This is a genomic window from Thermosulfurimonas dismutans, assembly GCF_001652585.1.
GTDB lineage: Bacteria > Desulfobacterota > Thermodesulfobacteria > Thermodesulfobacteriales > Thermodesulfobacteriaceae > Thermosulfurimonas > Thermosulfurimonas dismutans.
In genome coordinates this window covers 1-56,464 of record NZ_LWLG01000014.1, presented here as the reverse complement: position 1 = coordinate 56,464, position 56,464 = coordinate 1, and the positions used below count along the sequence as shown (strand labels likewise).

At 51.2% G+C, this 56,464-nt stretch carries 56 protein-coding genes (1 of these 56 cut by a window edge); 33 read left to right on the top strand and 23 right to left on the bottom strand.

Annotated elements, in window-relative coordinates; genetic code table 11:
* Nucleotides 1-1,500: the 3' portion of a bifunctional aminoglycoside phosphotransferase/ATP-binding protein gene (locus TDIS_RS08580; RefSeq protein ID WP_068671333.1), read on the top strand. Its footprint begins 78 nt before the window's first position; 1,500 of the gene's 1,578 nt are visible here — the last part of the coding sequence; its start codon lies off the left edge, out of view; its stop codon occupies nt 1,498-1,500.
* Nucleotides 1,497-2,636 carry a putative DNA modification/repair radical SAM protein gene (locus tag TDIS_RS08575; RefSeq protein ID WP_161939509.1) on the top strand — a complete coding sequence of 380 codons (1,140 nt, stop codon included), beginning with the start codon at nt 1,497-1,499 and terminating at the stop codon, nt 2,634-2,636. The genes TDIS_RS08580 and TDIS_RS08575 overlap by 4 nt, the downstream gene beginning before the upstream one ends.
* Here TDIS_RS08575 and TDIS_RS08570 read toward each other — a convergent pair.
* The 4 genes from TDIS_RS08570 to TDIS_RS08555 form a co-directional block, all read right to left on the bottom strand.
* Nucleotides 2,626-2,949: a c-type cytochrome gene (locus tag TDIS_RS08570; RefSeq protein ID WP_068671329.1), complete on the bottom strand. Its 324-nt coding sequence runs from the start codon at nt 2,947-2,949 to the stop codon at nt 2,626-2,628. The two genes, TDIS_RS08575 and TDIS_RS08570, sit on opposite strands and share 11 nt — an antisense overlap.
* Nucleotides 2,946-3,542 carry a ribosome biogenesis GTP-binding protein YihA/YsxC gene (gene yihA / locus TDIS_RS08565; protein ID WP_068671327.1) on the bottom strand — a complete coding sequence of 199 codons (597 nt, stop codon included), beginning with the start codon at nt 3,540-3,542 and terminating at the stop codon, nt 2,946-2,948. The genes TDIS_RS08570 and yihA overlap by 4 nt, the downstream gene beginning before the upstream one ends.
* Before the next feature lie 112 nt (nt 3,543-3,654).
* Nucleotides 3,655-3,912, bottom strand: a complete 258-nt coding sequence (locus TDIS_RS08560) for a ribbon-helix-helix domain-containing protein (protein WP_068671325.1) — start codon at nt 3,910-3,912, stop codon at nt 3,655-3,657.
* Between the two features lie 61 nt (nt 3,913-3,973).
* On the bottom strand, nt 3,974-4,888 hold the full coding sequence (locus TDIS_RS08555) for a DUF362 domain-containing protein (RefSeq protein ID WP_068671322.1): 915 nt from the start codon (nt 4,886-4,888) through the stop codon (nt 3,974-3,976).
* A gap of 114 nt (nt 4,889-5,002) precedes the next feature.
* Here TDIS_RS08555 and TDIS_RS08550 point away from each other — a divergent pair, with 114 nt between their 5' ends.
* Genes TDIS_RS08550 through TDIS_RS08530 form a run of 5 tightly spaced genes read left to right on the top strand, consistent with a single transcriptional unit; the run spans nt 5,003 to nt 10,546 of the window.
* The gene (locus tag TDIS_RS08550; protein WP_068671321.1) at nt 5,003-5,869 is read left to right on the top strand and encodes an AAA family ATPase; all 867 of its coding nucleotides are present in this window, start codon (nt 5,003-5,005) and stop codon (nt 5,867-5,869) included.
* An 8-nt stretch (nt 5,870-5,877) separates the two neighbouring features.
* Nucleotides 5,878-7,707, top strand: coding sequence for a hypothetical protein (locus TDIS_RS08545; protein WP_068671320.1), 1,830 nt, complete (start codon nt 5,878-5,880; stop codon nt 7,705-7,707).
* A 2-nt stretch (nt 7,708-7,709) separates the two neighbouring features.
* Complete coding sequence (locus tag TDIS_RS08540; protein ID WP_068671319.1) at nt 7,710-8,315, top strand: flavodoxin family protein; 606 nt, start codon at nt 7,710-7,712, stop codon at nt 8,313-8,315.
* A 33-nt stretch (nt 8,316-8,348) separates the two neighbouring features.
* A complete protein-coding gene (locus TDIS_RS08535) occupies nt 8,349-9,188 on the top strand; it encodes a substrate-binding domain-containing protein (RefSeq protein ID WP_068671317.1) in 840 nt (279 codons plus the stop codon).
* A gap of 47 nt (nt 9,189-9,235) precedes the next feature.
* Entirely contained in the window at nt 9,236-10,546 is a 1,311-nt protein-coding gene (locus TDIS_RS08530) for a sensor histidine kinase (protein ID WP_161939508.1), read from the top strand.
* Nucleotides 10,547-10,658: 112 nt separating this feature from the next.
* On the opposite strand, the gene TDIS_RS08525 is transcribed toward TDIS_RS08530, so the two are convergent.
* The 3 genes from TDIS_RS08525 to TDIS_RS08515 all read right to left on the bottom strand — a co-directional run bounded on the left by TDIS_RS08525 (nt 10,659) and on the right by TDIS_RS08515 (nt 14,692).
* Complete coding sequence (locus TDIS_RS08525) at nt 10,659-12,107, bottom strand: hypothetical protein (RefSeq protein ID WP_068671313.1); 1,449 nt, start codon at nt 12,105-12,107, stop codon at nt 10,659-10,661.
* Between the two features lie 195 nt (nt 12,108-12,302).
* Nucleotides 12,303-13,610 (bottom strand): phosphomethylpyrimidine synthase ThiC, encoded by a 1,308-nt coding sequence (gene thiC / locus TDIS_RS08520; protein ID WP_068671311.1) that lies wholly within the window; start codon nt 13,608-13,610, stop codon nt 12,303-12,305.
* Nucleotides 13,610-14,692, bottom strand: coding sequence for a 3-isopropylmalate dehydrogenase (locus TDIS_RS08515; RefSeq protein WP_068671309.1), 1,083 nt, complete (start codon nt 14,690-14,692; stop codon nt 13,610-13,612). The genes thiC and TDIS_RS08515 overlap by 1 nt, the downstream gene beginning before the upstream one ends.
* A 195-nt stretch (nt 14,693-14,887) precedes the next feature.
* On the opposite strand from TDIS_RS08515, the gene TDIS_RS08510 reads away from it, so the two are divergent.
* From TDIS_RS08510 to TDIS_RS08475, 8 genes are read left to right on the top strand one after another with little or no spacing between them, the layout of a single operon-like run.
* Nucleotides 14,888-15,100 (top strand): DUF465 domain-containing protein, encoded by a 213-nt coding sequence (locus TDIS_RS08510; protein ID WP_068671307.1) that lies wholly within the window; start codon nt 14,888-14,890, stop codon nt 15,098-15,100.
* A 16-nt stretch (nt 15,101-15,116) separates the two neighbouring features.
* On the top strand, nt 15,117-16,808 hold the full coding sequence (ilvB, locus tag TDIS_RS08505) for a biosynthetic-type acetolactate synthase large subunit (protein WP_068671349.1): 1,692 nt from the start codon (nt 15,117-15,119) through the stop codon (nt 16,806-16,808).
* 9 nt (nt 16,809-16,817) lie between these two features.
* Nucleotides 16,818-17,315, top strand: coding sequence for an acetolactate synthase small subunit (gene ilvN / locus TDIS_RS08500; RefSeq protein WP_068671305.1), 498 nt, complete (start codon nt 16,818-16,820; stop codon nt 17,313-17,315).
* Nucleotides 17,316-17,325: 10 nt separating this feature from the next.
* Nucleotides 17,326-19,272: a transketolase gene (locus TDIS_RS08495; RefSeq protein ID WP_068671303.1), complete on the top strand. Its 1,947-nt coding sequence runs from the start codon at nt 17,326-17,328 to the stop codon at nt 19,270-19,272.
* On the top strand, nt 19,272-20,018 hold the full coding sequence (gene tatC / locus TDIS_RS08490; RefSeq protein ID WP_068671302.1) for a twin-arginine translocase subunit TatC: 747 nt from the start codon (nt 19,272-19,274) through the stop codon (nt 20,016-20,018). Before TDIS_RS08495 ends, tatC begins: the two co-directional genes overlap by 1 nt.
* A gap of 19 nt (nt 20,019-20,037) precedes the next feature.
* Nucleotides 20,038-20,241 carry a twin-arginine translocase TatA/TatE family subunit gene (tatA, locus tag TDIS_RS08485; RefSeq protein WP_068671300.1) on the top strand — a complete coding sequence of 68 codons (204 nt, stop codon included), beginning with the start codon at nt 20,038-20,040 and terminating at the stop codon, nt 20,239-20,241.
* Entirely contained in the window at nt 20,241-20,969 is a 729-nt protein-coding gene (locus TDIS_RS08480; protein ID WP_068671298.1) for a nucleotidyltransferase family protein, read from the top strand. Before tatA ends, TDIS_RS08480 begins: the two co-directional genes overlap by 1 nt.
* Complete coding sequence (locus tag TDIS_RS08475; RefSeq protein WP_068671296.1) at nt 20,923-21,867, top strand: aminoglycoside phosphotransferase family protein; 945 nt, start codon at nt 20,923-20,925, stop codon at nt 21,865-21,867. The genes TDIS_RS08480 and TDIS_RS08475 overlap by 47 nt, the downstream gene beginning before the upstream one ends.
* A gap of 64 nt (nt 21,868-21,931) precedes the next feature.
* Here the strand turns inward: TDIS_RS08475 and TDIS_RS08470 are convergent, their stop codons facing one another.
* The 3 genes from TDIS_RS08470 to dsrA all read right to left on the bottom strand — a co-directional run bounded on the left by TDIS_RS08470 (nt 21,932) and on the right by dsrA (nt 24,818).
* Nucleotides 21,932-22,165 (bottom strand): dissimilatory sulfite reductase D family protein, encoded by a 234-nt coding sequence (locus tag TDIS_RS08470; RefSeq protein WP_068671294.1) that lies wholly within the window; start codon nt 22,163-22,165, stop codon nt 21,932-21,934.
* A gap of 61 nt (nt 22,166-22,226) precedes the next feature.
* On the bottom strand, nt 22,227-23,351 hold the full coding sequence (gene dsrB, locus TDIS_RS08465) for a dissimilatory-type sulfite reductase subunit beta (protein ID WP_068671347.1): 1,125 nt from the start codon (nt 23,349-23,351) through the stop codon (nt 22,227-22,229).
* A 174-nt stretch (nt 23,352-23,525) separates the two neighbouring features.
* Nucleotides 23,526-24,818 (bottom strand): dissimilatory-type sulfite reductase subunit alpha, encoded by a 1,293-nt coding sequence (gene dsrA, locus TDIS_RS08460; protein WP_068671292.1) that lies wholly within the window; start codon nt 24,816-24,818, stop codon nt 23,526-23,528.
* A gap of 909 nt (nt 24,819-25,727) precedes the next feature.
* Between dsrA and TDIS_RS08450 the strand changes: the two genes are divergently transcribed.
* The 4 genes from TDIS_RS08450 to TDIS_RS08435 all read left to right on the top strand — a co-directional run bounded on the left by TDIS_RS08450 (nt 25,728) and on the right by TDIS_RS08435 (nt 30,398).
* The gene (locus tag TDIS_RS08450) at nt 25,728-26,111 is read left to right on the top strand and encodes a roadblock/LC7 domain-containing protein (RefSeq protein ID WP_068671288.1); all 384 of its coding nucleotides are present in this window, start codon (nt 25,728-25,730) and stop codon (nt 26,109-26,111) included.
* Nucleotides 26,112-26,729, top strand: coding sequence for a GTP-binding protein (locus tag TDIS_RS08445; RefSeq protein ID WP_068671286.1), 618 nt, complete (start codon nt 26,112-26,114; stop codon nt 26,727-26,729).
* Nucleotides 26,730-26,859: 130 nt separating this feature from the next.
* A complete protein-coding gene (locus TDIS_RS08440) occupies nt 26,860-28,083 on the top strand; it encodes a hypothetical protein (protein WP_068671284.1) in 1,224 nt (407 codons plus the stop codon).
* 8 nt (nt 28,084-28,091) lie between these two features.
* Complete coding sequence (locus TDIS_RS08435; RefSeq protein ID WP_068671282.1) at nt 28,092-30,398, top strand: GspE/PulE family protein; 2,307 nt, start codon at nt 28,092-28,094, stop codon at nt 30,396-30,398.
* Here TDIS_RS08435 and TDIS_RS08430 read toward each other — a convergent pair.
* The 8 genes from TDIS_RS08430 to TDIS_RS08395 form a co-directional block, all read right to left on the bottom strand.
* Nucleotides 30,395-31,327 (bottom strand): DUF4340 domain-containing protein, encoded by a 933-nt coding sequence (locus TDIS_RS08430; protein ID WP_068671280.1) that lies wholly within the window; start codon nt 31,325-31,327, stop codon nt 30,395-30,397. The two genes, TDIS_RS08435 and TDIS_RS08430, sit on opposite strands and share 4 nt — an antisense overlap.
* Entirely contained in the window at nt 31,324-33,726 is a 2,403-nt protein-coding gene (locus tag TDIS_RS08425) for a Gldg family protein (protein WP_068671278.1), read from the bottom strand. Before TDIS_RS08425 ends, TDIS_RS08430 begins: the two co-directional genes overlap by 4 nt.
* Nucleotides 33,726-34,628, bottom strand: a complete 903-nt coding sequence (locus tag TDIS_RS08420) for an ABC transporter ATP-binding protein (RefSeq protein ID WP_068671276.1) — start codon at nt 34,626-34,628, stop codon at nt 33,726-33,728. Before TDIS_RS08420 ends, TDIS_RS08425 begins: the two co-directional genes overlap by 1 nt.
* Nucleotides 34,629-34,669: 41 nt before the next feature.
* Nucleotides 34,670-35,527 carry a class I SAM-dependent methyltransferase gene (locus TDIS_RS08415; RefSeq protein ID WP_068671274.1) on the bottom strand — a complete coding sequence of 286 codons (858 nt, stop codon included), beginning with the start codon at nt 35,525-35,527 and terminating at the stop codon, nt 34,670-34,672.
* Nucleotides 35,517-35,933, bottom strand: a complete 417-nt coding sequence (nusB, locus tag TDIS_RS08410) for a transcription antitermination factor NusB (protein WP_068671272.1) — start codon at nt 35,931-35,933, stop codon at nt 35,517-35,519. Before nusB ends, TDIS_RS08415 begins: the two co-directional genes overlap by 11 nt.
* A complete protein-coding gene (locus TDIS_RS08405; protein ID WP_161939507.1) occupies nt 35,924-36,778 on the bottom strand; it encodes a glycosyltransferase family 4 protein in 855 nt (284 codons plus the stop codon). The genes nusB and TDIS_RS08405 overlap by 10 nt, the downstream gene beginning before the upstream one ends.
* A gap of 191 nt (nt 36,779-36,969) precedes the next feature.
* Nucleotides 36,970-37,434, bottom strand: a complete 465-nt coding sequence (ribH, locus tag TDIS_RS08400; protein WP_068671268.1) for a 6,7-dimethyl-8-ribityllumazine synthase — start codon at nt 37,432-37,434, stop codon at nt 36,970-36,972.
* Nucleotides 37,435-38,658, bottom strand: coding sequence for a bifunctional 3,4-dihydroxy-2-butanone-4-phosphate synthase/GTP cyclohydrolase II (locus TDIS_RS08395; RefSeq protein ID WP_068671266.1), 1,224 nt, complete (start codon nt 38,656-38,658; stop codon nt 37,435-37,437).
* A gap of 77 nt (nt 38,659-38,735) precedes the next feature.
* Here TDIS_RS08395 and murJ point away from each other — a divergent pair, with 77 nt between their 5' ends.
* The 4 genes from murJ to TDIS_RS08375 are packed head-to-tail and all read left to right on the top strand — an operon-like array spanning nt 38,736 to nt 42,545.
* On the top strand, nt 38,736-40,289 hold the full coding sequence (gene murJ, locus TDIS_RS08390) for a murein biosynthesis integral membrane protein MurJ (protein WP_068671264.1): 1,554 nt from the start codon (nt 38,736-38,738) through the stop codon (nt 40,287-40,289).
* Nucleotides 40,286-40,963 carry a GGDEF domain-containing protein gene (locus TDIS_RS08385; RefSeq protein WP_068671262.1) on the top strand — a complete coding sequence of 226 codons (678 nt, stop codon included), beginning with the start codon at nt 40,286-40,288 and terminating at the stop codon, nt 40,961-40,963. The genes murJ and TDIS_RS08385 overlap by 4 nt, the downstream gene beginning before the upstream one ends.
* Entirely contained in the window at nt 40,964-42,043 is a 1,080-nt protein-coding gene (gene aroC, locus TDIS_RS08380) for a chorismate synthase (protein ID WP_068671260.1), read from the top strand.
* Nucleotides 42,027-42,545, top strand: a complete 519-nt coding sequence (locus TDIS_RS08375; protein WP_068671258.1) for a flagellar basal body-associated FliL family protein — start codon at nt 42,027-42,029, stop codon at nt 42,543-42,545. Before aroC ends, TDIS_RS08375 begins: the two co-directional genes overlap by 17 nt.
* Here the strand turns inward: TDIS_RS08375 and TDIS_RS08370 are convergent.
* Entirely contained in the window at nt 42,542-42,736 is a 195-nt protein-coding gene (locus tag TDIS_RS08370) for a DUF4911 domain-containing protein (protein WP_068671255.1), read from the bottom strand. The two genes, TDIS_RS08375 and TDIS_RS08370, sit on opposite strands and share 4 nt — an antisense overlap.
* Before the next feature lie 59 nt (nt 42,737-42,795).
* On the opposite strand from TDIS_RS08370, the gene recJ reads away from it, so the two are divergent.
* Genes recJ through TDIS_RS10885 form a run of 3 tightly spaced genes read left to right on the top strand, consistent with a single transcriptional unit; the run spans nt 42,796 to nt 46,393 of the window.
* Complete coding sequence (gene recJ, locus TDIS_RS08365; RefSeq protein WP_068671253.1) at nt 42,796-44,544, top strand: single-stranded-DNA-specific exonuclease RecJ; 1,749 nt, start codon at nt 42,796-42,798, stop codon at nt 44,542-44,544.
* A 4-nt stretch (nt 44,545-44,548) separates the two neighbouring features.
* Complete coding sequence (locus tag TDIS_RS08360) at nt 44,549-45,907, top strand: phosphomannomutase/phosphoglucomutase (RefSeq protein ID WP_068671251.1); 1,359 nt, start codon at nt 44,549-44,551, stop codon at nt 45,905-45,907.
* Nucleotides 45,908-45,916: 9 nt separating this feature from the next.
* Complete coding sequence (locus tag TDIS_RS10885; RefSeq protein ID WP_161939506.1) at nt 45,917-46,393, top strand: DciA family protein; 477 nt, start codon at nt 45,917-45,919, stop codon at nt 46,391-46,393.
* Here the strand turns inward: TDIS_RS10885 and TDIS_RS08355 are convergent.
* Genes TDIS_RS08355 through recN form a run of 4 tightly spaced genes read right to left on the bottom strand, consistent with a single transcriptional unit; the run spans nt 46,275 to nt 50,344 of the window.
* Nucleotides 46,275-47,057 carry a tRNA1(Val) (adenine(37)-N6)-methyltransferase gene (locus TDIS_RS08355; protein ID WP_068671249.1) on the bottom strand — a complete coding sequence of 261 codons (783 nt, stop codon included), beginning with the start codon at nt 47,055-47,057 and terminating at the stop codon, nt 46,275-46,277. The two genes, TDIS_RS10885 and TDIS_RS08355, sit on opposite strands and share 119 nt — an antisense overlap.
* Nucleotides 47,048-47,815, bottom strand: a complete 768-nt coding sequence (locus TDIS_RS08350; protein ID WP_068671247.1) for an SAM hydrolase/SAM-dependent halogenase family protein — start codon at nt 47,813-47,815, stop codon at nt 47,048-47,050. The genes TDIS_RS08355 and TDIS_RS08350 overlap by 10 nt, the downstream gene beginning before the upstream one ends.
* Nucleotides 47,812-48,744 carry a hypothetical protein gene (locus TDIS_RS08345; RefSeq protein ID WP_068671245.1) on the bottom strand — a complete coding sequence of 311 codons (933 nt, stop codon included), beginning with the start codon at nt 48,742-48,744 and terminating at the stop codon, nt 47,812-47,814. The genes TDIS_RS08350 and TDIS_RS08345 overlap by 4 nt, the downstream gene beginning before the upstream one ends.
* A complete protein-coding gene (gene recN, locus TDIS_RS08340; protein WP_068671243.1) occupies nt 48,737-50,344 on the bottom strand; it encodes a DNA repair protein RecN in 1,608 nt (535 codons plus the stop codon). The genes TDIS_RS08345 and recN overlap by 8 nt, the downstream gene beginning before the upstream one ends.
* A 61-nt stretch (nt 50,345-50,405) precedes the next feature.
* Between recN and recA the strand changes: the two genes are divergently transcribed.
* From recA to TDIS_RS08305, 7 genes are all read left to right on the top strand, one after another.
* A complete protein-coding gene (gene recA, locus TDIS_RS08335; RefSeq protein WP_068671241.1) occupies nt 50,406-51,428 on the top strand; it encodes a recombinase RecA in 1,023 nt (340 codons plus the stop codon).
* The gene (gene rfaE1, locus TDIS_RS08330) at nt 51,428-52,402 is read left to right on the top strand and encodes a D-glycero-beta-D-manno-heptose-7-phosphate kinase (RefSeq protein ID WP_068671239.1); all 975 of its coding nucleotides are present in this window, start codon (nt 51,428-51,430) and stop codon (nt 52,400-52,402) included. The genes recA and rfaE1 overlap by 1 nt, the downstream gene beginning before the upstream one ends.
* Before the next feature lie 16 nt (nt 52,403-52,418).
* Entirely contained in the window at nt 52,419-53,690 is a 1,272-nt protein-coding gene (gene eno, locus TDIS_RS08325) for a phosphopyruvate hydratase (RefSeq protein ID WP_068671237.1), read from the top strand.
* Between the two features lie 363 nt (nt 53,691-54,053).
* The gene (locus tag TDIS_RS08320; protein ID WP_068671235.1) at nt 54,054-54,959 is read left to right on the top strand and encodes a hypothetical protein; all 906 of its coding nucleotides are present in this window, start codon (nt 54,054-54,056) and stop codon (nt 54,957-54,959) included.
* 310 nt (nt 54,960-55,269) lie between these two features.
* Nucleotides 55,270-55,767, top strand: a complete 498-nt coding sequence (locus tag TDIS_RS08315; RefSeq protein ID WP_068671233.1) for a hypothetical protein — start codon at nt 55,270-55,272, stop codon at nt 55,765-55,767.
* 147 nt (nt 55,768-55,914) lie between these two features.
* Nucleotides 55,915-56,100, top strand: coding sequence for a hypothetical protein (locus tag TDIS_RS08310; RefSeq protein ID WP_068671231.1), 186 nt, complete (start codon nt 55,915-55,917; stop codon nt 56,098-56,100).
* Between the two features lie 49 nt (nt 56,101-56,149).
* Nucleotides 56,150-56,464, top strand: a 315-nt coding sequence (locus tag TDIS_RS08305; protein ID WP_161939505.1) for a transposase, incomplete at its 3' end; no start/stop codon positions are given.

Sequence of the window (56,464 nt, the reverse complement as noted above, 5' to 3'; positions counted from 1 at the left end):
CACATTTCCTGGGTCTTTCTGGCAGGCGAACTGGTCTATAAGATAAAAAAACCGGTGGACTTCGGCTTCCTGGACTTCACCACCCTGGAAAAACGCAAACACTTCTGCGAAAGGGAAGTGGTTCTAAACCGCAGGCTCTGCCCTGACATTTACCTCGGGGTGGTTCCGGTGGTGAAGACCACGGATGGTTTTCGGTTTGAGGGTGAGGGCGAGGTGGTGGAATGGGCAGTTAAAATGAGACGTCTTCCAGAAGAAGGCATGATGAGCCGCCTCATAAGAGAAGGTGCCCTTACCCGCAATCATTTGGAGCTTCTCGTCCAAAAACTTGTACCTTTTTATCAGGAGGCCGAGACCGGCCCCGAAGTTAACCGCTACGGAAGCCTTGAGACCGTGCGCTTCAATGTGGAGGAAAATTTTGAGCAGACCCGGGATTTCGTGGGAAAGGCCTTAAGTCGCCTGCGCTATGAGTATATTGTTTCCTGGTCCAGGCGTTTTATGGAGGAAAATCAGGCCCTCTTTTCCGCCCGCATAGAAGGGGGCTTTATCCGGGACGGGCACGGAGACCTCTACTCCGCCAATGTCTGTTACGACGATCTGCGCGAGGTCTATGTCTTTGACTGTATAGAGTTTAATGAGCGTTTCCGCTGCGGGGATGTAGCCCAGGATCTGGCTTTTCTTTCCATGGATCTCGATTTTCATGGCCTGGAGGATTTTTCCCGCTTCTTTATTGAGCGCTATGTGGAACTCTCCAATGACCGCAGGCTTTACGACATCCTCGACTTTTATAAGTGCTATCGAGCTTACGTGCGAGGAAAGATCGGCTGTTTTACCTGGGCTTCGGAGGGGGTGCCGCAGGAAGAGCGCGAGGCCGCTCTTACCGCCGCCCGCAGGTACTTTGATTTGGCCTACCGCTATGCCGGGGGAAAACCTTTTCTTATCGTGGTCTTCGGGCTTTCGGGCACGGGAAAGAGTGTTTTAGGCCGTACACTTTACGCCGAACTCCTTGCGGAATACTACAACTCGGATGTAGTAAGAAAGGAGCTTGCGGGCCTTTTACCCTCAGAACACCGCTACGAACCCTTTGAAAAGGGACTTTACGCCCCGGAGATGACCGAGCGCACCTATGAGGAACTCCTGCGGCGGGCGGAGGCGTCCCTCACCTCCGGCCGGGATGTGGTGCTTGATGCCACCTACCGCAAGCGCGCCCACCGAGAAACCCTGTTGCAGCTGGCCCGAAAACTGGAAGTGCCGATCCTCTTCATCCTTTGCGAGGCTCCAGCTGAGGTTATCCGGGAAAGGCTTGAGAGACGGGCGCAAGAAGCAGAGGAACCCTCGGACGGACGCTGGGAGATCTATTTAGCCCAGAAGAAACGCTTTGAGGCCCCGGGAGAGATTCCACCTGAAAACCTGCTTCGCCTTGAGACCACCGAACCCCCGAAAAACCTGGCTGAAAAGGTGAAGACCAGGCTTTTTGAATGTCTAAGACTTTTTGGAAAATGACTGTCTGGGAAAAGCTCGAGATCCTGGGGGCGGCGGCCAGTTACGACCACTCCTGCACCGGGACGGGCTTTAAGCGGGAAGCGCCGGCCTCCTTTGAGGGCCGAAGGCGCATCCCCGGTATCTATCTGGCCCAGACCGCCGACGGCCGGTGTCTGCCGCTCCTCAAAGTCCTTTTTACCAATCGGTGCCGTTATGATTGTGTCTATTGCGTGAATCGGGCCTCAAAGGACGTTCCACGGGCAAGCTTTGAACCCCGGGAATTGGCCGAGCTGGCCATGGAACTTTACCGAAAGGGTGTAATCCGGGGAATATTCCTGAGCTCGGCGGTGGCCCGCTCCGCGGATTACACCATGGAGCGCATGCTAGAGGTCGCAAGACTCCTTCGACAAGTTTACAGCTTTCGGGGTTACCTTCACCTCAAGCTCCTTCCGGGCTCTGATCCGGAGCTTGTGCGTCAGGCGGTAAGGCTCGCCAACCGGGTAAGCGCCAACCTGGAGTTTGTAAGGAGAAAGAGCCTGGCCCTCCTCGCCCCAGGAAAGGAAAAACGAATTCTCGTAGGGGCCTTAGCCCAAGCCCGGAGGTTTAAACTGGAGGAGGAACTTCCGACCTCTCTTACCACCCAGGTCATCGTGGGAGCCACCCAAGAGACAGACTACGATATCCTGCGTGCGGCCCAAAACCTCTATCGCCAGGGACTTCTCAAACGCATGTACTTTTCGGCCTATCTCCCGGTAAACGATGACCATCGGCTCCCACCGAAAGAAACTCCCCCACCGCTCCTTAGAGAACGGCGTCTTTATGAGGCCGATTTCCTCATGCGGCTCTACGGTTTTAGTTACGAGGAACTTCTCGGCCCCGGGAAAAACTTAGATCTTGCCAAGGACCCCAAGCTTTCCTGGGCCGAAAGACACCCGGAATTCTTTCCGGTAGAGTTAAAGAAGGCCTCCTATGAGGAGCTCATCAGGGTTCCAGGGATAGGGCCTCGTTCAGCCAAGAAACTCCTTTCTTTGAGAAAAGACTGTGTCCTCACTACGAAGGGGCTAGCTCGCTTAGGAATAAGAGTTGAACGGGCCCTGCCTTTCATCACCATCGGAGGGAAACGACCGGCCCGAAACCTATCGCTCTTTAGTCTTTAAAGGCCTCCCAGATGTAGTGGGCTATACTTTCGGCATCTTCTGGAGAGATCCGCTTTTCAGAAAAGGCAGGCATTCCCCGCCCTGGACGACGCATCTTCTCAATGATGCCTTCAGGGGAGGTAATTCCGTTCTTTATCAGGGTATCGCGTTTGAGATTTCTTTCTGAACGAATAGTATTGCCACCATCAGGATGACAGAAACTGCAATACCGCCGAAAAAGCTTCTCGCCCTTCTTAAGGTCGGCCCCGGAAGCTAGCCCTACACCTCCAAGAAGCAAGCCCACCCCCACCAAGCTCATCACCAGCTTTTTCATTTGCGCCCCCTATTTTTTAAGACTTCTAGGATTATATTCCTTACATTTACTACCCCCGCCCCTGTCCGACAAGAGGTAAGAAAAACCTTTTCCTCAGGAAGAGATAGAGCTTCCTGCCAACTCTTTTTGGCCGAGATTATTTTGGTGCGCGGAAGTTTGTCGATCTTGTTGAGTACTGCGATAAAAGGCCTTTCTAAAGCGTTGACGTATTCTATAAGCCTCTGATCCAGTTCGTCCGGTTGGCGGCGAATGTCAAAAATGAGTACCAAAAGCTTCAAAGGCCTGGGGGCCGAGAGATAACCCTCTATAAGGCGCTTCCAGGCCTGTTGCACCCGGGGAGGAACTTTAGCGAAACCGTAGCCCGGAAGATCTACCACCAGGAAGCGGTGGTCTACCCGGAAAATGTTAAGGGCCCGAGTAAACCCTGGTGTGGAAGAGACCCGGGCGAGCTTCTTGCGGCCGAGAAAGGCATTAATGAGGGAGGACTTTCCCACATTGGAACGGCCGAGAAAGGCCACCTCCGGAAGCCCAGGAACCGGAAGATCCTCCGGCCTTACCACACTCTTTACGAATTGGATTTCACGGAAGGACATTATTTATCCAGATTTTAAGGTATGAGATTCTGTTGAGTCGTGACTGCCTTTCCGCTTTTTTACCAGAGCTTCTAGCTTTTCCCTAGCTTCCAGATGGAAAGGATTGTCACAATCAATGGCATAGTAAAACACATTGGTACCAATACCGATCTTCATATAAATCCTCTCTCCTGAAGGGCTCTCCCCCTAAAGAGAGCCTCGGCAGTTCCCGGATGGCCTTAATCTTTCCTTTAATCCGCCTTTCTTCCAAGTATTTCTGAATGGCTTCCGCCACAATCCGGCTGATAGGCTTCTTTTCTTCTCGACTCAAATCTTTAATCGCCTCCCACAATTCCTCTTCAACCCGAATAGATTTCACCACCGTTCCCATAATTCTCCTTCGGTTGGTTTCTAAATGTAGTATTACAAATACATTTTTGAAGAACAAGGTCTCAGATTTTCATTAGTAACCGTTTTAAGATCCCACGGATCAGGCGCAGGGGGTGAAAGCTCACCGGGGAAGGCTTCTCAGGCAATCTAAAATCCGAAAGATCCGGAAAATCGGACGGGAAAGCTACCTCCTCGGGTCTGGCACCATATAGCCGCATCTTCTGAGCCGTTTGCCAGAGGGGAACCTCCTCCGGAGAAAGATCGAGGGCCAGATAAATGGCGGTATCCAAAGCCACGGCGCTTCTTGAGGCCCAGAGAAGGCCAAGATTCTTGGGGCGGCCAGTGGTAGGCCCCCGGCCCTCCATGGCCACGATGGCATCCATCAGGTTCAGGCCCACCGGTAAAAGCTCACTTACCTCAAGGATCACGCGATAAAAAAGATCTCCCCTTTCACCGAAGCGGGCGTGGAACAAAGGTTTTTGCAGTCCCACCACACACCCAAAAAGATTCTTGACCGCAAGCGTTAGGAGCAATTGGTCGTGGGCCTTGAAACGGGGGAGGTTCACGATTAGATCCGCACAAAGGGCCTCCCGGGCAAGTTTCACCGTGACCCCACAAGCAAGCTTTATGGGACGCGAAGGGCTAAAACTAACGATTTTGACCGGTAGATCGGAAAGGGCCCTCACAAGGCCCGCGGCTCGGGCTACACCACGAGTGGTCCCAAAGGCCGGTGAATCTCCAACTGTAACCTCGGCTCTTTTCTCAATTAGCCATTCACAGACTGCTCGCACTATCTCAGGATGTGTACAGGAAAGAGCCGCATTACGGGCAGACACCAGATTGGGTTTAACTAAGACCCGAGTCCCCGAGGAAACCTGAAAACTTAATTTTTCCAAAAGAAAGGCTATAGCCCTTTTCAATCGATCCGGGCGATAGTTTTCGCAAACAAAAAACTCTATCCGTTCTTTAAAACCCATTTGGCCAGCAGATATTTTGCAAAGAAGAGTTCAAGCTGGATTCCTGGTAAAGAATGTACAAATTATACCCTGGATGTTAAAATTCTTAATAAGCTTTCTACTTGGAGCAATTCTATGGAAACAGTCACTATCGAAGGGGTAACCCTGCACCTGGCCCATCCGGACGAACTCAACCTAGTCTGCGTGGGGCAGGAGGATGTCCTCCGGCAGATCCTTGCGGCCTGGATGGTAGTGGACGAAAGGGATCTGCCTTTGAATCCTCGGTTGGTGGGTAAACCCGGGGTAGGCAAGACCACTCTGGCCTATGCTGCGGCCAAAAGGCTTGCTCGCGAGGTCTATATCTTCCAGGCCACGGTGGACACCCGTCCGGAAGACCTCATCGTAACCCCGGTAATCTCCGAGGAGGGCCGCATCAGGTACATGGCCAGCCCCATTGTTACGGCCATGATCCGTGGGGGGGTGGCCATCATCGACGAGGCCAACCGTATGAGCGAGAAGAGCTGGGCCTCGCTGGCCCCGCTTCTTGACTCCCGGCGATATGTGGAATCCATCGTGGCCGGGATCAAGATCAAGGCCCATCCAGACTTTCGCCTCTGTGTGACCATGAACGAGGACGCCTCCACCTTCGATCTTCCAGAATACATCCATTCCCGGCTCCAGCCGCAGATCTTTGTGGACTTTCCCGAGGCTGAAGAGGAAAAGGAGATCTTAAGGGCCAACCTGCCCTTTGCCGAGGAAGAGATCCTGAATTACCTGGTGGCCTTTCTCCAGGCCGCACATCGCCATGGAGAACCATACAGCGTAAGGGACGGGGTGAACATCGGCCGCTACGCCTTAAAACGCCTCAAAAGCTTTGATTCCGGGAGGTCGCTAGCGGAGGTCCTGAAGGAGTCCATCCTGCAGGTACTCGGAACCGAAGCCCTGATCTACTTCCCAGAAAATGGAGCCAGCGAAAGGCCTCATCTTCGGCCGGTGAACTGAACGAACGGATGCTACGCGTAATCGATCAGGGTACCGAATTCTATTTTCTACCGGTCCTTCACGGGAACCTGGAATTCGCCCAAGCCGTACATCAAAAACTCACTGAAATAGCCCCCGAAGCGGTGGCCGTGGAGTATCCTCCGACTCTTTCGGAAGCCATTCTACGAGGAGTAAAGCGCCTCCCCTATTTATCGGTAATTACCTATCAAGAACAGGACGGCACAGAGGTCTATCTCATTGTGGAACCGGTTGAACCCCTGATCGAAGCCGTAAGATTCGCTATAGAGAGGGGGATTCCGGTCTTTTTCGTGGATCTAGATCTTGAGGGTTATACGGGTCGGAAAGACCCCTTCCCAGACACCTATCTGGTGTACCGTCTGGGCTACGAGCGCTATGTAGAAGAAGCCCTAAAGCACGAATTCCAAAGGCTTCCCCAAGATGAAAGCCGTGAGCTGTCCATGGCCTACGGTCTGAAGAAGCTCTCCGGGAGATTCTCGAGGGTGGCCTTTGTGGGTGGCCTGGTACACATCAAACCGGTGGTCGAAACTTTGAAACGGCCGAGTCTGCCGACCCCCTTTGCACGTACGCACCGTGAAGGCATAAAGCTCTTTCACCTTTCCTTTGAAGGCTCTCGGGAGGTACTCTCAGAGGTCGGCTTCCTTCAGGGAGCCTACGAGGAGGCCCGGAGGGAAGGCCATCTTCCCCTCGATCGTTTGCGCCTTCATGAGGACCTCCTTGCAAAGGCCTGTAAAGCCTACGAGAGAGAGTTCCAAGAAAAGATCCCCCCACGGAACCTCTCCGTCCTCCGCCAGTTTGCCCGCAATTACGCCCTGCTTTCGGCTCGACTCACTCCAGACTTCTATCAGTTGCTGGTCGCGGCCCGTGGCGTGGGTGGAGACGATTTTGCCTGGCACCTCTGGGAGATCGGAACCCGTTACCCCTACCAGCAGGATGTCCCTGACCTGGTCCCCCTGGACTTGAGGCTCGAAGACCTGATGAAGCCCCACAAAAAGATCCGCTTCTTCCGGAGGATGAAGCCTTTGCACCGTCAGCGCCTAATCCCGATCAAAAAGCGGCCCACCGAAAGACGTTACGGGGAATGGAAAGAGGCCTGGCGAGGCGGATACATCTGTTCTTTCCCCCCGGAGGATATCGTGATCGAAAACTTCGGGCGGGACGTCATGCGTCGGGCCCTGAGGGTGATATCGGAGGAGCTCAGGCGGGTTGAGCCCTTCACGGTCTCCATGAAGGACGGGCCGGACATAAGAGAAACCATCAGACGATGGCACGAAGGCCGGATCTACGTGGTGGACGCCCCGGTGGCCACGGGCAAAGCCGGGTCGGTGGTGGTCATCTTCGACGAAGATTCTCCCGGGGGAGAGGGCCGGGAACGCTATCCCTGGAAACTTACCTGGCACGGGGAACACGACCAGGAATCGGACATGGCCTTCTACGCTACCCCACCCGGAGAGGTAGTGGTTGGTCCAGGAATATCTCGTTGCACCTACGGGGGGTTCATGCTCACCTACCCTCCCATGCGAGTCTACGACATCTGGGAGGATCCCTATTTCGACTTCGCACGCACCAAGGCCGAAAGACTGCTGGTAGCCGCCATTGACTACTCCCTTGAGAGGTACGTCGTCTATGTGGCCCGAAGGCCTCCTACGGCTCTGGCCAGAAACTTCGCCGCCAGACAGGGCAAAAAGGTCATCTATCTACCTCTAGGTTCCTTCTCGCCCATCCTCCTTCACCGAATCCGGACCTTTCATGTGCTCGAAGGCCACCATGTCCGGGAATACGCGGACAAATATATCAATCCCCCATCGGGGAAGGTTTAACGGTGAAAATCCTTGCCTTTCAAGGAAGTCCTAGGATAGGAGGCAACACGGACACCCTGCTCAAGGCCTTTTTGGAAGGCGCTCGGGAAGCCGGAGCGGAGGTAGAAAAGTACGATCTCTACCGGCTCGAATTCTCGCCTTGCATCGAGTGCGGCGGTTGTGACGAGACCGGGGAGTGCGTGCTCGAGGACGATTTCTCGCCTCTTTATCCCAAACTCTTTGAGGCCGATGTGATCGTATTGGCCTCACCCATCTTCTTTTACAACATATCTTCCCGCACCCAGGCCCTGGTGGAGCGCTCTCAGGCCTGCTGGGTCAGAAAATATATGCTGAAAGAGACGGCCCAGAAGAAAAGGCACGGCATCTTCCTTTCTCTCGGAGCCACCAAGGGTAAGAAGCTCTTTGAAGGGGTTCAACGGGTCGTTCGGTACTTCTTTGACGCCATTAATGCCGAATATCAGGGAGGGCTATTTTTCAGGGGTATAGAAAAAAGGAACGATATCAAAAAGCACCCCTCGGCCTTAAAAGAAGCCCATGCCCTTGGCCTTTCCGTAGGCCGCGGAGATCCTCCCGAAACGTGGCCTTTGGTACGAACGAGCACACCTTAAAAATTTCCAAAATCTTGTTATCTTTAATTGGACATGAAAAGGTATGTTCTATTTCTACTTTTTACTATCTTTTTTCAAGCCCCGAAAGGGGAAGGTAAAGAGGTCTATATCTTCGTAGTTTCACCTATGGTTTCCCCTAATATTACTATTGCTACCTATCAGGAATTCGTAAGGTATCTTTCCGCTAAATTAGGAAAAAGGGTAATCCTCAAACAAAGGCACACCTATATCGAAGTAAACCGCATGCTTGCAAACGGGGAAGCCGATTTCGGACACGTGTGCACCGGGGCCTATTTAGCGGGACACAAAGATTTCGGATTAACACTTTTGGCCATTCCCGTGATGTACGGTAGGCCCTATTATCAAGCCTATATTATTGTGAATAGCGAGGCACCTTACCGACGTCTTGAAGACCTCCAAGGAAAAAGTTTCGTTTTCACCGATCCTCTTTCCCTTACAGGAAGACTCTACTTACTTTATAGGCTCAAACGATTGGGGACCACACCTGAAAAATTCTTCGAACGCACCTTCTTCTCTTATTCACACGACAAATCCATTGAGCTTGTCGCCGAGGGGGTAGTAGAAGGGGCTTCTGTGGATAGCTTAGTTTATGAAAACCTTCTGGAGAGGAAGATCCATTTTATTTCCAAGACCAAAGTCATCGAAAAATCTCCTCTCTTCGGCATTCCACCCCTGGTATCGTCCCCGCAAAGCGACAAAGATTTCCGAATAAAGGTCCTCAAAATACTCCTCAAGATGGACAAAGATCTAGAAGGCAAAAAAATCCTTAAAAAGATGAGAATAGACCACTTCGTTCCACCGAGACCCGAACTATATTCCTACGCAAATTACATATTGGAATGTTCACTCTAAAAAGGATATCAAAAAGTATCGTTTTTCAATTTTCAATGGCCATAACTTTGGTCATAGTCATAACCACCGCTTTGATTTCTGTCTTGATCATTAAAGAAGAGAAAAAGTTCTTTACCAAGGCCTTTTTAGAGGAGCATATCTCTCAAGCCAGACTTTTAGCCCATGAAATAGTGGAACCTCTTCTGTACGAAGATTTTTATACCATTTATACCATTTTCAAAAATGTAATCAAAAATGACCCTCACATATCCTGGATTATCTTAGAAGACAAAGACGGGAAACCTCTTTTTCACTATCCCAAAATAGAGGAGATTCAAGAGAAGGATGTTTTTGAGATCTCTATAGAGATTAAAACGGAAGAACTGGGCAGGCTTGGAACCTTGAAAATGGGCCTTCGGAAGGATCTTCTCCTTTCAAGGCTACAGGCCACCGAAAGTAAACTTCTTTTACTAATAGGAATAATCGTATTGACCGGCATTTTGGCGGCCCTTTGGATGATCCGTCGAGTAGCTAAACCCATCCTCGTCCTTAATCAAGCGGCCCGGGAAATCGGAAAAGGACATTTTGGAAAAACCATAAAAGTCAAAGCCGTGGGCGAAATTGCAGAACTAGTGGAATCATTCAACCGCATGTCGCTTCAGCTAAAGGAATTAGTAGAAGAAATAAAACGCACTCATGAACGGATGGCCCGTTCGGAAAGGCTTTATGCCCTTGGCCAGTTTGCGGCCGGAGTGGCCCATGAAATCAAGAATCCCCTAACTTCTATCTCCCTTTCCATTGAGCTTTTAAAAATGGGAAAAGCTCGGCCCGAGACTTTCGAAATCATAGAAAAGGAAATTAAACGCATAGATCGTCTCGTTAAAAACTTCCTAGAGTTTGCTAGAAGCCAACGTCAGGACCTCAAATTCGTTGAAACCCAAGTCAACTCTATACTCGAAGAGACTTTGAAACTGATCGGCTTTCAGGCCAGAAAAAACAAAATAGAAATCCATACCGAGTTTGCGGATCTTCCTGCCATCCAGAGTTCTCCAGAGGCCTTGAAACAAATCTTCTTAAACGTCATCCTAAATGCCATTCAGGCCATGGAGGGTGGAGGGGAACTTCGCGTAAAAACCGCTCTTAAAGACGACGATCACGTAGTCATAACGATAAAAGACACCGGCCCCGGGATTCCCAAAGAAATCCTTAACCGGGTCTTTGACCCCTTCTTCACCACCAAACCCGATGGCACCGGTATGGGCTTGGCCATCACCTATAATCTGGTAAAGAGCCTGGGAGGAGAAATAGAAATCTATTCCGAGGAAGGCAAAGGGACACGAGTGGAAATAATCTTACCTATTTCTCCAAAATCTTCTTAAGTATTTCCCTATGAAGTTACTCCAGTTTCGGCCCGGCCGAATTTTCCTTTTATATTCTTCCAGAAGACCTGTTTTCGGTTGGCTAGGGGGCTTTCCGCCCCCTAGCCCGATTTTAAAAACTTATCTGCAACACGGTCTGCACCCGGAAGCCATCGTCCAGCCGGTCGTTTCCAGAGGGGTCATATTTCCCCCATTTGGTGAACTGGTCGCTCGAGTTGCGGAAATTGCGTGCGTAGTTCAGCCACTCGAAGTTCAGCATGAGGATGTTCTTCCCGGTGAGATAGTAGGCCAGACCCACCATGTAGTGTTCGGCCTCGTCGTTTGAGTCCGAAACCCACCTCGTGCCATCATAAAAATCGTCTCCGTCGTTGGGATCGAAACGGTCATAGCGGCCAAAGAGGTGAAGTCTTTCGTTGAAAATAGGCAAAGTCACATCCGCAAAGAGAGACCAACAGCGGGTCTCAAGCTCCTCGTCTCCGATACCGTCCCCATCGGTATCCACCACCCAGCTTCCAGCGCTGTTGCCCTCGGAGGTGCTATACTGTAACGCGATCACAAACCAGGGATGCTGGTAGGACAACATCAAAAGATCCACGTTGTAGTCGGGATACTCCGGTTTGCGGAAGGGGTTTAAATCAGCTTTATCTCCGCCCTTTGCCCGAATGAAAAAGTAGCTGAACTGCAAACCGGCGAGCGGAAAAGAACCGGAGGTGCGGGTACCGAAAGGTCTTAACGTGATCCGGCCTTCAAAACCCTTGTTCTCATTGGTTTCCCGGCCGTGATAGCCCGAACCGTTCATGTAGGAGAACCAAAAGGAACCGTACTTCCCGGCGTAGTGATCAAAGACCGGATAGTGGACCGTGAGCCGGTTCACATAGGACTTATCGAGTTTGCCCCCGAGGTAACCAGCCAGCGATATCCCTCGGTCGGCGGAATTGAAAGTCCCGAAAAACTCCCGGGCCATAGTCCCCTGCATGCGGTAGGGGTTCATGTGTTCTTCGAAATCGAGCCAGGGAAAGTGCCCCTGTCCGACCTCCATTTTAAGATCGGTAAAAAAGCCCAAGTTCGGAAGTTTGAACTCCGCATAGGCGTACTTGATACGGAGGTCGTAGTCATCGGCATTTCCGCCATGGAGATCCGGGGTGAAGCGGAAGGAAAGCCATGGCGTGATCTTCTTCTTGAAGTTGAAATAGGCCCGGGTGATGGCAAAGTAGCTCTGGCCTTCTTCCTTTCCCGAATCGAAGGGCCCGTAACCGTTCGAGTAATCGATGTAAGTGAGAGTCCCGAGCTTCACCCCCTTTAGCCCCTTCGGCAGCACCAGGCCTTCCTTTTTCACTTTATCGGCCGCAGCCTTTGCAATGGCCTCGTTCTCCTTTTGAGCCTCAAGCTCCGCCTCCCGCTTGATTTCCAAGGCCTCCTCCTCAGTAAGTATCCCCTTGCGTACCAGAACCCTAAGCAGGGGATCGTCTATCCGCGAAGCCGCGAAGGCCCCGGCCCCTAAGACCAGCATCGCTATAAACATCAGCCCGAAAACCAGCCATCCATTACTTCCGAACCTCATAGCCCAACCTCCTTGCCTAAGTTTTGGAACGATTAAACCCGGAGGCTGGGCCGGAACTTTGTCGCGATTTTGAACTTTATGTGGATAGGTGCTCGCCTAACGCCTTTATCCGAAAGGAGGACATGATTCTCAGCCCCGGGCGAGGGAGAGACTTAAACCGCAACTCAGACGTTTTTTAGGTACTGATGTTTCCTCTTAGACCTTCTCTCCCTTCAAAAAGGCTCGGAAGACCACCTCAGCGTTCTCAAGGGCACAGAGCTCACCGCACATGGAACACCTTCTCTCCTTCACTGAACGCCTTTCCTCGATTATTCGTTTGGCCTCCTCCGGGAAAAGTAGATGTTTCAATTGTTCGGCCCATTTCAGCTCACGACGGGCTTTACTGACCTCTCGGTCGCGGAGATCGGCCCGTCCCCGGAGCTTGACCACATCTCCGATATGGGCCGCAAGACGGGCAGCCCGCACCCCGATGACCACGTCTTCCTCGTTGGGAAGGGAGAGGTGTTCGGCAGGTGTGACATAACAGATGAGGTCGGCTCCGTACCAAGCCGAAAGGGCGGCCCCAACGGCCGCGGTGATGTGATCCTGCGAGGCCCCGACATCGCAGGGAAGCGGCCCAAGCATGTAATGCGGCGCTCCACCGCTCATCTTCTTAGCGAGCCTCACCGAGGTCTCGATCTCATCAAGCGGCACATGGCCCGGGCCCTCCACCATCACCTGGCAACCGGCCTCCCGGGCCTTCTCTGCAAGCTCGCAGTTTATGAGAAGCTCGGCCACCTGGGCCCGATCAAGGGAATCGTGTATGGCTCCGGCCCGCATGCCATTTCCGAGAGAAAGCACGGTATCGTATTTTTTGAGTATCCCCAAGAGGCGGTCGAATTGCTCGTAAAGAGGGTTCTCCTTGCGGTTTTTCACCATCCACTGGGCCATGAGGGCCCCGCCCTTTGAAACCAGCCCCCCATAGCGGTAACCTTGAGCCTTTAGGCGCTCAAGCGTAAAGAGATTTATCCCGCAGTGGATGGCCATGAAAGCGATGCCATCGGCACACTGGCGTTCAATAAGATCAAAAAGATACTCGGGATCGAGTTTGGTAGGGTCTCCGTACTTGCGAATGGTGTCGCAGAAGGCCTGATAGAGGGGCACGTTTCCCACCGGAAGGCTGACACTGGCGATGATCTCCCGACGAATGTGGTCAATATCACCGGCGGCCGAAAGCTCCATCAGGGTGTCGGCTCCAGCCTCCTCCGCCAGCCGGGCCTTGCGTTTCTCGAGCTCGAGATCACAAAGATCGCTCGAGGTTCCGATGGAGGCATTGACCTTGGTACGCACGCCTTCGCCCACCGCTACCGCACGCCCGCTCTGGGGGGCCTTGATGAGCACAATGGTTCCTCGGGCCACCCCTTCGCGGACGAACTCCGGGGAAACCCCGTCGGCCTCGGCGGCCTTACGCATGGCCGGCGTGATCTCCCCTTTCCGCGCGGCTTCAAGTTCGGTTAAGCCCATTAAAGATCTACCCCCTCTTCGGTGTACTTGGCCACGAGGTCTCCCACCTCGCTGGTGGAATACCCCATCTTTCCGGCAGACATGCTCTTCAGGTGATCGCGACAGACCTTAATGACCGCCTTTTCAATGGCCCGGGCAGCCTCCTCCTCACCTAGATGCTCAAGCATCATCATCCCAGCACAGATGGCCGCCAGCGGGTTAATCACGTTCTTCCCGGTATACTTCGGAGCCGAACCCCCAATGGGCTCGAACATGGAAACCCCTTGAGGATTAATATTACCCCCAGCGGCGATACCCATGCCCCCCTGGATCATGGCCCCAAGGTCAGTAATGATGTCCCCGAACATGTTGTCGGTCACGATAACATCGAACCATTCGGGATTTTTCACAAACCACATGCAGGTGGCGTCCACATGGGCGTAATCGACTTCTATATCGGGATATTCCTTGGCCACCTCATAAAAAGTGCGTTCCCAAAGGTTCCAGGCATAAGTAAGGACGTTGGTCTTGCCCACCAGGGTGACCTTTTTCTTCTTGTTGCGCTTACGGCAATATTCGAAGGCGAAACGGATACAACGCTCCACGCCGTAGCGGGTGTTTACGGATTCCTGAATAGCCACTTCCTGCGGGGTGCCTTTGCGAAGGAAGCATCCCCCGCCGGCGTAAAGACCTTCGGTATTTTCTCGAACTACTACGAAGTCTATATCTTCCGGCCCCTTGTCCTTAATGGGGGTCCAGACACCGGGATAGAGTTTCACCGGCCGCAAATTCACATATTGATCGAGCTCGAAGCGAATCCTCAGAAGAATGTCCTTTTCCAAGATCCCCGGTTTCACATCCGGATGTCCGATAGCTCCAAGATAGATAGCGTCGTGTTTTTTGAGTTCGTCGATCCCCCCCTCAGGGATGGTCTCTCCGGTACGAAGATATCGATCTCCTCCCCAGTCGAAATAATTGAGGTCCAGATTGAAACCGAATCGCCCAGCCGCGGCCTGAAGGACCTTTACGCCCTCTCTTATAACTTCCGGTCCGGTTCCATCTCCGGGGATAACCGCAATCTTGTAATTGCGCTCGTCAGCCATCGGGTCTTACCTCCCTTCAAAAATTTTAGACTTTTTTAATACAAAAAAGCCTAATATTCAAGAAAAGAATTACCCCTTGACTTTCATCGATCTTTTTCGCTAGCATCTTAAGTAAGGGATGCCAAAGTTTTTCACTTTGATACAGATTTCACAATCCTTGACAACCTCCCAAAATCCAAATAAAAGGAGAGCCCTATGGATAAAGAATTAGTGAAACAGTATGCCCAAAAAAATCCGGAGGTCAAGGAGCTTTTCGAAAAACACCAGGCCCTTGAGCGGGAGCTCGAGGAACTGGTGCGAAAGGCTTATCTCTCCGCGGACGAAGAGGTAAGAAAGAAGCAGATTCAAAAGGAAAAACTGGCCTTAAAGGATCAGATTTACGAACTCATAAAACGAGAAGGAGGTTAAGGCCGTGGGGAAGGTTATGACCGGGGCCCAGATGATCGTGGAGGCCCTGAAGCGCGAGGGAGTGGATGTTATTTTCGGTTATCCCGGAGGGGCAGTTATCGATATCTACGATGAACTCTACAAGACTCCGGAGATAAAACACGTCCTGGTAAGGCACGAGCAGGGAGCAACCCATGCGGCGGATGGCTATGCTCGCTCCACAGGAAGGGTGGGGGTGTGTCTGGTAACTTCCGGACCCGGCGCTACCAATACCGTCACCGGGATCGCCACCGCTTACATGGACTCTATCCCGATAGTTATTCTTACCGGACAGGTGCCCACCAAACTCATCGGAAACGACGCCTTTCAGGAGGTGGACATAACCGGAATTACCCGGCCCTGCACCAAGCACAATTTCCTGGTTAAACGGACGGAGGATCTCCCTCGGATTTTGAGAGCAGCCTTTCATATCGCCCGTACCGGAAGACCGGGGCCGGTATTGGTGGATCTGCCCAAGGATGTCCAGCAGGGGAAAGCCGAATTTTATTGGCCGGAGGACCTGAAACTTCGAAGCTATCATCCGGTTTATGATCCCCATCCTCGCCAGGTGGAAAGAGCTTATCGACTCCTCGAAAGCTCTACCCGGCCGGTAATCCTCGTTGGCGGAGGAGTGATTGCCTCCGGTGCACATGAAGAGGTAAAAGAGCTTGCCGAGCGTCTGAATATTCCCGTCACCATGACCCTCATGGGCCTTGGGGGCTTTCCCGGAACTCATCCCCAGTCGCTGGGGATGCTTGGCATGCACGGAACCTATTACGCCAATATGGCCGTGGCCAATAGTGACCTTATCTTGGCCGTGGGCGCTCGGTTTGACGATCGGGTGACCGGCAAGGTGGATGCCTTCGCCCCTATGGCCAAGATCATCCACATCGATATCGACCCCACCTCCATCCAGAAGAACGTACGGGTGGATGTGCCCATTGTGGGCGATTGTAAGCGGGTCCTTGAAAAACTTCTGGAAATCGTAAAAGAGGTGGGACGCCCGGAGAAAATCTGGCGGGAACAGTTCAAAGAATGGTGGGAACAGATTGAAATCTGGAAAAAGCGCTATCCCCTCTCCTACAAACAAGAAGGGGAATACATAAAGCCGCAGTTTGTGATAGAGAAACTCTATGAGCTTACCAAAGGTGAGGCCATCATCACCACGGAAGTGGGACAAAATCAGATGTGGGCTGCCCAATATTACAAGTTCGACAAACCGCGCACCCTCATCACCTCCGGTGGTTTGGGCACCATGGGCTTTGGGTTTCCGGCAGCCATCGGAGCCCAGATGGGCAATCCCGATAAAATGGTGATAGACATTGCCGGGGACGGTTCTATTCAGATGAACATCCAGGAGATGGCCACTGCCATGGAACAGGGACTTCCGGTAAAGGTCATCATCCTCAACAACGGCTACCTGGGTATGGTGAGACAGTGGCAGGAGCTCTTCTACGAAAGGCGTTACTCAGCGGTCAAGTTCCAGGTCACCCCAGACTTTGTTAAACTGGCCGAGGCTTACGGGGCCTTGGGACTGCGGGCTACCAAAATAGAAGAGGTGGAACCGGTTCTGAAACAGGCCCTAGAAAGCGATAGGCTCACTCTGGTTGATATCCATATCGCCCCGGAGGAGGGCGTTTTTCCAATGGTTCCGGCCGGAAGGGCCACCACCGAAATGATACTGGTTTAGGAGGCAGAAATGGCGGAAAGGAAACACACCCTTTCGGTGTTGGTGGAAAATACTCCGGGAGCGCTGGCCCGAATTGCGGGGCTTTTCAGCGGACGGGGGTTTAACATCGACAGCCTGTGCGTGGCCGAAACCCTGGACCCTACCCTTTCTCACCTGACGCTGGTGACTTACGGCGACGATTTGATTATCGAGCAAATCATCAAGCAACTCCGGCGTCTGGTAGACGTTTACAAGGTAGTAGACGTCACTGAAGAGGGCGAATTCGTGGAAAGAGAAATGGCCCTCATCAAGGTTCGGGCCGAAAAGGAGACCCGAGCCGAAGTCCTCAGGATGTGTGACATCTTCCGTTGCAAGGTGGTGGACGTAAGTCCTAAGACCTACACCATCGAGGTTACCGGTCCACAAAGCAAGCTTCAGGCAGTTATCGAACTCCTGAAACCCATCGGCATCAAGGAGATTGTGCGCACCGGTGTAATAGCCATGAAACGCGAAAAGAAAAGTCTTTAGGGAGGCTGAAATGCTCAAGCTCGATCCGGAAAAAGCCGAGCTTTCCCCGGAGGAAGTAGAATGGTTCAAAGAAGCCACCAGGCGCTGCGCCCGTAGAATAATTCTGGCTACCACTCTTGCAGGCTCGGGGCATCCCGGAGGTTCCCTTTCCTCTCTTTCCCTTCTTCTCATGGTCTACGCCTTGGCCAAAGTCGATCCTCAAAAGCCCCGTCATCCCGAAAGGGACCGAGTGGTGGTAAGCCACGGACACATAAGTCCGGGAGTCTATAGTGTCCTTTGTGAATACGGCTTCTTTCCGGAGGAACCCTTTCTCATGGAATTCCGGAGAGCGGGTTCAGCCTTCGCCGGACATGTGGAGCAGGCCGTGCCAGGGGTGGAATGGAACACCGGGAACCTGGGACAGGGATTGTCCGCGGCCTGCGGTATGGCCCGGGCTATCAAGCTCAAAGGGCTTCCCGCCAAAGTCTTTTGCCTCATGGGAGACGGCGAACAACAAAAAGGTCAGGTCATCGAGGCCCGGCGCTGGGCAGTCAAGTTTGGGCTCAACAACCTCTGCGTGCTAATTGACTACAACCGCCTCCAGATCGGAGGCGATATTTATCAGGTTATGCCGCAGGATCTCCGGGCCGAAATCGAAGCCACGGGCTGGAACGTAATTGAGGTGAACGGCCACGACTTTCAGGCCCTCTACCGGGCCCTGCGAAACTTTATCCGGGGCGAGGTCCCCCATCCTGAAAGACCGACTGCCATCCTGGCCCACACCGTCATGGGGAAAGGCATCTCCTTTATGGAAAACGACGCCAAATGGCACGGGGCCCCTCTTTCTTCCGAACTATGTAAGAAGGCCCTTTCAGAGCTCGGCTTTGATCCCGAAGAGCTAGACCGTTTGGCCGAAAAACGCAAAAACTATCCTGTAAGTTTCCCTCACCAGCCTCACGAGCCCGAATCGGTGGCAATCGATCCCGGAGAGCCGGTTCTCTACGAACCCGACCTCAAAACTGACTGCCGTTCGGCTTACGGAAAAGCCCTACTCTCTCTAGCCGAAAAGAACAATCTTCCCGGAAAACCTCCGAAGGTGTTGGGGCTCACCTGCGATCTGGAGTCCTCGGTCAAGATGACGGCCTTCAAAAAACACTCCCCGCAGGCCTTTCACGAGTCCGGGATTCAGGAACACCACACCGCCACCGTATCTGGAGCCCTTTCCAAGGAAGGTTTTCTAGTCTTCTTCTCCACCTTCGGGGTCTTTGGGGTGGACGAGGTTTATAACCAACTGCGTCTCAACGCCCTCAATCACACGGCTCTCAAAGTAGTCTGCACCCATTTGGGGGTAGATGTAGGCGAAGACGGGCCTACCCATCAGTGCGTAGACTATCTGGGATTGCTTTTGAGCCTTAAGGGGTTCGACATCTATCTTCCTGCCGACCCCAATCAGACCGACCACATCATACGCTTCGTGGCTCTTCAGCCAGGAAACGTCTTCGTGGGTATGGGTCGATCCAAAGTTCCGGTAATTACGGATGAAGAGGGGCAGCCCTTTTTCGGAAAGGCCTACCGTTTTCAGCCGGGAAGAGCCGACTGGATACGTCGGGGGAAGGATGGCACCTTTGTGAGTTATGGGCCTATGGTTCATCGTTGCCTTACGGCCTGCGAGATCCTCAAAGAAAAAGGCTATGAAGTGGGTCTTCTCAACATAGCCTCCATACGACCTTTCCCTAGAGAAGACCTACTTTCGGCAGCAAGGAGTGGTCCGGTCGTGGTGGTGGAGGACCATCTGGTAGAAACCGGCCTGGGAGCCCTGTGTGCCAAAGAACTGGGTCTTTCTGGGATCTCGGCCAAGATCAAACTCAAAGGGTTTGAAAGTTATACCACCTCTGGGAAACCGGATGAGCTATTTGCCCGGGCTGGTCTTGATCCCGAAAGCCTAGCTCAAGAAATGGAGGCCCTTATAAAGGCCTAGTGAATACCGAAAACGTCCTTCCCGAAGAAGACCAGAACCTCCCTTTAACGGCCCATCTTCTTGAGCTTCGGGAAAGGCTCGTAAAGAGCCTTATTGCGTGGATCTTGGCCTCGGCCCTTTGCTACTGGCAGCTTGAACCCCTGCTAAACTTTCTTCTGAAACCCCTTCTTCCGGTCATTCCGGAGAAAGGGAAGATTATCTTCATTGCTTACCAAGAGGCCTTTTTTACCTATCTCAAGATCGCCCTCATTTGTGGGGCCATCCTGGCCAGTCCCTTCATCATCTTTCAGGCTTGGCGGTTCGTGGCCCCGGGGCTTTATGCCCACGAAAAACGCTTCGCTCGACCTCTAATCTTTTTTTCCTGTATAGCCTTTCTCGGGGGCGCGGCCTTCGCCTATTTCTTGGTTTTTCCGAAAGCCTTTCGTTTTTTGGCCACCTTTGGCGGCCAATTTCTGGTCTTCAAACCCGTATTTCGGGATTATGTAAGCTTTGCGGTCAGGATGCTACTCGTTTTCGGACTCTGCTTCGAAATACCAGTAGCCCTTGCGGTGGGAGCCAGACTGGGGATAATCAAAGCTCGCACCCTCTCCCGCATAAGACCTTACGCCGTACTAGCGGCTTTTGTAGTGGCGGCCATTCTCACGCCTACTCCCGACGTAGTCAATCAGCTCTTCCTAGCCGTACCTCTGGTCATCCTTTACGAACTAAGTATCTTTGTGGTATGGTTATTGGAAACCAAGGGTTAAATTATAGGAGGAGGCGGCTATGTTCGGACTCGGGACTCAGGAACTGTTAATCATTCTATTCCTGGCTTTCCTTCTTTTCGGAGCCAAGCGTCTTCCGGAAATCGGGGCCGGTCTGGGCAAAGGTATACGTTCCTTCAAACAGGCCTTACGAGAAGCTGACATCAAAGAAGAAGTGGAACGAATCGAAAAAACCGAAGGGGTTAAAACCCAGGCCCAGGCCTGATGCAGGCCTTCGTACTGTGTGCCGGACGGGGCAAACGCCTCCGTCCGTACTCAGACCATCTCCCCAAACCGCTCTTCTCTATTCTGGGAAAGCCTCTACTCGCCATCATCCTCGATCAACTGGTTTCCCAGGGTTTCAACCGTATTGGCCTTAATGCCTGGCATCTCAAGGAAAGACTCCTGGAATTTGTAAAAACCTATACGAAAAGGGTTCCAGCCATAAAAATAGAGGTCTTTGAGGAACCTGAGCTCCTTGGAACCTGCGGCGCCCTACGAAACGCCACCGAATTTTTCTCGGAACCCACTTTAGTAATAAACGGAGACATCCTCACCAACTTCCCCCTGCGAGTGGTCTATGAGGCCTTTATAAGAGAGACTCCGCCCTGTCTCATGTTCCTCCATCGCTATCCCGGGCTAAACAAAGTACGGATAGAAAACGGATGGATCCGCGGTTTTGGAGACGACTCCGAAGAAGGATGGGCCTATACCGGCATCCAAGTAGTTTCTCCAGAATGGATAAGAGTCTTGCCGGAAGACAGAGAGCTCGTGTCAGCCTACGAGAAGCTCTTGGGCCGGGGCTACGGGATTAAGGCCCTGGTGGCTACCGGTTTCTACTGGCGGGATATAGGCACCCCTGAAAACTACCTTAAGGCTCAAGAAGAAATCCTTTCGGGTAAAGCCCATGTTCCCCACGCTCCCTGTAAAGGAAAAATCAGTTTACCTGCATGAGGCCCTGCGAGAGCTGGGACTTAACATCAAGGAAATTATCCCTCTTCAGGGAGATGGTTCGGCGAGAAAATTTTTAAGGATCAAGACCCCAAAAGAAAGCTTTATCCTCATCCTCCCCCAGCCTGGAGAGTATGGTCTTAGGGAAGCCCAAGCCTATTATCGCATCGGGCGTTTCCTGAAGAGCCACGGAATACCTGTTCCCGATATCCTGGCCTACCGGGATCAGGACGGCTTGCTTCTGGTCGAAGACCTAGGGGACCTAAGACTTTGCGAACATCCCGAACGGGAAAGATTGTATCCTGAAGCCGTAAAAATCCTAGTAAACCTTCAGGCTCTCACCCCTCGCTTCCCTAGGGAAACCACGCTTGAAACCCTGTATTACGATCGCGATCTCATTTGGCATAAAGAGATCCTCTACTTTGAAAAATGGTATCTTAAGATCCATCGAAAAAAGACTTGGTTTATAGAAACGCGAAGTCTCTTGGAAGACTTCCTTCAAGAGAGTGTGGACTGTTTTACGGACACCGTAGTTCTCCATCGAGACTTTCAGTCCCGAAACCTGATGGTAAAGAATGGCAGGCTCTATGTCATAGATTTTCAGGGGGCCCGTATCGGACCACCGTCCTACGATTTGGCCTCCCTACTGTGGGATCCCTATGTCGAAAGGATCCCTACCGAAAGACTTCTCGATCTCTATCTGCGTTTAACTTCCAGGGATCGACAGACTTTCCTAGAGGAGTTCAAAAGGATCTCCATTTTTAGACTTATGCAGGCTTTAGGGGCTTTTGTAAAACTGAGTTCTCAGGGGAAAAGCTGGTTTCGAGATTATATTCCCAGAGCAGAAAAAAGATTGAGAAAACTCCTACCTTCCTATCTGAGAAAGGCCCTTTTTGAATGAAAAAGGGGAGACACGCGTCTCCCCCCACGTTTTCACTAGATTTACATTATTGGGACTTAAGACCCTATTCTACAGGCTGACCCTTTCCAGGAATACCATACATGACAGTACTTCCGGTGGAGAAGTATTCCAACTTCCCTTCCTGCACAAGCTCATTAGCAGCCTTTTTAATCTCACGGGGAGAAGCATCAGGGATAGCCCGCTGCATATCCTTCAGATAAACCTTGGACTTCGCCCCGGATTTCTTCTCCATGAATTCCATGATCTTCTTCTTAAGTTCCTCTTTATCCATGGCCATCTTAATATACCTCCTTTCCTTTTAAATTAAGGGAGGCCCTAAAGGGCCTCCCACTTTCTTTTTATGCCGGCTCTACGTGGCTAGTGAACTTGAAGTGGAGCGAGGTCCGATAGGTGTCGTAGGCCAGACGGTAGTCGTCGATGCTCTTTTCCGTAAACGGAATCTCGCAGAGCTCAAAGAACCGCTCCCAACCGATCCTCTCAGCCCACTCACCGAGCCGCTCGTACTTACGGGCATGCTGAGCATAGGTCTCAAGGATCTTCTTGATCCACTTAACGGTGGTCGGCCACCGCGGAGGCTCGTTGGGAATAAAAGGAATAACCAGTTTGGAGAACTTGGGCGGGGAGATCCGGTTGGAGATCTTACCACCCACGAGGATGGCAATGCCGTCGCCCTCTCCGTCGGCAAGCGGCATGGCCGGACACATGGTATAGCAGTTACCGCAGAACATACACCGTTCCTGATTCACGCGCACGGTCTTCTTTTTCTCGCCGTTGATCTCTACCGTAGCAGGCTTAATAGCCCCCAGCGGACAAGACGCCACTACCAGAGGAATCTCACACACGTGCTGGAGACGATCGTCCTCAATCAGAGGCGGCTTACGGTGAATACCGAGAATAGCGATGTCGGAGCAGTGAACCGCACCACACATGTTAAGACAGCAGGCCAAAGCAATCCGCACCTGGGCGGGAAGCTTATGACTGCCGAAATAGTCGAAGAGTTCGTCCATCACGGCCTTCACCACGCCGGAGGCATCAATGGCCGGCGTGTGGCAGTGGACCCAACCCTGGGTGTGAACGATGTTAGTCACACCGGCACCCGTGCCACCTACCGGGAACTTCTGGGACCCACCGGGGAACTTACGGCTCTTGAGATCATCAAGAAGGGCCCGAAGCTTTTCCTCGTCTGTCACATGAAATTCGATGTTATTACGAGTGGTCCAGCGGACATATCCGTCGCAATATTTATCAGCAATCTCGCAGACCTCACGGATATAGTCCGTAGTTACAAGACGGGGACAACCTACCCTTACTGCAAAGAGCACGTCCCCGGTCTCACTCGTATACTTGATCACACCAGGCTGGATGATCTCATGACTTTTCCATTTACCATAGTTCTTCTTAATGACCGGCGGAAAGAACTGAGCAAAGTGAGGAGGACCGATATCCGTGATCCGGTTCTCCATCGGTTTCTGAGGGTTATAAAGTTTCTCTCCCAACTCGGGATCATAAGGCTTGCTGTAAATCTCATCAAGCTGAACGCCCTGGATCTCTTCATATACCTTATCAGACATAACCAAACCTCCTTTCTAATTTAATTTTATATCAAGAGGCCCTCGTACCATTTAATTTCAGGTCTCTTAGGCCGGGTGACGTTTACGGAACTCGGCCACATCACGCTGCCAACCACCCTCAACCTCTTCTTCCTTCCAGAAGACATAGGGGTTAGCCCGCGGTTCACGGACGTGCTGCGGAATAGGCTTGAGCTCCAAGACGTCCACGATAAAGCGGTTGAGACCAATCCGCTGAATGAGCTCACCCAGACGCTCACGGTTCTTTCCGTTTTCCATCCAGAAGTCCCAAGCCTTCTCAACAAGCTCTTTAAGGTTGTCATAGGGCGGCTCTAACCTCATGAAAGGCACAATCACCGTAGAAAGCTGAGCACCCTCCAAGATCGGAGCCTTAGCCCCCATGAGGATGGTAGCACCGGTGTCCGTACCAGGACGCAGGGCTTCAGGCATGACATTTATACAATGCATACACCGGACACACTCTTTGTTGTTGATATATAGCTTATCTCCATCCCAGTGCATGCACTGAGTGGGACAGAGATCAATGACCTCCTTTTGGATGTCAAAGGGCCCCCAATCCCGGTCGGAGTGAGCTCCAGCATTGGGCTTAAGCTCGCCACCTACATAAGCCTTAACCGCCTCTTGATCGATCCGGATGTCATCAATCCAAGTTCCGATGATGGAAAAGTCGGCCCGGGCGATAGCGGCCACACAGTCGTTGGGGCACCCAGAAATCTTGAACTTAAACTTATAAGGGAAAGCCGGACGGTGAAGCTCGTCCTGATAGGTCATGGTAAGGTCATAACAAAGAGCCTGAGTATCAATACAGCTCCATTCACACCGGGCCTTTCCCACACAGCAGGAAGGAGTACGCAGGTTAGACCCGGAACCACCGAGGTCCATATTCATCTGATGGGTCAGATCAAAGAAGATGGGTTCAAGCTGTTCGGTAGTGGTTCCCAGAAGCACCAAGTCTCCCGTAGAGCCGTGGGTGTTGAGCATACCGCTACCCCGGTGATCCCACATCTCGCAAAGCTTACGAAGGGCCGAGGTGTGATACCACTTACTGGCCGGCTGATTTACACGCACGGTATGAAAGGCCCAAATAGCCGGGAACTTTTCCTGCTGGTCGGAATAACGACCAATAACACCACCACCATACCCAAACACTCCCACGATACCTCCGTGCTTCCAGTGGGTCTCCTTGTGCTTGTAAGACAACTCGAGCTGTCCCATGAGGTCGAAACAGGCCTGTTTCTGATGCTTTTCGGCATAAGAATAAATGTCATCCACAAAACTGGGCCAGGGACCGCCTTTAAGATCCTCTAACAGCGGTGTATCGTGTTTTTTGATCTCAGCCATCACTCCCTCCTTAATCAAACAGATTTTTCTACTTCTATAGGTAGCCTTGAGCCTAGCATTTCTTTAATACAAATGTCAAGGAAAATTTTTGAGGATTAAAGAGGGTTAAATGAAGAAAAAGCTATTTTAAAAGCTCATCTAAGAAGCAATTAAATCCCTAGGCTTCTTTTTCCACCTTTCTTTTACGAGGATTTTTCCTGACAAAAAAGTCAGCTTTTCGAAAATCATGTAATCCAAGGCGAAACTATTGTCCCTTCCAGAAAGCCTGGGCGGTCCGAAAAAAGGACTATAGCTTCTGAGGCTTTCCATGAAAGGCCTGAGAGAGGCCTCCTGTTGTCCAAGGAGCTCCCCAAAGGCCATCCCCCTAACTCGGCCTTCCAAACAAACAACAGGAGAGGCTTATAGAATCTTTGGGTCAAGGACCACAACTTTAATGGATTCTCCTTTGAAGTTGTATAACTATTCTCCCTCACCTTTGGTAAGACGGTCCGGGAGAACTTTCTTTAACTTCTACGATAGCGTAAAAGGAATAGCCCAGAGGCCTCGCCCATTTTTATCACCAAGACCCGATTCACCGCGGCTTTTCGTATTCAGGGGGTCATTAAAAGGCAGGCATCAAATAACTGCTGAAAAACTTGGTATTTCTAGGTCACGAATATCTAGTGTTTAGCGCCCCATTAATGGGTGTTCAAGATGGGCAGCGGCTTCCTAAGCATAAGTTTTTTAGTAGGATTAAAGCATCCATGGCCGGCATATTAACATCCAATATGCATAAGCTTAGGAAAGTTTTTCCATCAAATTCAAAGCTTACATACCATTAACCGCCTTTCCTATAGAAAAATAAGGACTTGATTTTTTCCTATTATCCATATTATCCTGATAAGTGTTAAATGGATAAGAGGTCTACTAATGGGTATACGTGTTCTCACACCAGAAAAGGTGTCTAGGCTAGAAAAACTACTTCGCAACTACTTACTAAGCATTGGAGTAAACTTGGCTCTTTTGATAGACGAAGCTGGAAACATCTTAGTCTCAAGTGGTAAAAATGCAGATGTAGATGTCACTTCTTTAGCGGCCCTGGCGGCTGCCAATTTCGGAGCTACTAATCAGATCGCCAGAATTCTAGGCGAGGACGATTTCAGCATTCTGTATCACAAGGGCAAAAAAGATAATATACACTTGAGCAAAATTAATGACGATATAATTCTAGTTACAGTATTTACAGACGAAGTACCTTTGGGGCTAGTACGTCTAAAAGCTAATCAACTAGCCAAACAAATCCAGGAATTATAAATGGCCTTAATCGATCTCAAGAAAAAGGAAATATACTGCAAAATAGTTTACTATGGTCCGGGAAGATCAGGGAAAACCACTAATCTTCTCTACATATATAATTCTCTCCCGGAAAAATTTAGGGGGAAACTTCTAACCATTGAAACCAAGGGAGAAAGAACACTCTTCTTTGATCTTTTACCCCTAAGCCTGGGCAAAATAAAAGATCTAGATATCCGGTTACAGCTTTATACTGTTCCCGGGCAATCTCTCTATAAGTATGCCCGAAAGATCGTTTTGAAAGGAGTCGATGGCATAGTCTTTGTGGCAGATTCCCTTCGCATACGCCGAGAGAAAAATAAGGAGAGTCTTGAAGATCTAAAGGAACATCTTTTAGAATGGAACATAGATATTCATGAGATACCCCTGGTTTTTCAGTATAACAAAAGGGATCTCGGAGAAATAGGTATCCCCATTCTTACCATAGAAGAATTACAAGAAGATCTAAATCGGGAACTCAAGGCCCCTTACTTTGAAGCTGTGGCTCCCAAAGGCATAGGTGTTTTTGAAACCCTAAAAACCATAAGTAAAATGAGTATAAGATATATAGTCCAAAAATATCTTAAATATAGTGACTAGGCCGAATTGAGCGATTCTGAACGCTCAATTCGGGTTAAAGATAAAATTGGGGCGATAAAATCATGGGGTTTGGGGTAAAGCCCCAACGGAGACGTAAACCAAAATCGCATAGTTTGCCTAGGAGAAAATAATGAGCGAAAAAGAAAACATACAAGATCTAGAATTAGAAGTGGAAAAGGCCTTAGATAAAATATTTAAGGAAGCCAAAAAGACGGAGTTAAAAGAAGAAGAAATAGAAACCTATTCGCTACTCGAACCTATTGCCGAGGGAGAAGAAGAAGCTCTCAAAAAGGATCTAGAAGAACTGATAGGGGAAATCCTAACTCTTGAGTGGGAAATCGTCCCAGAAATAAGCGAAAAGGCCCTTAAAAAATGCCAAAAACTAAAGACCCAATCTTTAGATGCCACTAATCAAGAACTCATCTCTCTCCTTGAAGCCTATTTGAAAGAGGTTAAACATCCCGCAAATCTTACTCCGGAAAAATTAGATCACTTGAAACAATTAGGCAACATTATTTATGCCTATAATTTTGAAGGCAAAGATATCGAAAAAGATCTAAAGGAGTTCAAGGCTAAAATTGAAAAAGAAGTAATAGAACAGAGTAAGCTTGAAGAAATTATTAAAGATTTTTCACACAAGGAATCTCCCAAAGGGGAACACCAAACAAAGATCGACCTTCTTATCAATCAACTATTAAAAGATTATCAGAGATTAGTAGCTATCGAAGAACTTTTAGACCGAAACAAAAAAGGAGCTATAAAAAAGTTGCTAACAAAAAGCAAATACGAAATAGAAAAAACACTATTAATTTTAAACAAGGATTACGAAAAACAACTAAGAGAAAGAGAAAAAGAGATAAAAGAGTTTATCAAGCAAAAAGAAGAAACAACCAAAAGTCAAATCAAAATAGAAGCAAACGAGGGACTCCTCTGCAAAACTCTGAATAAGACCATACTAATACCTATAGATGAAGTTGCCTTCGCCAGTGATATAGAAGATTGGTGGCGTCCTTATTTACATGAGGGACAATTCCCATTAAAACTTTTAAGAGGCAAAGGATTCCTCAAACAGCTCTTTGGAAAAATAAAACCTAAATTACAAGGTGAGCTGGCTGAAAAAGAAGAACATGAACTCAAAAAACTAAGAATAAAAACCAACAAGTCATTAACCAGCGAAAAGAAATTAGTAATATTATGGAAAAACGACAAAGGGTTAGTCGTCTTAGTGGAAGACTATAAACTAATTAATGTTGACCCGAATACGATCTGGAGGTCCGCAAAAGAACCTTTTATAGGAAAGGCTCTAATAGAAGGAGAAGAAGTTTTTCTTTTTTCTATAACCAAATGGAAATAGGCTAAAAGATGGATACTGATATCAAAGCCTACATAGAAAACAAATTAAAAGAGGCTGAGCTATATGCCAAGCAGGGGCTAGTGGATGAAGCTCTAGAACTATACCGTGAACTTAAGAATCTGGTTTCAGAAGAGCAAGACGAACTCAAAAAAGAGATCCAGAAAAGGATCTTCGAACTAGAGGCCTTCAAAGGCATAGTTTCCGAGGAGGTTTTGGAGGAGACCCCACAGGAAGAACGACTCAAAAAAGCTTTGATTTTAAAAGATGGAGCCTTTTACCAACAGGCCATTAAAATTCTGGAAGAATTATTGGAAGAGGGCTTTAAAACTTTAGAGGTATACAAAAATTTGGCTGAATGTCTAGGAAATATAGGACAATTTGAAAGGGCTGCCCATATTATAAGGCAGGCTTTAAAAGAAATCCCGGCGACGGCAGAAAATAAATTAGATATATTAAATCTCAAAAAATTGTTAGCGGAATACCTTGAGAAGGCCTACGAATTTGATGAAGCTCTAAGATTATATATTCAATTGGCCAATGAAGTAGAAGAAAAGGATACCATTCAAGAAAAGATAGAATATTTAAAAAATATTACTACCAATTGTAGAAGATTAAAATTTCTCCTTAAAGAGCGAATAATTACTCCTTCTATTTGTCAGGAAGCGGCAGAAATAGCCAAGGAAACTAATAGCAGTATAGAAAGCGTACTCATAGAGAAATTCCACATTTCTAAAGATAAAATTGGAGAAGCCCTATCCAGGTTCTACAACTGTCCGTTTATAGAAATATCAGACGATAAGATCGTAATAAAACCTAAGTGCCTGGAAGGCGTCAAGGAAAACTTTCTTCGTCAAACTTTGATCGCTCCGCTGGAGGAAGAAGGAAAAATCTTCCTCCTTACGGAAGATCCTTTTAATCTGGATCAAATCGAACAGGCCAAAAAGATTCTAAATTTGAAAGAATTTGAAGTCGCAGTAGGCATAAGAGAAGATATTTTAAAACTAATCGATCTCTATTATGGAAAGCTTACATTTCAGCCGCCAGAAGCCCCTGAGTTAGAGCTCATTGAGGAAGAAGAGGCTCACGAAGAAGAAGAGCCCCTTCCAGAGGATCAGGAAAGTGTGGTGGTCCAGTTGGCCAACTATATCCTTGAAGAGGCCTATAATCGCGGGGCCTCCGATATCCACATCGAAAGTCTCACAGGGCGGCGGGGAGCACAGATAAGGTTTCGCATAGACGGGGAATGCATTCCCTTCCAAATGGTCCCTTATTCTTTGAAAAGACCACTTATTTCCCGTTACAAGATTATGGCCGGGCTAGACATTGCCGAAAAACGACTTCCTCAGGATGGAAAGATCAAGTTCCGTACCCGGACAGGGAAGGTCTTTGAGGTCCGAGTGGCCACTCTGCCTACCATCGAAAACAACGAAGACGTGGTCATGCGGATCCTGGGAGGAGTCCAGGCCCGAACCCTTGAGGAAATAGGTCTCCGGCCGGAGGTCATGGAACAATTCAAGAAGTTGCTGGAAATGCCCTACGGCCTGATCTTAGTAGTAGGACCTACCGGATCCGGTAAAACCACCACCCTGCACGCCGCCCTTCACTATATTAATCGGCCCAACAAGAAAATCTGGACCGCTGAAGATCCGGTAGAAATCGTGCAAGAGGGGCTGAGACAGGTCCAGGTAAAACCCAAAATCGGGTTGACCTTTGCCAGGGTGCTCAGGGCCTTCCTACGAGCAGACCCAGACATCATCATGATCGGTGAGACCCGAGACGAAGAAACGGCCCACACCCTCATCGAGGCTTCGCTTACCGGACACTTGGTTTTCTCCACCCTCCATACCAACAGTGCCCCGGAAACAGTTACTCGCCTCCTAGGCATGGGAATCGATCCTTACAATTTTGCAGACGCCCTTTTGGGGGTCTTAGCCCAGCGACTAGCCAAACGCTTGTGCCCAGATTGCAAGAAACCTTACCATCCCACGGATAAGGAAATCGAGGAGCTCATCTTTGAGTACGGAGAACATCCTCTAAAACCCCTCACCGAAGAAGAAGTCAAACAGGCTACCCTTTATCGGTCAGTGGGATGCAGCCGTTGCAACCATACGGGCTATCGCGGAAGGATAGCCATCCACGAACTCTTGATCCCCAACGACGAACTGCGGGAACTCATTGTTAAGGCTGCCCCTGTACACGAGATCCGGGAGGCCGCCATGCGAAACGGCATGTACACCTTGAAACAGGACGGTATCTTTAAAGTACTTGCCGGAGATACCGATCTCAAACAGATCCGTGCGGTCTGTGTGCGCTAAAAGAGCTTTCGGAGCTTTTCCACGACCTCTGATCCAAGCTCGTACACGTAAGGTCCCTTTTTAGCCAAATAACGCCCTTTTTGGGAAGAAACTCCAAAGGAAAGGCTCTCTCTGGTAGCCAGTTTGGTCTCAAGTTCTAGACGGCCGATTTCCTTCCGGAAAGTCTCGGGCCTTAAAACCTTTTCCGCAAAAAGCGGAAAAACCTCTCCCAACTTTTTCTCGACCTCGTTGACCTCTCGGCGACGGCCTTCCTTCTCAACCCACCAGCGGTCTTTTTCTCTCTCCAAACGCCACAAGACTTTGCCTTTCCAAACGAAGCTCAGTTTTTTTAAATCCGGCAGATTAACCACAAGAATTTCTTTGTCTATCCAGGGGTCCACAGAGGGTGTCGTGGGTTGTTCCTTCCAGATCTCAAAGCGGGCGAGGAGATTCTCGGGAACGAGATAGACCTTTTCCGAATCCTTAAGCCTCACGAAGGTGCTGTCCCAGTAAGGACCTCTCTTGCCCACCAATAGATGGAAAACTTCTTGCTCCGCCCGCCACCCCACCACATGCAGGGCCTTCTCATCGGTAAGTAAAAATCGCTCCCAGAAGGATTTACCCGAAACCCTCTCCTCACCAGAGAGTTGGCTGAGGTCCGATAGAAAATTATCTATGAGAGAGTTTTTGGCCGGACGGGGATAATTTTCTTCCGGAGAAGATCCTAAGACCTCCCAGCCGGTCTTCTTTTTTACCAAGAAGAGCTTCTTTTCCGGCTCGGAACCCAGAAAGATCTCCAGACGATCTACCCTCTGCCATTCAGGCTGGCCTAGGGGAACCAGCAGGGCCTCTTTTATCCCCGGGGGGCTCACCGTACGCTGGGCCACAAAGTACATCACCAAAAGAAGCACGAGAAGTCCGGTCAAAAAGAAGAGATTTCTAGAACTCATAGACCTTCCCCTCTCTCAAAACGCATCCGGCGACGTCTGCGTCGAATAAAGACCGTCATCCCGAGGAGCATCCACAGCATGGCCGGACCGAAGACCACGACTATCTTCCATAGGAGCTTGGCCGAAGGCGAAACCTCGGCGATATACCTTACGGGTTTGAGCTTAGCCCGTAAAGAAAGAAGTTCTCCTCCCAAACCTAAGGCCTCGGCCGCGTTGGCCAAAAAGAGGGCGTTGTCGAAGATATCGATGATACCATCGGCAAACATAGCCCCGGAGCCCACCACCATCAGTTTCCCGGGCTTAGCACTTCTCTGAGGGCTCCGAGCTTGCGCTTCGTTCTTTTCCTCCGAAGCCTTTTCTTTCGTAGCCTGGGAAGATCCTTTTTCCCCAGGCCAGGGAGGAACCTGTCCCTCAAAGGGAAGCGGAAACCATCCCTCCACCAGGACCGCCAGAGGCAGTCGGGAGGTCTCCTTCGGAGGCTGGATATCCCTCTCGCTGAGAGACCCTAGGTCCACCTCTTCAGCCCAGGCGTGGGAAGTGGAGGTAAAAAGCACCTGCGTTTTGAAGCCCTTCTTTTCGAGGATCTTCTCATCGAGCTTCAGCGGACTCCCCCAAAGGTAAAGCAGGGCCGAAAGCCCATGAATAATGGGAAGTTTCCGGTTCATCTGGGGCGGCAAGATCTGGACCTGCATGGGAAAGTTCACCGGAATGCGAACCAGGGCCTTAAAGATCCCTATCTCCCTCTCTTGAGAAACAGCCATGGTCACACTCTGGAGATCAAAGAGGGTCTTCTTTTCGATCTCCAGACCGTAGGTCTTTAGCAGTTCGTTTACGGAAAGATCCTGGGGCATGGGGGTGGCCAGCATCTCTCCCTCGGGTCCGGAGTTGTAAGAATAAATAGCTGCCGAATGGGCCAGAAGGACCGATCCCCCACGATTAAGAAAAGTCCCTATTTCGTAAAGCTGTCGCTTGTTGAGTTTCCCTGGAGAGAGGAGGATCAAGAGACGCGCCTTCTCCGGAATGGAATGGTCTTTGTCAATGGAAGTGCCTTTGACCTCAAATCCCAGAGAGCGCAGGATCTCTTCGGCGGTGCGGTAGCTTCCGGCAAGAAAATTCCGTCCGCTGTAGATAGCCACCACAGGCTTTTCCGAAAGGGTAAGTTTGTAGATCCGAGATACTAAGTCGTATTCCAAGGTGGAAAGAGATTCGGGAACCACCTGAGGGATGACTTCTTCGGGTTTATCAAGATAAGAGAGGGCGATGGCACTATAGACCCGCCTAACACTCACCTTGTCCCGCTCGATGGTTTGAACGGCAAAGGGCTCAACCCCTTTGTTTCGTAGCTTTTGAATCAATTCAGGATTACGGGTGGGATCTACCACCGCAAACCGAAATTTGGGATTAAAGGCCGCAAACTCCTCAAGGAGGGCCCTGACCTCAAGAGACAAGTTCCTCATAGGCGGGGGAAGTGTTTGGGGAGAGGACACATAATAAGTTACCCTAAGGGGGGCCTTGAGGCGGGCTAGGACTTTTTTACTCACCGGTGAGATGGTGTAAAGTCTTTCCTCGGTAAAATCAAACCGAGGGAGCCTTACTTGGGCTAGAAGGGCGTTTGAGACCAGGGCCAAGCCCAGTAAGACCGCAGTCAGGGGATAAAATAGCCTTCGTCGGAAATAGCGTAGGAAACCAAAGACGGTGTAGTAGTTAAGAACCAAGAAGACGGCGGTGTAGATCAGAAAAAAGAGAGCATCTCTTAAAGGCACTACGCCTTTGACGAAGGGGTTGAAGTGAGGCAGAAGCCCTAGGGACTCCCTCAGGAAGGCTCCAAAGCCTGGAAGCCAGCTCTCAATGGAAGAAGACACCAGATCCGTTCCAAGAAGAATGCTTGCAAGCCCGCCGACTAAGGTAAGAATGAAGGCTGCGATCTGATCTTCAAAAAGGGCCGAAAGGAAGGCCCCCAGAGCTACGTAAAAGGCCAGCAGAAGGGCCGCACCCACATAGGCCGAAAACAAAGCCCCCCCGTCGGGATCCCCCAGAATCGCAAGCATTACGGGGATAACCAGGGTGCCGGAGAGGACGGTCAGGGCAAAGAGGTAGGTCCCCAGGAATTTGCCGAGAATCAGGGCCAACGGCGAAGAGGGAAAACTCAGAAGAAGCCCCAAGGTCCCGCTTTTTCTTTCCTCGGCCCAGAGACGCATGGTGAGAGCAGAAGCGAAAACCAAAAGGATCACCGGAAAGGGCTCGAAAAAGGCCCGCATGTCGCAGACCCGGGCCAGAAAGAAGGTGTTCATGTAAAGCCCATTTACCACCAGGAGGAAAACCACCCCGAAGATGTAAGCAATGGGGGATCGAAAGTACCCAAAAAATTCCTTGTGGAAGATGACCCAAAGGCCCCGCATCAGGACTCCTCCACCAGACGTAGAAAGATCTCCTCAAGGGATAGAGCTTCCCGAAAACATTCCCGGACCCGGGCGCCCCTATCGCACAGAGTACATAGAAGTGCCGAGGGTTCCCCCTCAAAGATCACCCGATATTCCGTATCCGAGAGCGGAACAACTTCCTCGATACCGGAGAGGCGCGTCAGCTCAAAAGAGGGGCTTTCCTCGAACACCACGCGGTAAACCGGTTTTGGGAAAACCAGACGGTAGATCTCCTTCTGAGTACCACAAGCCACCATCCGCCCCTGGTTCAAAATCAACACTCGATCAGCCAGGGCCTCCACCTCTTGAAGGATGTGGGTGGAAAAGATGACGGCCTTATCCCGAGCAAGCTCCCGGATGAGTTTTCGCATCTCTGCTATCTGAAGGGGATCAAGTCCGGTAGTGGGCTCATCTAGGATAAGCACGGGGGGATCATGTATCAGGGCCTGGGCCAGGCCTACCCTCTGCCGGAACCCCTTGGAAAGGGTCCCGATGGGTTTTCTCAGGACCGAAGAGAGCCCGCAGGCGGAAATCACCCAGTCGAGCCGGGAGGCCTTCTTCGTCCCGGAAAGTCCCCGGGCGGCAGCCACAAACGAAAGATATTCCTCTACCTCCATGTCGTTATAAAGCGGCGGATTCTCTGGGAGATAACCAAACTGGGAACGCACCCTTTCCGGTTGTTCAAGGACATCCAGACCGTTTATGCGAGCGGTACCGGCGGTGGGCACGATCTGGGTAGAGAGTATCTTGAGGATGGTGGTCTTGCCGGCCCCGTTAGGCCCGAGAAGACCAAGGATCTCTCCCTTATCGACCTTGAAGGAGAGATCCGAGACCGCCACCACCGGGCCGTAATGCATTGTGAGGCCCTGGGCCTCAACCATGGGAGACCTCCAATGAAACCGGAAAAATATATAATTACGGCTCAGGCGAAGGCAAGGGCCTCTTTCTTCAGGTCCGCAAAAACAAAGGCGATGCGCACCCGGGTGTGAGAGATAACCTTTCCGTCCCGGGCCCTTTCTGAAAGAAAAGTCCGGATCTCATTCTCTTTACGGGAATCTACGGAGAGGCCTTCACCCCGGATCTTGAAAAGCAAGCGTTTCAACTCCTTTTCAAGCGGCCGAGCCCTCTCCCATATCCCAGAGAAAAATCGAATCTCCGCGGGATAGCCCAGGGAGAACAGGTAATTGAAAAGGACCACTGCTCCCGGACCCCGTTTCCGGGGCTTCCGGTTAAAAAAGCGCTCCAGGATCTCCCGATAGAAGTCGTTTTCCCGGAGACCGGCCCATTGGACAATGGCCAAGTAACGTTCGGTGACCCCGAGGATGCGATCGAACTCTTCAAGGTCATTGAGAATGGGGGTCATGGAAACAAAAACGGTTTCAAACTTACGCGGAGGTGAATAGAGGCGCCAATCGGCCAAAACCGGTCTCACGTTCTTGAGGCCCTGCTCTTCAATCTTTCTCTCAAGGACCCTAAGCATACCGGGGGAGATATCCAGGGCCCAGACCTCTTTTACCCGGCGAGCGAAACGCACAGTATAGGTCCCGGTTCCGCAACAGAGATCAAGCAGAGTGATCTCCGGGGCAAGGGCCCCGGCGGCTTCCATTTCTGAAATCACAGTTTCCACCATTTCCTGGTAAAAAGGAGTGGCCTCAAGGTCATCGTAACTCTCGGCCATTTGATCCCAGAAATCGGGCTTGAGAAAAAGTTCGTCCTCCTCGGTGTGAAAACGTTTCTGATAGGCCTTCCAGAACTCCGGAGAAAAGGGATCAGAGCCCACCTTTGACCTCGTGATGATAGATGGCGTCCAGAATACCGTTCACGAAGGCCGGCGAATCCTCGGTGCCGAACTCCTTGGCCAGCTCCACGGCCTCATTGATGGAGACCTTGGGCGGAATATCCGGCCTGAAAAGGAGCTCATAGGTGGCCAGCCGTAAGATATTTCGGTCCGTAACCGACATCCTTTCAAGGCGCCAGTGCTCGGAATACCTTTGGATGACTTCATCAATCTTTTCCAGGTGCCGGATCACGCCCTCGGTAAGCTCTCTAGCAAAACGGAAGGCCTCCGGGGAGGGATTGAGATGCTTCTCGTAATTTAACAGGGCCTCCTCAAGGGAAATACCCCCAACCTCTTTCTGATATAGGACCTGCAGCGCTATCTGCCGTCCTCTATGCCTCAAACCCATGTCAGAGCCCTCAAGATATTCTGCAAACGGTTTTTGAAAGTTTCGTAAGTATATTCTTCCGTAAGGATACGATGACCGGCTTCGCCTAGCCTTTGAGCCTCTTCCTTCTGGCTTAATAATCTTTTTAGAGCCGTGGTCAAGGCCTTGAGATCTCCATAGGGCACAAGGAAGCCGTTTACACCATCTCTTACTACCTCTGGGATGCCTCCGGCCGAGGCCCCGAGAAGGGGTTTGCGAAAATACATGGCCTCAAGGAACACGATCCCGAATCCCTCCCCCTTGCTTACCAGGACGAAGACCTCCGCGGCCTTGAGAAATCGGGCCACGTCCTTTCTTTCTCCAAGAAAATGTACCCGATCCGAGACTCCGAGTTTGATCGCCAGTTCGTGATACCGAGGAAGAAGATCCCCTCCTCCTATCACTACATATTGCAAATTCGGAAATTCGCTTTGGAGCTCCGGAAGGGCCCTTATAACCAGATCCACACCTTTGTAGTGGGCCTCCCGGGCAAGACGGGCCACGGTCATGAGATATTGGCCATTTTCAGGAAGGGGTGAAGGCCCCGGATGTCTGAAATAGGGATCGAGAGCCGGAGGCAAGAGATACCAAGGGTTTGAAAAGGCATTTTCGGAAAGGAATCGCTCGGCGGTATAACGACTTACGGAAAGAAAGCCTTGGGCCCTCGCGAGGATAAAACGAGCCGGCTGCGGGAAGCGACGCCAGGCCTCAATCCCGTGAAGCACAAAAACATATGGTTTCCTACGGAGATAAAGCGGGAGGGCGTAAGGCCAACAACTCGTTCGGGTAAAGACGACACCCTTGGCAGTCTCAAAAAGATTTTTCAACCCCAGAACGCCCCTTCTAAAAGATCGGAAGCATGAAATCGGAACATAGTGTGAAGAGGGTCTCTCGGGGGTAAGAGATATCACCCGGGCCTTAGGGAAAAGTTCCGTTAGAGCTTTGGCCAAAATCCGACTATAAACGACCTCTCCATTTATCTTTTCAAAAAAGCAGGGGCCGCAAAGGACAAGAGACATTAAAGCTTTGACATGAGATTGGCCATCTCTAGGGCCGCCATGGCGGCCTCGAAACCTTTGTTGCCAGCTTTGGTACCGGCCCTCTCTACCGCTTGCTCAATGGTATCGGTGGTAAGGACCCCGAAAATGATGGGCACCCCGGTCTCTAAGGAAGCTTGAGCGATCCCCTTGGCGCATTCCGAGGCCACGTATTCGAAATGCGGAGTAGCCCCTCGAATAATGGCCCCGAGACAGACCACGCCGTTATAATTTCCGCTCTGAGCCATCTTTTTGGCCACCAGCGGAATCTCAAAGGAACCCGGAACCCAAACCACGGTAAGATCTTCTTCCTTCACCCCGTGCCGCATGAAAGCATCAAAGGCGCCCTTGAGCAGCTCCTTGCTGATAAAGGAGTTGAAACGCCCTACTACAATTCCAAATTTAAGCCCCTCTCCTCGATATTCTCCCTGAATCTCCTTAGGCATCTAGGACCTCCTGCATTCCTTTAAGTCCAAAACACTCAGAAGATGACCCAGTTTATCCCTCTTGCATTTCAGATAACGATAATTTTCCTCGTGAGGTGGGATTTCGATGGGCACTCTCTCCACCACCTTGAGACCGTAACCCTCAAGGCCCACGATCTTTTTGGGGTTGTTGGTCATGAGACGCATACGGCGCACCCCGAGATCCCTCAAGATCTGAGCTCCGATGCCGTAGTCGCGAAGATCGGCTTTGAAACCAAGGGCCTCGTTGGCCTCCACAGTGTCCTTCCCCTGATCCTGAAGGACATAGGCCTTGAGTTTGTTGAGGAGTCCGATACCCCGCCCTTCCTGTCTGAGATATAGAAGGACTCCCCTGCCCTCTTCTCCGATCATTTCAAGGGCCCGCATGAGCTGAGGCCCGCAATCGCACCTCAAAGAGCCGAAGACATCCCCGGTGAGACACTCGGAATGTACCCTTACCAGGATAGGAGTTTCCGTGACTTCGCCTTTCACCAGCGCCACGTGTACAAAAGGGTCCACCAGATTGGTGTAGGCGTAGAGTTTGAACTCGCCCCAAGGGGTGGGCAGCCGGGTCTCAACCTCACGGGTTATCAAAGACTCGTTACGGAGCCGATAGGCGATGAGATCCCGGATGGTGATGATCTTGAGCCCGTGTTCTTCGGCAAACTTTTCGAGGTCCGGAAGACGGGCCATGGTGCCATCGTCCTTCATGATCTCACAGATAACGCCCGCCGGCCTAAGGCCCGCCAGCCGAGCCAAATCCACCGAGGCCTCGGTATGTCCCGCCCGCACAAGCACCCCGCCCTTCCGGGCCTGGATGGGAAAAACGTGACCCGGGGTCACGATGTCCTCAGGACCACTACGGGGGTCTATGGCCACCCGGATGGTGTGGGCCCGGTCATGAGCCGAGATCCCGGTGGTCACCCCGTAACGGGCTTCAATGGATACCGTAAAGGCGGTATCGAAACGAGTACCATGCCGACGGGGCTGAAGGGGAAGTTGCAGGCGCTCCACGTCTTCCGGTGTGAGGGTAAGACAGATGAGACCCCGGCCGTATTTAGCCATAAAGTTGATGGCCTCCGGGGTGACCTTCTCGGCCGCCATGACGAGATCACCCTCGTTCTCTCGGTCCTCATCGTCCACCACGATAATCAGCTTACCCGCCCGAATGTCCTCCAGAGCTTCCTCTATGGTGGCAATAGGCATCTCTATCAGCCTCCACAAAAAGGTCTTTTTATTATAGCCTACCTCTCAGGAGACAAAAGCACCCGGTTCGGAAGAAGATGGAAAAAAAGACCCATGATAGCGCTCAGAGAGTAGCCCGGGGGGCGAGATCCGTAACGGTGGCGGTGATCATAAGCCGCCTCCTAGGGCTGGTGCGCGAACAGGTGCTGGCCGCCCTTTTCGGAGCCACCTCCCAGATGGACGCCTTCGTAGTGGCCTATCGTATTCCAAATCTCCTGCGTGACCTCTTTGCGGAGGGAGCCCTGGGAATGGCCTTTACCAAAGTCTTCAGTCATTATCGGGAAAAGGAAGGGACCGAAAGGGCCTTCAAGGTAGCCTCCGAGGCCCTCACCACCTTCGGACTCTTAGTCCTGCTGGTGGTAATCTTGGGCGAAATCCTGGCCCCCCAAATAGTAGGGCTTCTGGCCCCGGACTTCAAAAACTTCGTGGGCAAGTTCGAGCTCACCGTCCTCCTTACCCGTATCATGAGCCCCTTTCTCTTTTTTATAAGTCTAGCGGCGGTACTCGCCGGAATGTTAAACAGCCTAGGAGTCTTCTTTTGGCCGGCCTTCTCTTCCGCCCTTTTCAACGCCACCTCCATCCTAGTGGGCCTGGTCCTCTATTTCCTTTTTAGATTTCTAGGATACCCCGGGGTCATCGGGATGGCCCTGGGAGTGCTCCTCGGAGGGGCCATGCAAGCGGCCTTCAATTGGCCCTTTCTCCGAGCTAAGGGATTTAGGTTCTCTCCGGTCTTGGCGCCTCGGTCTCCGGCCGTAAGAGAGATCCTGAAACTCATGGGACCCTCTGTGATAGGCCTTTCGGCCGTCCAAATAAACATCTTCCTCAACACCTACTTTGCCACTTCTTGCGGAGAAGGAGCGGTCTCCTGGCTGGCCTACGCCTTCCGTCTCATGTATGTCCCCTTGGGACTCTTCGGAGTAGGACTTTCTCTGGCCCTTCTCCCCGAAGCCAGTCGTCAGGCCGCCCGCAATGATATCGAACTTCTAAAAAACACCTATGTCTCCTCGCTTTTGGTGGGTTTGAGTCTCTCGCTTCCTTCAGCCGTAGGGCTGGCCATTCTGGCAAAGCCCATCGTACGGCTCATCTTTGAACACGGACAATTTTCTCCCGAAGACACCCTAAATACCGCTCAGGCCTTAAGCCTTTTTGCCCTAGGGCTTCCGGCTTATGGCATAAGCAAAGTTACGGTGCCGGTCTTTTATGCCCTGGGCAATACCCTAATCCCGGCCTTAGGGAGCTTCCTTGCGGTGGGACTAAACCTTACGGTCGTCCTCCTCACCCTTCCCTACCTCAACTTCAAGGCCGTAGCCCTAGGAACTGCGGTCGCCCTCCTCGGTCAGGCCATTTTCCTTATGGGCTTTTTTTGCTATAAAGTTAAAGGTTTACCTTTCAAAAAATTCTTTTTAGGATTTTTAAAACTCCTCATAGAAGCCGGAGTGATGGGGGGACTGGCCTTCCTTCTGAAAGAAAAGCTGCCCGTACTTCTAAGCATTCTTCTCTGTGGGATGTTCTTTTTGGCAGAGGTCAAGCTTTTAGGTCCTGAAGAAGGACTCCTTTTCTGGAAAATCAAACTAATGAAAAGGTCTAGATGAATCTTCCAGAATACGGTCTTTCCCTTCTAGAAGAACTCCTTGAGAAGGCTCCCTCTCCGGAGATCAAAGAAAAACTCGCCCTCGTAAAGAGGGCTTATCAAACTCTTTATGAAGGATATACCAGGGACTATCTTACGGGTCTTTACAATCGCCGAAGCTTCGAAGAGGCCCTATCGGCCTCCATAGAAAGATCCAAACGAGAGCAAGCCCCTTTTACCTTGCTCCTTCTCGATCTTGACCATTTCAAACGCCTCAATGATACCTATGGACACGTTTTCGGAGATCAGGTCTTAAAGGCTGTAGCCCAAACCATCAAGAATGGTTTGAGAAAACTGGACTTTCCTGCCCGATACGGGGGAGAAGAGTTTGCCGTCATCCTTCCGGGAACGGGAGGTTACGGTGGCCTTAAAGTAGCCAAACGCCTCAAACAGGCCATCGAGGATTTGATCTTTCAGACCCCGAATGGTAAAGTGAAAGCCTCGGTTAGTATAGGTGGAGCTACTTTCAGGCCCTTTTACCGCATGACACCGAAGGAATTCTTAAAAGAAGTGGATAAACTACTTTACCAAGCTAAGGAGGCCGGACGAAGCACTATCGTCTTCAAATCAACCCTTGAACCTTTTACCGAAGGGCTAACTACCGAGGAAAAGACCTTACTTTTCGGGAAAAGATAAATGGCTGGCAACACCTTTGGGACCCTTTTCCGGGTAACTACTTTCGGCGAATCCCATGGCAGAGCTCTGGGAGCCGTCATAGACGGTTGTCCTCCGGGCATTCCTCTTTCGGAGGAGGACATCCAGTTTGAGCTCGAAAGACGCCGTCCCGGGAAACACCTAGGGGAATCCCCCCGCAAAGAGCCCGATCGAGTAGAGATCCTTTCAGGAGTCTTTGAAGGCCAAACCCTAGGAACCCCTATCGCCCTGGTGATCTACAATCGGGACGCCAAATCCGCGGCTTATGAACCCCTAAAAGACATCTTCCGCCCAGGGCACGGTGACTGCACTTATTTCTGGAAATACGGCTTAAGAGACTGGCGAGGCGGAGGGCGTTCAAGCGGAAGGGAGACCGTAGCCCGGGTGGCCGCCGGTGCGGTAGCCAAGAAAGTGCTTGCCGAATACGGCATCCAGGTCCAGGCCTACACCGTAGCCCTAGGTGGAGTGTGGGCCCGTAAACGGGATCTTTCCGAGATCAACAGAAACCATCTCTTCTGCCCGGATGCCGAGGCCTATGAGGAAATGTGTCGTCGCATAGAGGAAGCCCGCCGAGAGGGAGACTCCCTGGGAGGGGTAGTAGAAATCGTGGCCCGAGGTGTGCCTCCCGGGCTGGGAGAGCCGGTTTTCGACAAATTGGACGCCGAGCTAGCCAAGGCCCTTATGAGTATCGGGGCCGTAAAGGGCGTGGAGATCGGAGCCGGTTTTTCGGCGGCCGAAAAAAAAGGTTCCGAAAACAACGATCCCCTTACTCCCGAAGGATTTCTATCCAATAATGCCGGAGGAATCCTCGCAGGGATATCTTCCGGCCAAGAGATAGTTTGCCGAGTAGCAGTCAAGCCTATCCCCAGCATCTCTAGGGAACAGCTCACCATAAACGAAAAGGGCGAGGCCGTAAAAATCCGTGTCGGAGGAAGACATGACGCCTCGGCCATTCCCCGAATTGTGCCCGTGTGTGAGGCCATGGTTCGCTTGGTGCTGGCGGATTATCTGTTGAGACAATTGGTCTTGAAGGCCTTTCGCAACCATGAGACGCTACCTTAAAGTCTTCTTAATTCTTTTAATCATTTCTTTAGCCATTCTAGCCCTCTTCAAATGGACAGCCTTGAAAAACCTGCTCGTCAATCTGAGTGGGTCTTCCGAGAAAACTCCCTCTATGATCCGGGCTTTACCTTTTGAGATTTTACAAGAAAAAAAGAAGGAAAGACTCCCCCTAATAAAGGAAAAACTCACGCCTACTCAAATCCTCATTGAAGACATCGTAGGCAGCCCCAAGGGAGCCCCTCTAGGAAAGTACGTCCGGGTAAGCGTAGTTCTCGAAGCCCTAGATAAGAAGACGGCCGAGGAACTTAGCGGTAGGCAGGGGAATCTCGCTACTCTTATCTTGGATACTATTCAAAGGTTTCCTTACGAAAGGTTCAGAAGTCGGAACGGCTTTATGGAATTCAAAAAAGTCCTAACACAGCGGATCATGTTTCTTTACGGAGACAAGATTCGGGATGTAAGTATCGTAGAGTTTGGATTTGGGGAAATCAGACAGCGTTAAAGCCAGCTTTGAAAGTCCTCCCAAATTTCCTCCCACCGATCTTTTTCTTGAGGAGAAATAAGAAGTTTTATCTTTCCTTCTTTCGCTGATAGGGTCACTGGCAGAGCCAAATGTCCAAAGCCTTCGATTATGAATTTCAAGAAGGCCATTCTTTCTGGTCTGATACTGATTACTACTTCCAGACTCTCCATCTCAAACCTCCGCCTTGACAATTTTTGCCTTTTCTGAGACCTTTGAAAAGGTTCAAAGCATGATCGCTGGCTACCGCTGGGTCCTCAAACTCCCCGAACGGGAACACGTTTTAAGTCTTCAAAAGGAAGGCGGCTTCCCTGAGCTTCTAGCAACCCTCCTTGTAAACCGCGGGTTAACAGATTGGCGCAGGGCTCACACCTTCCTCTATCCCCGGCTGTCGGATTTCGAAGATCCCTTTCGCATTCCGGACATGGCTTCGGCGGTAAGACTCATAGCCGAAACCTTGCTTTCCGGGAAAAAAATCGGACTCTACGGCGATTACGACGCCGACGGGGTTACCGGAACGGCTATCCTCTATCTCTTCCTGAAAGAACTTGGGGCCCGGGTGGAAGTCCTATTCCCTCATCGAGAAAGGGACGGCTACGGTTTTCATGCCCATCTCTTACCCTTTTTCAAGGAGAAGGAGGTAGCGCTCGTTATTACGGTGGACTGTGGGATAAGTGCGCGGGAAGCCGTAGAGGAAGCCAAAAGACTAGGACTCAGGGTCATCGTAACCGACCATCACGAGCTTCCGCCGGAACTTCCCCGGGCCGAAGCCGTCATTACCGGCAAACGTACACCGAGGGGCTCTCCTTTCTATGACCTTGCCGGGGTAGGAATGGCTTTTGCCCTGATAAGGGCCCTGCGGAGCTATCTTTACGAACAGGGATTTTTCGCCGGACGTGAGGTCCCCAACCTTAAACGATATCTAGATCTCGTGGCCTTAGGCACCGTGGCGGACATGGTCCCCCTCGTAGGGGAGAATCGCCTGATTACGGTCTTCGGGCTGGCCGAACTCTCGGAGTCGGAGCGTCCCGCGATCAAGGCCTTGCGCGAGGTTTCAGGAACCAACGGGGCCATAGGCACCCAGGAGGTCCTTTTCCGCCTGGCCCCGAGGATCAACGCCGCCGGAAGACTTAGGGAAGCCCGATTGGCCTTCGAACTCCTAGTCTCGGAAGAGGAGGAGAAGGCCCGGATCTTGGCCCGAGAACTGAACGCCCTCAACTCCGAAAGACAACGGATCGAAGAAAAAATCCTGAACGAAGCCCTTGAAATGATAAAGGGTGAGATCCCCCCGGGCTTGGTGCTCTACAAGGAAGACTGGCCCCTCGGGGTCATCGGGATTGTGGCCGGAAGGCTTGCCGAAAGATTCTACCGACCGGTGGTGCTTCTCACCCGAAAGAAAGATCAGATCAAGGGGTCGGGAAGAAGCATTCCAGAGATAGATCTCTTCAAGGCCTTTCAACGATGCCAGGAAACACTCCTGGGTTTCGGAGGCCATCCGGCAGCTGGGGGGCTAAAACTTGCCCCCGAAGCCCTCCCGCTTTTTGAAAGACAGTTCGGAGAAACGGTAAAGGCCATGCTTACCGAAAAAACCGGCAAGACCACCGTTGACGAGCTCAAACCCCGACTCTTCCTTGAAGCTCGGGCCGAAATCCCGGAACTACTTGATCCAGACTTCCTTGAAGGCTTTCAAAGACTGGCCCCCTTCGGTCCCGGCAATCCTGAACCGGTAGTGGCCCTTTCAAACTTCGAGATCCGGAATCCGCGTCTGGTGGCCGAAAAACACCTGCGTTTTACTCTCTGGCAAAAAGGCACCGGACTTTCAGCCATTTTCTTTCAGGCTCCTCCGGACAAATTAGATTTCTTTCGGAATCTCCCTCAGTTAGGGGGTTTTCATCTGGCTGCCACCCCTTATATCTCCGATTTTAGAGGAGAAAGGTACCTGGAGCTTAAAGTAATCGATCTACAAACCACAGGGAGGTAAAAATATGAAAGTAAGCCCCTATATCTTTAGAGAATACGACATTCGGGGAAAGGTGGACGAAGACTTCACACCGGAGGTAGTACGAGTCATCGGTCGGGCCTATGGCACCGTTATTCGCAGGCGCGGCGGGAAGCAAGTTCTCTGCGGAAGAGATGGCCGGCTTTCGAGTCCTAAACTTCAGCAGGCCTTGATAGAAGGTATCACCTCGGCCGGGATCTCAGTGGCTAATATTGGTATGACCCCTACCCCGGTCATGTATTTCGCCCTGCATTACTTCGAGGGCTTTGACGGCGGCATTCAGGTAACAGGCTCCCATAACCCCCCGGAGTTCAACGGCCTTAAAATCTGTGTAGGTCGGGAGACTATCTATGGGGCCGAAATCCGAGCTCTGAGGGACCTCATTGAGAAGGAAGACTTCGAATCCGGCCAGGCCGAGGTTACCGACCTCGACGCTCTAGGCCCTTACAAGGAATATCTCAAAAAGAACATCCGGCTCAAGCGGCCACTCAAGGTAGTCCTTGATCCCGGAAACGGGGTCTGCGCCCTTACAGCCCCGGAAGTCTTTCGAGCCCTCGGCTGCGAGGTCGAGTGCCTTTTCTGCGAGGTGGACGGGACCTTCCCCAACCATTTTCCAGACCCGGTGGTGAAAGAGAACCTGGAGACCTTGCGGAAGAAAGTCCTTGAAATTGGAGCGGATTTCGGGGTGGGCTATGACGGAGACGGCGACCGACTCGGGGTGGTGAACGAGCGCGGTGAAATCCTCTGGGGAGACCAGCTCATGGTGCTCTTTGCCCGCAAATTACTAGCGGAACACCCCGGAGCCACTGTAATCGGAGAGGTCAAGTGCTCCCAGGTGATGTATGACGAGATCGCCAGGCTCGGTGGTCGGCCCTTGATGTGGAAGACGGGCCATTCCCTTATCAAGAACAAGATGAAGGAGACCGGGGCCCTGCTGGCCGGGGAGATGAGCGGCCATATCTTTTTTGCCGAGCGCTGGTTTGGTTTCGACGACGGGGTCTATGCCAGTCTTCGGCTCGCTGAGATCGTCTCCGAGAGCGAAAAACCCCTTTCCGAACTCCTTGCCGATCTTCCAAAGACCTACAACACCCCAGAAATCCGCACCGAGTGCCCGGATGAGATCAAGTTCAAGGTGGTGGAACGTCTCACCAAGAAGCTGAAAGAGGAAGGTTACGAGGTCGTAGATGTGGACGGGGCCCGGGTGATCTTTCCCGACGGCTGGGGGCTGGTAAGGGCCTCAAACACCCAGCCGGTCCTGGTGCTTCGATTCGAAGCCCAGAGTCCCGAAAGGCTGGAGGAGATAAAGGCCCTTATCGAGGGCAAACTCCAGGAAGTGATGGCCTGAATGGAGGCCTTGGGGAAACTCTTAGAAAATCTCTTGAAGATCCCCGGCTATCGGGAAAGGCTCAAGGCGTGGGGGATCCTTCTCGACTGGGAAGAGGTGGTGGGGGAAGAGTTGGCCCGGCGGACTTGGCCGGTGGCCTTCGCGCACGGAAGACTCACCCTGGGCGTGGCGGACCCCATATGGGGAGCAGCCTTGCGGTTTGAGGCCCCCAAAATCCTTGAGGCCCTGAATAAGGCTGCCGGAGAAAAACTGTTCACTTCCATACGGTTCGTGGTAGGAAAACCTCCGGCCTTCTGGAAACGCAAAGCCAGAAGGGCCTCTCCCCTCTCTCCGGAAGAGGAGGAAAAGGCCCAGCGAGAAGCGGCGCTTATTGAAGATCCGGAGCTGAGGGAGGCCTTTCGAAGGTGGCGGCGAGTCCTTCTTCAGGCGCAGAAAAGAAGCGGGCCACCTCCGAAGAATAAGGCCCCTTCGGTTTCTGGTAGATAAATAGCGGAGGAAGCACCCTCACCTCCGGACCGGCTCCCTTCCTCCCCTCCACCAGGATGAACCGGGCTTCATCTCCGGGATAAGAGTGTACGAACCTCAGGCGCTTGGGTTCCAGACCGTGATTTCGCATCTCTGAGAGGACTTCCGCACATCTCAAGGCCGAATGTACCAGAAAGAGCCGCCCTCCGGGCTTCAGGAGCTCCCAAGCGGCCTCCAGAAAATCCGAAAGATTAGCCAGGGACTCGGTGCGAGCCACGAGGTTCTCCTCATCCGGAGGAAGCCTTCCGGTCTTCGGAGGCTTGAAGGGGGGATTCATCACCACGACCGAAAATCTCCCGGCCTTTAGGGGCCATCTTTTCACGTCTCCTCTCACGGGCAGAATGCTTTTATCCAATCCGTTCGAAGAGACCGTGAGGAATAACGCCCGAGAGAGCTTTTCCTGGATCTCCAGGGCCACGATCCTGGCGGCAGGGAAACGAAGGGCCAAGATGGCGGAGATCACCCCGCAACCGGCTCCTAAATCAGCCACAAGGGCTTCCTTTTTGAGACGCACAAAGCCCGCCAGAAGGAGGGCCTCGATGGAGAAGCGGTAACCATCGCGGGACTGATAGATCACGAGCTTCCCGGAAAAGAGTGTATCGCGGGAAAAGGTCTCTATTCCCATAGAAGGAGTATCTCGGGATCGTTTCCAAAAATCCGGGCGGCTGAGCCCCGATTCACGGCAATCTCAAGGAAACCATCACTTCCTATGAGGGCGAGCGGCTCGCCTTCCGGGGCCTCGGCGTAGGTCCTGACGAAAGGCACCCTCCGGCCTTCCACTACTACGCGGAACCTTCGGCCGGAAAGCGCTTCGGCCGAAAAGTTCAGGATGAGGTTTCCGAAACGATCGACCTTGAGGACCGGAACCCTGAAACCTCCGGGAACCGGTTCCGGCTCCGAAAACTCAAGGAGCACGGGATCGGAAATCTTCGGACCGAACTCCTCAAAGGGGCGTCCGGAAAGGACTTCGGCCGCCACCGGCGCAAATAGATCGCGACCGTGAAAGGTAAATGACGCCTCGGGGAGCCTAAACCGTTCGACCTCGACCGCCCGGATCTCGGCCGTGCGACTGCGCTTCAAGACCAGCGTAAAAAGACCGTTATCCGGCCCCACGAAAAAGTGGGCTTCTGTCCGGATCACCAGTGCCCGTCTTTCGGTGCCCACCCCAGGGTCCACCACCGCCAAGAAGATCGTCCCCACGGGAAAATACCGATAGGAAACTGCCAGTAAATAAGCCCCTTCCCTTACGTCTTGCGGGGAAACCTCATGGGTGAGATCCACGAAAGTGGCCTCCGGGACCCGCGAGAGAATGACCCCTTTCATCACTCCCACATAGTGATCCTGGAGTCCGAAATCGGTAAGAAGGACTATTGGTGGCTTCATGGCGTTATCTCCTCGAGTTCGACTTTTGGAAGCCCACGGGCCTTGGGGGTGTAACGCTTGAGGATCTCCCGCACCCTCTCGGCCTCCCCTCGGCCTTCCACTAAAAGAGCCGTGGGCCCGGGGATTCCACGGATCTTAAAGAGCCGATCCCCAGGACGGGCCAATTCTTGGAGCCTACGGTTTTCGAATTCTTTGCGGCCGAGGATCAACCAGAAACCGTCTTCGATGAAGTGGCGCCCGAAAAGAGCCAGCTCGGCCTCTCTCACGGAAAGACCACCTCTAAGGGCAAGAAGACGTTTCAGCCGTTCACCGATCTGGGGATCGGTCAGGATACAGCCCCCGGCCGGAGAGGGATAATCCGTGATCCCGAACTCCTCGGCTAGCCGCATCTGGGGCTTTCGACCTCGACCGCAAAAGTCATAGAGTCTATCTCTGTCCACAAGCCCTTTCTTTTCGGGTTCGGTGGGCGGAAGCCTCTTGGCACAGAGAGGACGCAGGAGGATCCCGGTAACCCCGGCCTCCTTCTCTATGTGGCGCATGATGTTCCGACGCTGGCTCATGGGTCTCTGGCCCACTACCTCCCCGGTGGCCAGAAAATCCGCCTCAACCTCCGAAAGCATCTCCCGAGCCTTCCGTAACATGAGGATCTTGCAATCGATACAGGGATTGGCCGCGGACCCGAAACCGTGCGGAGGATCCTTCATCAGCTCCAGGTATTCTTCACTTATATCTCGGATGAGTCCCCGAAAACCGTATTTTTCACGCAGCATCCGGTCGAATTCTTCCTCCCGACCTCGCCACTGCCAATGAAAAAACGGCGTTATGAAACGCACTGCCAGTACCTCGAGGCCCTGAGCCTGAAGGACCTTGCCGGCTAGTATGCTGTCAAGACCACCCGAAAAGAGAAGAAGGACTCTGGCTTTAAGCATTCGAGGTAACCCCCATCATTCGCGAAAGCTCCTGTTCCCTCTCTTCCTCAGAAAGAGGTCTTATCCGGGTAAAGGTCTCACCACCGGAGACCTCTTTTTCCACTGCAAAATGGTGATCCGCCAGCTTGGCGATCTGGGGAAGATGGGTGATGCAGATTACCTGCTCGTTTTCGGAAAGCTCGCGAAGTTTCTCCCCTACCCTTACCGCGGTTAGCCCCCCGATCCCGGTATCCACCTCGTCGAAGATGAGACAAGTGGCACTATCCTTTCGGGAAAGGACACATTTCAGGGCCAGGAAAACCCGTGAAAGTTCGCCTCCAGAGGCCACCTTCTCAAGTGGTCTTTCCGGAGTCCCGGGATTGGTGCGCACTAGGAACTCTACCTTATCGAGACCGGAGGCGGTAAGACTTTCGGCAGAGGCCGGCAAGGTATTGACCTCCGCCCGGAATTCGGCTCCGGAGAGGGCCAGGGAAGAAAGCTCTTGGGTAACCTCTTCGGACAAAACCCCGGCGGCCTTTCGCCGTCTATCGCTCAAAGATTTCGCCCTTTCAAGGACCTCTTTGAGGAGCGCCGTTTCCCGGTTCACAAGTTCTTGAAGTCGCTCCTCCCCGGTTTCCAGGGTTTCCCGTTCGGCCCGGAGTCTTTCTAAAGTCTGCAAAATTTCTTCCACTGTACCTCCGTACTTCCTCTTAAGGCGCTCCAAGCGGCTCAAACGGGCCTCGATCTCCTCAAGTCGAGAGTCGTCTTCGGGGAGATCGGCCCTCCGGGAGGCCATCTCTCGAGCCAATTCCACGGTTTCGTAATAAAGATTCTCAAGCCTTTCGGCATGAGACTGGAGTTCGGCATCAAATTTTGCGAGTTCGGAAAGGAAGCCACGGGCTTCGGCCAAGGCCTCCGCAGCCCTATCAAGAGAAAAGGCGGCTTCTTCCAGTCCCCCTTTGAGTCGGGAAAGGTGCCGCAAAACCTCCCTTTCCCGGACGAGCTCCTGATCTTCCTCCGGGGAAAGGCCGGCCTCTTCTATCTCCCGAATTTGATAATCCAGAAAATCCCGGCGTCTCTCGATCTCCGAAAGTTCCCTCTCCAGGTTCTCCCTCTCGGCCGAGACCTTCCTCCATTCCGAAAAGACCCGTCGATAAGCCTCAAGCTCTTCCGTGAGCCCCGCGAAGTCATCCAGGACCGAAAGCCTGTAATCCGGAGAGAAGAGCAATCGGAACTCGTGCTGCCCAGTGAGCACGATGAAACCCCGAGTAAGTTCAGAAAGGATCTTGAGAGTAGCCGGCGAGCCGTTGACATAGACTCTGGTTCTTTCTGGGGAGATCACCCGCCTGAGGAGGACTTCCTCCGAGGGCTCAAACCCCAGGGCCTCAAGGCGTTCCCGCAATAAAGACCCGCCGTAGATAAGGGCCTCCACCACGGCTTCCTTGCGACCGGGACGGATGTAATCCGGGCCTCCGCGCTCACCCAGGATGAGCTTCAAGGCTTTGATCAAAAGGGATTTCCCGGCCCCGGTCTCACCGGTAAAAACGGTAAAACCGGGCTCAAAGGTAAGCAAAAGCTCCTCGATGAGGATAAAATTTTTGAGCCTTAACTCCAAAAGCATGTTTTCTTATTATAAAACATGCTAAAATACTTCCGAAACCTTCAAAGGGAGGAGTTCTTTTATGTCGCTTGACAAAAAGAAAGCCGTAGAAGCGGCCATCAAACAGCTCGAACGCCAGTTCGGCAAAGGCGCCATCATGCGCCTTGGCGAAACCGAACGCAAGATCGAAATCCGAAATATCTCTACCGGTTCGCTTGGTGTTGACATTGCTACCGGTATAGGAGGCATACCCAGAGGACGAGTTACCGAAATCTACGGCCCGGAGTCCTCGGGTAAGACTACGTTGGCCCTGCACATCGTAGCCGAAGCCCAAAAAGCGGGAGGGGTAGCGGCTTTCATAGATGCCGAACATGCCTTAGACGTCCATTACGCCAGGAAACTAGGCGTAAACGTGGAAGACCTTTTAATCAGTCAGCCGGATACGGGTGAACAGGCCTTGGAGATCGCGGAGGTTCTAGCCCGAAGCGGAGGTGTAGATGTCATCGTGGTGGATTCGGTGGCGGCCTTGGTGCCCAGGGCTGAACTCGAAGGTGAAATGGACGAACAACAGGTAGGCCTACAGGCGCGGCTCATGTCAAAGGCCATGCGCAAACTCACTTCCGTAATTGCCAAAACCGATACGGCGGTCATCTTCATCAACCAGACTCGCATGAAGATCGGAGGTTTCGGTTACGGACAACAGGAGACCACCACCGGTGGCATGGCCTTAAAGTTTTACGCCACTCTCCGGCTCGACATCCGCCGCATAGGTCAGGTGAAGGAAGGAACCGAACAGATCGGCAACCGTACCAGGGTCAAAGTGGTAAAAAACAAGCTGGCCCCCCCTTTCAGGGAAGCCGAATTCGACATCCTTTTCGGAGAAGGCATTTCCAAGGAAGGAGAACTCATAGACTTGGGACTCGCTATGGGCCTAATCGAAAAAAGCGGCTCCTGGTTTTCCTATAATGGTGAACGCCTGGGACAGGGCCGAGAAAACGTAAGACGGCTCCTAAAGGAGAAACCTGAACTAGCCCACGAAATCGAGGCCCGCATCCGAGAAATGGCCGGTCTGCCAACCAAAGAAACTGCCACCGAGGAAGCCTAATGGAACCTTCTGAGCTTAGAAATAAGATCTCCGAACTCTCCGTGCTGGTGGTAGGCGACGTCATGCTCGACCAGTATTTCTGGGGGGATGTAAATCGCATCTCTCCCGAGGCTCCGGTGCCCGTCTTTCAATTAAGGGAAATATCGCATGCCTTGGGAGGAGCGGCCAACGTGGCCGCCAACCTCAAAGGACTCGGTTGCGCAACGGAACTCTGTGGCTTCATCGGTGAAGATCGCGAAGGGGAGATCTTCCTTGAACTCGCCCGCAGAAACGGGCTCGGCATCTCGGGCCTCACACGAGATCCTTCCAGGCCCACCACGGTCAAGACTCGCGTCATAGCTCGTTCCCAACATCTTCTCCGTATTGACACCGAAAAAATCAAGGCTCCTGATGCCGAAATCAAAGAAACGCTCAAGGCTCGTCTCGAAGGACTTCTAGACCAGGTCCAAGCCATCATCCTTTCAGACTACGCCAAGGGGGTCTTCCTTTTCGAAGGCTTTTGTGTTTGGCTCATTGAAGAAGCCCGGAGACGGAAGAAACCCGTTTTCGTGGATCCCAAAGGGCTAAACTGGCACAAGTACTATGGGGCTACCTGTATCACTCCCAATCATAAAGAGTTTGCTGAGATTGCCCGGCAGGAAGGTCTTTCTCCGGAAGACCTTTCCGGAAGTTGTGAAAGACTGGTCGAAAAATACGGCCTAAACTTTATGGTGGTCACCCTAGGAGCGGAGGGCATGTACCTTTATCATCCCGAAGAAGGAGCCTGGCACTTTCCGGCCCGAGCCCGGGAGGTTTACGACGTCTCCGGAGCCGGAGACACGGCCATTGCGGCCCTTACGGCCTTCTACACCGCCGGTCTTCCCCTCAAGGAAGCCGTCTCTTACGCCAACCTCTGTGCCGGAATCGTAGTCGGCAAAATGGGCACCAAACCCATTCTATGGGAAGAATTCGAAAGGGCTTTAAGAGAAGAATAAAAAGGAGGGGGTTGAAATGGGAGAAATCGTAGAAATCAGAGCTCGGGAGATCCTGGATTCTCGGGGAAATCCTACGGTGGAGGCGGAAGTTTTTCTTGATTCCGGAGCCTTTGGACGGGCAGCCGTGCCTTCCGGGGCCTCCACCGGAACCCATGAAGCCCTGGAACTGAGGGACAAAGAGGGGAATCGTTATAAAGGTAAAGGGGTGCTTACGGCGGTTCAGAACGTAAACGAGATTATCGCCCCGGAACTCATCGGACTTGAATCCACAGAGCAGGCCGAGATCGACCGTATCCTTATCGAACTTGACGGCACGGAGAACAAGAGTCGTCTCGGGGCCAACGCCATCCTTGCGGTCTCCATGGCGGTGGCTCAGGCCTCGGCCGCCGAAGCGGGGCTTCCCCTCTACGCCTATCTCGGAGGAGTGGGGGCCAGGGTGCTTCCGGCTCCTTTCATGAACGTTCTAAATGGTGGGGTGCATGCCGACAACCCCCTGGATATCCAGGAGTTCATGATCATCCCCTGCGGAGCCGGAAGTTTTGCCGAGGCCCTGCGCTACGGAGCCGAGACCTATCACAGTCTCAAAGCCGTCCTCAAAGAAAAGGGCCTTTCCGTCTCGGTGGGAGACGAAGGCGGCTTCGCCCCCCAGATCAAAAACAGTCGAGAGGCCCTAGAGTTCCTCATGATGGCCATCGAGAGGGCGGGCTATCGGCCCGGAGAAGACATCGTGTTGGCCCTGGACGTGGCGGCCAGCGAACTTTTCCAAGACGGAAAGTATCAGCTCGAAGGCCAGGAACTTTCCTCCGAGGAAATGATCCGCTTCTATGAAGACCTCATCCAGAACTTTCCCATCGTTTCCATTGAGGATCCTTTGGCCGAGGACGACTGGGAGGGCTGGGCGGCCCTGTGTCGCGAGCTCGGAGACAAGATCCAGATCGTAGGCGACGACATCTTCGTGACCAACGTGAAACGCATCCGAGAGGGTATTGAAAAACGGATCGCCAACGCGGTCCTCATCAAGCTCAACCAGATAGGTACGGTCTCCGAGACCCTTCAGGCCATAGAGCTTGCCCATCGGACCGGCTGGCGGACGGTCATCTCGCACCGTTCCGGTGAAACCGAAGACACTTTCATCGCGGATCTATCCGTAGCGGTCAACGCCGGCCAGATCAAGACCGGCGCCCCCTGCCGCAGCGAGCGGGTGGCCAAGTACAACCAGCTCCTGCGGATCGAAGAAGAACTGGGGGCCTCAGCCCTCTTCCCGGGCTGCGAAATGTACCGGAAGTAGTTTTCCAGAAAATACACGGTGGCCGGTTTCTCCACACCGGCCACCTCCCCTACCTTCCTGCTTCCCAACAAACCAAAAAATTTTAAGCCATTTTTGTGAAGTTTTCCGCATTTAAAATACGTTATCAGACATTAATTCCGCCAAAAACCCGAACTTGAAACTTGACTGCATTAAGCACATAAGTTACTGGAAATTCAAATATCCCTATTAAAGGGTAGAGACTAATATCCAATTAATAAGGAAAAGTTAGTGCAAAGAGGGGGGCTTTCTATAGCTACGCCTAAAGAGGCAAACTTCCTTTTCGCAGACCTACTATACAGCGGGCCGCTGAGTTTGGGCGTTATATAGAGGAAGGAAGAAAGAATGCCTATACAGAATCTAAATCGTTTTCTGAGACAGTATTTTGTTGAATCATTACCGGATATACCTCAAGTTTTTATTGATGCAATAGATAAATTACGAACAAGTGAACTATTGAAAAATGCAGGGCAAATTCAGGTTAACATCATTTTTGATGATATCCAAGTAACAGGAACTATTGATCAAGTTAGAAATGATATAAATCAAATCCCGGAAGAGTGCGAATTTCATAGTTTTAATGCATCAATTGTCATTAACGAGAATCCTCGTAAAACAATAAACATGAGCTATACTGCTCAGAACAGAATTTTTACTTTTCAGACTCAAAATTTTACAAGAGAACAATCTAGACAGCTATTCGACCTTATAAAAGATAAGTTTCCTAAAAGTCATAGAGAAGTAACAGGTGAGCCTAAGGCTGAAGAGCAAGTTGTTCCTGTCAAAGAGAATTTCCTTCCAGGGCCTTTTGCTCCAACTCCTATACCAGATGAAGTTTCTGCAAGAAATGTCTTTGTCATAATGAGCTTTCAGCCCGAATTTAGAGATGCTTATTATGTGGCAATAGAACCTACATTGACTAAACTTGGATTTAAGCCTGTAAGAGTAGATCAAATTCAACATAATCGTACTGTTACAGCGGAGATATTAACTCAAATTGAATCCGCTGCATTTGTTGTCGCTGATTTAACAGGAGAGAGGCCGAATGTATACTATGAGGTAGGATGGGCTCATAGAGCAAATAAAGAGGTTGTGCTTCTTGCAAGAAAGGGAACTGCGGTTCACTTTGATGTCGCGGCGATAAATCGAATTGAATATAATGATTATACCGAGTTATGTGAATCATTAGAGAAAAGAGTAAGAGCTATTGCCAAGAAACTTGGCCTAAATATAGAAGAAAATACTACATAACAAATCGCTGCAGTGGATGCGTGTTTCGCTGACGCTTCGCAGACGCCACCGAGCTTTGTCATTATATCATAAAAGAAACAAATGAAAGAAATGAATGAATTATATGCGCAAATGAAGAATACATTTATGATGCGGATACAAATAAGTTAGCCGAAATCACAAAAATTTAAAGGGATTAAGAGATGTCAGTTTTTCGTCATACTACAACTGATATTATAAAAAGGCTGAAGAAACACTGAAGACAGCAGAACAAGGTTTAGAGGATTTAATTAAAGGACCACCAGAAAGAAAGCTATCAGGTCTAAGAAATTTGATTGTTTTTGGTCGTGCTGTTACTAATGTTCTTCAAAATCTCCGTTCTATAGAACCAGATTTTGATGCTTGGTACGAGAAATATAGAGAAGAAATGAAAAATGATTCTCTTATGAAATATTTCTATAAATTACGTTCAAAGATACTCAAAGAAGGATTGTTAGAAACCTCAACCCGTATCTATATAAGGCAGCTCCAAATTCCTGAAGATTTAACCCGCTTTGGTCCTCCACCACCAAATGCAAAAGGGTTCTTCATAGGCGATAAACTTGGTGGTAGCGGATGGGAAGTTCAACTCCCTGATGGTTCTATAGAAAAATATTATGTAGAACTTCCCCAAGATATTGGTTTCGTAAGTTTACATTTTCCGGATGCACCTAAGTGCCACCTAGGACAGGAAATAAATGATACTTCGATCCCAAATCTAGCTAAACTATATATTGATTATCTTCGTCACCTAGTAATGGCAGCAAAGGAAAAATTCAGACCAGACTAAATAGAATATGACTTTGCCTAAAAACAAATATTCAGTTCGATATTTTTTTACCCACACGCTTACAGGTCATACATATCAGCAAGATATTAGATTCGTATTTCGAAAATGAGAAAAAAATACATAATTTGGTTGTAGAGATAATCAAATATGATCATAAAAGATCGTGATTCAAGAGAAAGAGATATTAAAGAACTGAAAAAATTATTGTCTTCTTACAATCTCTCTCCGAAGCAGAAATTTCTCATAGAACGGGAAATATATGCAATTAAAAGAGGAGATTCCGGAGAAGACGATTCTGCTTATTATATTGAGACCTTTGCAAAATCAGATTGACAATTTTATTTCTCATAATAAACTCACTTAAAAACTAAAGGAGTTGAGCATGTATAAGAAACAGCATACTCAACTCACTTTCGGGGAAAATATTCTTTACCAAAACCTCCCTGATGACCTCCTCCTAGAACTCGACCGCCTCATCAACTGGAAACCCTTCGAACGCATTCTCTCCAAACTCCATCCCTCCTCCGTAGGACGCCCAGCCTACGATCCCCTCCTCATGCTCAAAATCCTCATCATCCAGCAAATCTACGGTCACTCCGACCCCGAAATGGAAATCATGCTCTACGGCAACCTCTTCTACCGCCGCTTCCTCGGCCTTTCCGCTACCGATCCCGTTCCCGACCACTCCACCATCTCC

Excerpts from the sequence above, each read along its gene's own strand:
- TDIS_RS08575 (WP_161939509.1), top strand. The coding sequence starts at position 1,497 with ATGACTGTCTGGGAAAAGCTCGAGATCCTGGGGGCGGCGGCCAGTTAC.
- TDIS_RS08570 (WP_068671329.1), bottom strand. The coding sequence starts at position 2,949 with ATGAAAAAGCTGGTGATGAGCTTGGTGGGGGTGGGCTTGCTTCTTGGA.
- yihA (WP_068671327.1), bottom strand. The coding sequence starts at position 3,542 with ATGTCCTTCCGTGAAATCCAATTCGTAAAGAGTGTGGTAAGGCCGGAG.
- TDIS_RS08560 (WP_068671325.1), bottom strand. The coding sequence starts at position 3,912 with ATGGGAACGGTGGTGAAATCTATTCGGGTTGAAGAGGAATTGTGGGAG.
- TDIS_RS08555 (WP_068671322.1), bottom strand. The coding sequence starts at position 4,888 with ATGGGTTTTAAAGAACGGATAGAGTTTTTTGTTTGCGAAAACTATCGC.
- TDIS_RS08550 (WP_068671321.1), top strand. The coding sequence starts at position 5,003 with ATGGAAACAGTCACTATCGAAGGGGTAACCCTGCACCTGGCCCATCCG.
- TDIS_RS08545 (WP_068671320.1), top strand. The coding sequence starts at position 5,878 with ATGCTACGCGTAATCGATCAGGGTACCGAATTCTATTTTCTACCGGTC.
- TDIS_RS08535 (WP_068671317.1), top strand. The coding sequence starts at position 8,349 with ATGAAAAGGTATGTTCTATTTCTACTTTTTACTATCTTTTTTCAAGCC.
- TDIS_RS08525 (WP_068671313.1), bottom strand. The coding sequence starts at position 12,107 with ATGAGGTTCGGAAGTAATGGATGGCTGGTTTTCGGGCTGATGTTTATA.
- thiC (WP_068671311.1), bottom strand. The coding sequence starts at position 13,610 with ATGGGCTTAACCGAACTTGAAGCCGCGCGGAAAGGGGAGATCACGCCG.
- TDIS_RS08515 (WP_068671309.1), bottom strand. The coding sequence starts at position 14,692 with ATGGCTGACGAGCGCAATTACAAGATTGCGGTTATCCCCGGAGATGGA.
- TDIS_RS08510 (WP_068671307.1), top strand. The coding sequence starts at position 14,888 with ATGGATAAAGAATTAGTGAAACAGTATGCCCAAAAAAATCCGGAGGTC.
- ilvB (WP_068671349.1), top strand. The coding sequence starts at position 15,117 with ATGACCGGGGCCCAGATGATCGTGGAGGCCCTGAAGCGCGAGGGAGTG.
- ilvN (WP_068671305.1), top strand. The coding sequence starts at position 16,818 with ATGGCGGAAAGGAAACACACCCTTTCGGTGTTGGTGGAAAATACTCCG.
- TDIS_RS08495 (WP_068671303.1), top strand. The coding sequence starts at position 17,326 with ATGCTCAAGCTCGATCCGGAAAAAGCCGAGCTTTCCCCGGAGGAAGTA.
- tatA (WP_068671300.1), top strand. The coding sequence starts at position 20,038 with ATGTTCGGACTCGGGACTCAGGAACTGTTAATCATTCTATTCCTGGCT.
- TDIS_RS08480 (WP_068671298.1), top strand. The coding sequence starts at position 20,241 with ATGCAGGCCTTCGTACTGTGTGCCGGACGGGGCAAACGCCTCCGTCCG.
- TDIS_RS08475 (WP_068671296.1), top strand. The coding sequence starts at position 20,923 with ATGTTCCCCACGCTCCCTGTAAAGGAAAAATCAGTTTACCTGCATGAG.
- TDIS_RS08470 (WP_068671294.1), bottom strand. The coding sequence starts at position 22,165 with ATGGCCATGGATAAAGAGGAACTTAAGAAGAAGATCATGGAATTCATG.
- dsrB (WP_068671347.1), bottom strand. The coding sequence starts at position 23,351 with ATGGAGAACCGGATCACGGATATCGGTCCTCCTCACTTTGCTCAGTTC.
- dsrA (WP_068671292.1), bottom strand. The coding sequence starts at position 24,818 with ATGGCTGAGATCAAAAAACACGATACACCGCTGTTAGAGGATCTTAAA.
- TDIS_RS08450 (WP_068671288.1), top strand. The coding sequence starts at position 25,728 with ATGGGTATACGTGTTCTCACACCAGAAAAGGTGTCTAGGCTAGAAAAA.
- TDIS_RS08445 (WP_068671286.1), top strand. The coding sequence starts at position 26,112 with ATGGCCTTAATCGATCTCAAGAAAAAGGAAATATACTGCAAAATAGTT.
- TDIS_RS08440 (WP_068671284.1), top strand. The coding sequence starts at position 26,860 with ATGAGCGAAAAAGAAAACATACAAGATCTAGAATTAGAAGTGGAAAAG.
- TDIS_RS08435 (WP_068671282.1), top strand. The coding sequence starts at position 28,092 with ATGGATACTGATATCAAAGCCTACATAGAAAACAAATTAAAAGAGGCT.
- TDIS_RS08430 (WP_068671280.1), bottom strand. The coding sequence starts at position 31,327 with ATGAGTTCTAGAAATCTCTTCTTTTTGACCGGACTTCTCGTGCTTCTT.
- TDIS_RS08425 (WP_068671278.1), bottom strand. The coding sequence starts at position 33,726 with ATGCGGGGCCTTTGGGTCATCTTCCACAAGGAATTTTTTGGGTACTTT.
- TDIS_RS08420 (WP_068671276.1), bottom strand. The coding sequence starts at position 34,628 with ATGGTTGAGGCCCAGGGCCTCACAATGCATTACGGCCCGGTGGTGGCG.
- nusB (WP_068671272.1), bottom strand. The coding sequence starts at position 35,933 with ATGGGTTTGAGGCATAGAGGACGGCAGATAGCGCTGCAGGTCCTATAT.
- ribH (WP_068671268.1), bottom strand. The coding sequence starts at position 37,434 with ATGCCTAAGGAGATTCAGGGAGAATATCGAGGAGAGGGGCTTAAATTT.
- TDIS_RS08395 (WP_068671266.1), bottom strand. The coding sequence starts at position 38,658 with ATGCCTATTGCCACCATAGAGGAAGCTCTGGAGGACATTCGGGCGGGT.
- murJ (WP_068671264.1), top strand. The coding sequence starts at position 38,736 with ATGGAAAAAAAGACCCATGATAGCGCTCAGAGAGTAGCCCGGGGGGCG.
- TDIS_RS08385 (WP_068671262.1), top strand. The coding sequence starts at position 40,286 with ATGAATCTTCCAGAATACGGTCTTTCCCTTCTAGAAGAACTCCTTGAG.
- aroC (WP_068671260.1), top strand. The coding sequence starts at position 40,964 with ATGGCTGGCAACACCTTTGGGACCCTTTTCCGGGTAACTACTTTCGGC.
- TDIS_RS08375 (WP_068671258.1), top strand. The coding sequence starts at position 42,027 with ATGAGACGCTACCTTAAAGTCTTCTTAATTCTTTTAATCATTTCTTTA.
- TDIS_RS08370 (WP_068671255.1), bottom strand. The coding sequence starts at position 42,736 with ATGGAGAGTCTGGAAGTAGTAATCAGTATCAGACCAGAAAGAATGGCC.
- recJ (WP_068671253.1), top strand. The coding sequence starts at position 42,796 with ATGATCGCTGGCTACCGCTGGGTCCTCAAACTCCCCGAACGGGAACAC.
- TDIS_RS08360 (WP_068671251.1), top strand. The coding sequence starts at position 44,549 with ATGAAAGTAAGCCCCTATATCTTTAGAGAATACGACATTCGGGGAAAG.
- TDIS_RS08355 (WP_068671249.1), bottom strand. The coding sequence starts at position 47,057 with ATGGGAATAGAGACCTTTTCCCGCGATACACTCTTTTCCGGGAAGCTC.
- TDIS_RS08350 (WP_068671247.1), bottom strand. The coding sequence starts at position 47,815 with ATGAAGCCACCAATAGTCCTTCTTACCGATTTCGGACTCCAGGATCAC.
- TDIS_RS08345 (WP_068671245.1), bottom strand. The coding sequence starts at position 48,744 with ATGCTTAAAGCCAGAGTCCTTCTTCTCTTTTCGGGTGGTCTTGACAGC.
- recN (WP_068671243.1), bottom strand. The coding sequence starts at position 50,344 with ATGCTTTTGGAGTTAAGGCTCAAAAATTTTATCCTCATCGAGGAGCTT.
- recA (WP_068671241.1), top strand. The coding sequence starts at position 50,406 with ATGTCGCTTGACAAAAAGAAAGCCGTAGAAGCGGCCATCAAACAGCTC.
- rfaE1 (WP_068671239.1), top strand. The coding sequence starts at position 51,428 with ATGGAACCTTCTGAGCTTAGAAATAAGATCTCCGAACTCTCCGTGCTG.
- eno (WP_068671237.1), top strand. The coding sequence starts at position 52,419 with ATGGGAGAAATCGTAGAAATCAGAGCTCGGGAGATCCTGGATTCTCGG.
- TDIS_RS08320 (WP_068671235.1), top strand. The coding sequence starts at position 54,054 with ATGCCTATACAGAATCTAAATCGTTTTCTGAGACAGTATTTTGTTGAA.
- TDIS_RS08310 (WP_068671231.1), top strand. The coding sequence starts at position 55,915 with ATGATCATAAAAGATCGTGATTCAAGAGAAAGAGATATTAAAGAACTG.